The organism is Rosenbergiella collisarenosi (assembly GCF_018494085.1).
Classification (GTDB): domain Bacteria; phylum Pseudomonadota; class Gammaproteobacteria; order Enterobacterales; family Enterobacteriaceae; genus Rosenbergiella; species Rosenbergiella collisarenosi.
Map to the genome: position 1 here is coordinate 1 of NZ_JABBFP010000009.1, position 56982 is coordinate 56982.

A 56982-nucleotide genomic window follows, 5' to 3' on the forward strand; every position below is an offset into this window, starting at 1 on the left:
GTTTTACCGTGGTCGACGTGACCGATAGTACCCACGTTAACGTGTGGTTTGTTACGTTGAAATTGCTCTTTAGCCATGGCTATATTCCTTACTGTTATGCCCTCATTCTCGATGAGGGCATGGGATCAAATTTAAACCGTAGTTTTATTTGCTACGTGCTTCAATAACAGCCTGCGCGACGTTATTCGGCGCATCATCATACTTCAAGAACTCCATGGAGTAAGAAGCACGACCTTTAGTCAGAGAACGCAACTGAGTCGCATACCCAAACATTTCGGACAATGGTACTTCGGCATGAATCTCAACGCCAGTTGCGTTAGATTCTTGACCTTTCAACATACCACGACGTCTGCTCAGGTCACCGATAACATCACCAGTGTGCTCTTCAGGAGTCTCAACTTCAACTTTCATGATTGGCTCAAGCAGAACTGGGTTCGCTTGTTTAAAGCCTTGTTTGAAAGCTAATGAGGCAGCTAGTTTAAACGCTAGTTCTGATGAGTCAACATCATGGTAAGAACCGAAGTGCAGACGAACACCTAAGTCTACTACCGGGTAACCCGCTAATGGACCTGATTTCAGCTGCTCTTGAATTCCTTTATCTACCGCAGGGATGTATTCAGTTGGAATTACACCACCTTTGATGTCGTTCGTGAATTCGTAACCTTTAGGGTTAGAACCTGGCTCAAGTGGGTACATATCGATCACAACGTGACCGTACTGTCCACGACCACCAGACTGCTTAGCATGTTTACCTTCAACATCGGTAATTTTGCTACGAATTGCTTCACGATAAGCAACCTGTGGTTTACCCACGTTTGCTTCCACGTTGAACTCACGCTTCATACGGTCAACGATGATATCAAGGTGAAGTTCACCCATACCAGCGATGATTGTCTGGTTAGACTCTTCATCAGTCCATACACGGAATGATGGATCTTCTTTAGCCAGACGACCCAGAGCTAGACCCATTTTTTCTTGGTCAGCTTTGGTTTTTGGTTCAACCGCGATTGAGATTACTGGCTCTGGGAATTCCATACGCTCCAAAATGATTGGCGCGTTAGGATCACACAGGGTGTCACCAGTAATAACATCTTTCAGACCGATTGCTGCCGCGATATCACCAGCACGAACTTCGCTGATTTCTTCACGCTTGTTAGCATGCATCTGAACGATACGGCCTAAACGCTCACGTTGTGATTTTACTGAGTTCAGTACGGTATCACCGGAGTTAACAACACCAGAGTATACGCGGAAGAACGTCAAGTTACCCACGAACGGGTCGTTAGCAATTTTAAATGCTAATGCTGAGAACGGCTCGCTATCATCTGAACGACGTTCAGCTGGAGTATCTTTACCATCGTCTAACATTCCTTTAATAGCAGGAACTTCAACTGGTGATGGAAGATATTCGATAACGGCATCAAGCATCGCTTGAACACCTTTGTTCTTAAATGCAGAACCACAGGTGACCAAAATAATTTCGTTGTTCAGAACGCGTTGACGCAGAGCATTTTTGATTTCTGCTTCAGTCAGTTCTTCACCACCAAGGTATTTTTCCATCAACTCTTCTGAAGCTTCAGCTGCAGATTCGATGAGGTTTTGACGCCATTCTTCTGCTAAATCTTGTAGCTCAGCAGGAATTTCTTCGTAATCGAATGTCGTACCTTGGTCAGCATCGTTCCAGTTAATGGCTTTCATTTTTACCAGGTCAACAACGCCGGTAAAGCCTTCTTCTGCACCGATAGCAAGTTGTAGTGGAACAGGGTTTGCACCTAAACGTGCTTTAATCTGACCAACAACTTTTAGAAAGTTTGCACCCATACGGTCCATTTTGTTAACGAACGCGATACGTGGAACTTTATATTTGTTTGCCTGACGCCATACGGTTTCAGACTGAGGCTGAACACCACCTACTGCGCAGTAGACCATAACTGCACCGTCAAGAACACGCATTGAACGCTCTACTTCGATAGTAAAGTCAACGTGTCCCGGGGTATCAATGATGTTGATACGGTGTGGTTCGAACTGTTTAGCCATACCTGACCAGAATGCAGTCGTTGCAGCTGAGGTGATAGTAATACCACGCTCCTGCTCCTGTGCCATCCAGTCCATAGTCGCTGCACCATCGTGTACTTCACCGATTTTGTGACTTACACCGGTATAGAACAGGATACGCTCGGTAGTAGTAGTTTTACCGGCATCGATGTGTGCACTGATACCGATATTACGGTAACGTGAAATGGGTGTTTTACGAGCCATTTGATTCCTCTGAATTCTAGGACGTTCTATTTAAGTTAACCACAGCGGGTTAGCCGTTAGAGCGCCCGCTGGGTTAACAACTACACCGGAGGGATTACCAGCGGTAGTGAGCGAACGCCTTGTTGGCTTCTGCCATACGGTGAACGTCTTCACGTTTCTTAACTGCAGTACCTTTGTTCTCTGCAGCATCAGAAAGTTCGTTCGCCAGGCGAAGAGCCATAGATTTGTCACCGCGTTTACGAGCAGCTTCTACGATCCAACGCATTGCTAATGCATTACGACGGACCGGACGTACTTCAACTGGGACCTGATAAGTTGAACCACCAACACGGCGTGATTTAACTTCGACTGTTGGACGAACGTTGTCTAGAGCAACTTCGAACGCTTCCAGTTCAGATTTACCAGAGCGCTGAGCCAGGGTCTCAAGCGCGTTATATACGATAGATTCTGCAGTAGATTTTTTACCGTCTACCATCAGAATGTTTACAAATTTTGCCAGTAGTTCTGATCCGAACTTAGGATCCGGCAGAATTTTACGTTGACCAATTACACGACGACGTGGCATGGAATATCTCCGTTGATAATTCAGGATTGTCCAAAACTCTACGAGTTTATTTTGACATTTATGTTAAAACGTTTGGCCTTACTTAACGGAGAACCATTAAGCCTTTGGCTTCTTCACACCGTACTTAGAACGAGCCTGTTTACGGTCTTTAACGCCGGAACAGTCAAGTGCACCGCGGACGGTATGGTAACGCACACCTGGTAAGTCTTTAACACGACCACCACGGATCAGGATCACGGAGTGCTCCTGCAGGTTATGACCTTCACCACCGATGTAGGAGGTAACTTCAAAACCGTTGGTTAAACGAACACGACAAACTTTACGTAATGCTGAGTTCGGTTTTTTTGGAGTAGTAGTATATACACGAGTACATACACCACGTTTTTGCGGGCAAGCTTCCAGCGCAGGTACGTTGCTTTTTGCAACTTTACGTACGCGTGGTTTGCGAACCAGCTGGTTAACTGTTGCCATTAAATAGCTCCTGGTTTTGCTTTTGCTTCGTAAACACGTATTAAATCTACCTCATATTTCTATGAGGACGCAGAATTCTAGGGCTGAGTATAGAGGGTGTCAAGAAATAACCAACATATCGTCTTACCAAGTGATCTGTTTCGAATGCTTTACAGTCATTGCAACGAACTGCTGATAGTCGATTATCGTAAAATTATCGTCAATTAACGCGGTAATCCCTCTCGCTTCACTATCTTCTTTTAGAAGGTATAGACTTGTCTTCCTTTTCGCTAAAAATGAGGAAAATGTCAGATTTCCTGCTATCCCACCGTAGACGCCGTCCTGTAACAAGAGGACATCGTCCTTTTCGCCGATCAAGCGCTCTAAATGAGCCATGTCGAGCATCGTCGGTGGTGACATTATGAGATGAAGCATCGATTGCCCTCAAAAACTTATAATTTTATCGTAATCGCTAAGTCGCTGCTGTAGGTCATCGATCGTCAATGCAGTGAAAGGTATGCTACTTGCCACGCGTTCACTTATCCCACGAGTTACCATTGAGTATTGGCACGCATATACCTGCTCAATATCATAAAGTTCAAGTAACTTAAACGTTGCGATATAGTCGCGTGCAAAAATGGTGCTGGGTTGTTGGCCTGCCACCAAATGAAATACCCCCTCACCGATGAAAAACACGCCTATATCTTCGGTTAAAGCTGCTGTAGCGAGTAATGCATCAAGACCTTCGCGTCCAGAACTAGCGCCATGGGGAGGAGTTTTAAATACAAAAGCTATCGAATTCATTAAAATTGCACTACTCGATCACAGGTAAGTAACGATGTTGCAAGAGATCCTAGCCCAGTAAGGTTAAACTGTGGATGTAAATTATACATCTCTTGGCTATTTTGCTCCCGGTCTATAATTCCACGTCGTAAAGCAGCTGATACACATATATTGAGGGGAATATTTTCCTCCACACTTAGCCTTACCCATTCGGCAGCAAGATCATGCTCATCGCTGGCTGGAGATATAAAGGCACTGGCATTACTCACAGCTTCTTGGTGAAAGAAAATAGACTCAATGGTATGTTTAGCTTCCAATAAAGCTTTTGCGAACATCCATGCGCTGGTAGATTTTTGATTTCCGTAAACCGGTCCTGTTACAACAAGCGCATAGCGCATTATTCTTTACCCTCGGAAAATTCTTCATGTCTATATTGGCGGATATAAAGGTATACCCCATGCATCGAGACATTCAAACGATTAGCGTCTCAGTTAATGACATCTTTAATATTGAGTATGCTTTTGCGTAGTAGAAGTTGCAACTCGACGCCCTGTTGGTTCGCCAAGACGTGATAGCAAGGGACAAGTACCACTGCCAGGTGCAGTGGTACTGATAATGCGCGAAAGATTTACTGTTGGGTAGCAGTGCTGCTGTTTGCTGCAGGAGCTTGCGGTGCAGAGTCACCCTTCGCAGCAGGCTTGACATCCAGTAATTCGACGTCAAACACTAACGTCGAGTTAGGGGGAATGCCTGGAACACCATTTTGGCCATAGGCTAATGCTGGCGGGATAACTAACTGAATTTTTCCGCCCTTCTTAATATGTTTTAGACCCTCTGTCCATCCAGGAATTACGCCATCAAGGCGGAATGATAGAGGCTCATGGCGGTCATAGGAGCTGTCGAACTGGGTTCCATCTGTCAGCGTTCCTTTGTAGTTAACGACAACGGTATCGCTATCGGTAGGCGTAGCGCCACTACCCGCTTTTTCAACTTTGTAGAGTAAGCCCGACGCAGTTTTCTTCACGCCTTTCTCTTTTGCGAATTTAGCTGCAAAAGCATTACCCTTATCGGTATTTTCTTTTGCGTCTTTTTCCATCTTCGCTTGGGCAGCCGCTTTTACGTTACCTTCGAAAGCCTTAAGTGTTTGCTCAACTTCGCTATCAGAGAGTTTACTTTTTCCTGCAAACGCATCCTGCACACCGGCAATCAATTGCTTATTGTCTAGCTTAATACCGAGCTTCTCTTGTTCCTTCAGTGAATTCTCCATATAACGACCTAACGAGGCACCCAATGCGTAAGCTGATTGTTGGCTCTGATCTTTAAAGGCTGAGTTCAGGCTAACTTGCGCTGAAGATTGAGCATTCGCATCTGCAGCCATAACCAAAGGGGCGTTAAGGCCAACAGCTAACGTTGCTGCCAACAGCGAGACTTTAAACAATGATTTCATCCATATCTCCTAACCAAAGTCAGGTACTTTGGTACTTTATAAGTGTATGACTCTACACGATGACTTGTTAATGGCTGTCTGGGCCATTACGAGTTAAACGGCCCCTCTACGACAATATACAGATGATAAAGTTTCGAGGTTACCCAATGATATTGGGGTGAAGATATCTTTTTCAAGCCTCAGCAAATTATCGATTTATTTAGAGACTGGACGTTATACTGTCTGTCATTGTCATACTTACTCAGAGGGAGACTAAATTATGAAGGTCGAGGAATTGACACAACGAATCGATAACCTGGAAACAAAAGTTGCTTACCAAGAGCATACCCTTGAGGAGCTAAATCAAACCTTGATAAGTCATGAGCTTGAGATAGCGAAGATGCGTGAGCATTTACGCCTGCTAGTCAGTAAATTACAAACCGTTGCGCCATCGATGGTTGCTTCACAATCTGAAGAAACTCCCCCACCTCATTACTGATAAAAAAGGCTGCACTAGGCAGCCTTGTTTATTTTAGTGATGGCAGCCACAGCCGCCTGTACCACAACCTTCATCATCTTGTTCATGGTCATGATGATGGCCGTCAGCACCGTGCACGTGACCGTGCGCTAATTCTTCTTCTGTCGCTTCACGAATCGCCACAACTTCAACGTTAAAGCTCAAGTTTTGGCCCGCTAGCATATGGTTACCATCTACGACAACGTGCTCATCACCGACTTCAGTGATCTCTACTGGCACGGGGCCTTGATCAGTTTCTGCTAGAAAACGCATACCTGGTTGTAATTCGTCAACGCCCACAAATACATCTTTAGGAACACGTTGGACTAAATTTTCGTCATACTGACCATAGGCATCATCAGCAGATACATTGATATCGAATTTGTCACCCGCTTCACGGTTATCTAGCGCATTTTCTAGACCAGAGATTAAAGAGCCGTGACCATGTAAGTAGTCCAGCGGTGCGCTAACCGGTGCTTCATCAACCAGTACACCGTCTTCAGTACGTACTTGATAAGCAATGCTGACTACCAAGTCTTTTGCAATTTTCATGATAACTCCTAACCGTTGAGCGCCCTATTCCCGTCTCATTGGTCTATTTTTGCCTACAATAACACCAACCAGAAAGGTCCTGACTATGTCGAAAAACTTTATCAGTTCTTCCGTAAACAATTATAGTGGGAATGATTGCTCAGAAATTCAATGCTTCAACTCGAAATTAGCGAAAAAAAACTTATTCCGGCGTAAACACGCCGATAATTTGTTCATCCTTGCGTACAGCCGATTGTACTTTTTTGTCGGCTTCACGCATTTGGTCGCCACATTTCACACATTCGACAACCTCTACCCCGTCCTCTCGCCAGAGCGCTAAAGTATCTTTTGCTTGGCAATTGCGACATATCGCTCCCGCAATAAAACGTTTACGCATAATTCCACCTTATCTTGAAGAAGTTCTCTTAGTACTAATCGGCAGCGTCCCAACGCCCTAGTGTTTGTTTGTCCTGCTGCATTTCTTTGCGGAAGACGTCTTCCAATTCGCGCCGAGCCTCTTTAACCCGCGAAACATGCCCTGATTCATCACGGTGCGGCATCAAATCTTTCAGCATTTGCTCATCAAGCTGAGTAAAGTATTGCTGTGCTCGCTCAGCTTGATAAGGATGAACGCCCAAAGACACCAAGGCTTTCCCTGCTAGCTGTACCGCGCTCAAGAACGTTTCACGGGTAATTTCTGTCACACCGGCTTGTAATAATTCATGAGCTTCTACACGTCCTCTTGCTCGAGCAAGGATTTTTAATTGAGGAAAGTGTTGTTGGCAAAGCGCTATCGTAGCCATCGTATCAGAAGGATCATCGCAGGTGACGATGATAGACTGGGCGCGTTCAGCACCGGCAGCGCGTAGTAGCTCAAGGTCGTTAGAATCACCATAGTAAACATTATAGCCGTAGCTACGCGTTAGACTGACCACACTAATGTCCTTTTCTAACACGGTGACTCGCATATTGTTAGCCATCAGTAGGCGCCCCACAACCTGCCCGAAACGACCAAAGCCCACTAAGATAACTTGAGGCTCGTCATCTTCGACATAATGTTTCTCCGAATTTTCGTCGTCTTGGTTATTAAAACGACGGACTAAAATCAGATCGATGAGTTTCATCAGTAGGGGTGTCGTAATCATCGATAACGTCACGATCACGAGAAGCAATGATAATTGCTCTTGGTGGAAGAGACCCGCACTCGATGCCGCTGAGAACAGTACAAATGCAAATTCCCCGCCTTGGCTGAGGACACCTGAGAACTGTAAGCGTTCAGAGCTGCGCATCCCGTAGATACGAGCAAGTAAATACAACACTAAGGCCTTGATTGCCACCAGTGCTACCACTGCAACGAGAACCTCGACAATATGGGTGAATAACACACCAATATTAAGGGCCATACCGACAGAGATAAAAAATAACCCTAGCAGTAGAGCTTTAAAGGGATCAATGGCGACTTCGAGCTCGTGTCGATATTCACTCTCTGCTAATAGAATACCGGCTATAAATGTCCCTAATGCCATTGATAAGCCCAAGGCATCCATGAATAAGGCTGAGCCAATAACCAATAATAATGCAGAAGCCGTAAAAATCTCTTTGACCCCAGAAGCCGCAATGTACCGGAAAATAGGTCGTAATAAGAATCGCCCCCCCACTAGCATTCCTGCAAAGGCAAGCACCTTCATTCCTATCTTCATCCAGTCTGTCGGATGGCCTGAATCATTGCCCGCTAATAAAGGTACGAGCGCTAATGCCGGTATTACGGCTAAATCCTGAAAGAGTAAAACTGAAAAGCCAAGCTGCCCTGCTTCACTACGATTCATGCCTTTTTCTTGCATCAGTTGTAATGCCATGGCCGTTGAGGACATCGCAAGGCCGATGCCGCCAATTACTGCAGCTTGCCAAGAAAATTGGGTTATCCATAATAATCCTGCGAGGATCACGCTGGAAAAAATAACTTGTCCCGCACCCACACCAAAAATTGATCGTCTAAGTTGCCAAAGCTTTTTAGGGTTAAGTTCGAGTCCGATAATAAACATCAGGAATACTACCCCTAACTCGGAGAAATGGAGAATTTCCTCCACGTCGCTGATAAACCCAGCGCCCCAAGGTCCGATGGCAATACCCGCTAACAGGTAACCGAGAACGGCACCAATGCCTAAACGCGCCGCGATTGGGACTGCAACAACCGCTGCGGCTAAATAAATGACACCAGCGGTCAATAAATCAGATCCGCCCATCCATAATCTCCTGTGGTAACGGTTGAGTAAGCCAGTCTGAATAGGCCGTCGCTAAAGATTTTAATACGTCTAATGGTTGTCGCCGTGCATGATAAATCACCATCGGTGACAACCACTGCATGTGGCACGTTTGTGCCACTAGCTCGAAGGGCCTCATAATCTCTGCGAGAGGGTAACGATTTAAGCCTTGGGACTGATAAGCGCTTTCAGGCTCGCCAGTTGTCACCACACAGCGCAGCGTTTTCCCCTCTAAAGCCGACTCCCCCATACCGGAAGCGAAGCCTCTCGATAATACTCGGTCCAACCACTCTTTGAGTAACGAAGGGCAACTGTAAGTGTAGAGGGGGTATTGAAATACAATAATATCGTGCTCGCGTAGCAATTGCTGTTCACGATAGATATCGATAAAGAAATTGGGATACGTAGCATAAAGATCGTGCACAGTAACATGCTCAACTCGACGAGCAGCCTTGAGTAATTTGGTGTTAACCACCGAATCCTGTGCCTCGGGGTGAGCATAAAGCAAAAGTATTTTTGGTGAAGATGACATTGTCGTTCTCCAGGTTATCGTCTTAGACAGGGTTTTCCGTTACCATGCTGCGATACAAAGATATGTGGTTAGCAATTTAGTTATGCCACTAATTTACCATATTCCATAAATTACGGCGCTTATGATTGTCTTCTCTGCTTTACAATTACGACGCGGAACTCGCGTACTCTTGGATAATGCCACTGCCACTATTAACCCAGGCCAAAAGGTCGGATTAGTTGGGAAAAATGGCTGTGGGAAATCGACGCTATTATCGCTACTTAAGCACGAGATCAGCGCAGAGAGTGGAAGTGTTCATTTCCCTACAAATTGGTCTCTAGCATGGGTAAATCAAGAAACGCCCGCGCTCGATAGCTCAGCAATCGACTACGTCATTGATGGTGACCGAGAGTTTAGGCAACTTGAAACACAACTTGCCGCTGCGAACCACGCGAACGATGGCAATCAAATCGCGCTCCTTCATGGTAAGTTAGAGGCGATTCAAGCATGGAGTATTAATGCTAGGGCGGCAAGTCTGCTCTATGGATTGGGCTTTTCACATACTCAGCTACAGTCACCGGTTAAAGATTTTTCTGGTGGATGGAGAATGCGTCTAAATCTGGCCCAAGCGTTAATTTGTCGTTCTGACCTGTTACTGCTCGATGAACCGACGAACCACCTGGATTTAGATGCCGTGATCTGGCTAGAAAAGTGGCTGAAGAGTTATACCGGCACGTTGATCCTCATTTCCCATGATCGGGATTTCCTCGACCCAACCGTCAGTAAGATCTTGCATATTGAGCAAGAGAAACTCATGGACTATACCGGTAACTACAGCGATTTTGAGCGGCAACGTGCGACAAAGCTCGCTCAGCAGCAATCCTTATATCAGAGCCAGCAAACGAAAGTCGCCCATTTACAGCATTATATCGACCGTTTCCGGGCAAAAGCCACAAAAGCAAAACAAGCGCAAAGTCGCTTAAAAATGCTAGAACGAATGGAAATGATCGCGCCGGCACATGTCGATAATCCCTTCACCTTTCATTTTCGTGCGCCTGAATCACTCCCCTCTCCGTTGTTAACCATGGAGAAAGTGACAGCCGGCTATAACGATAGAATTATTTTAGATTCGATCAAACTTAATTTAGTGCCTGGCTCCCGTATCGGCTTATTGGGTAAAAACGGCGCAGGAAAATCAACGCTTATTAAACTACTCTCTGGCGAATTGACGCCAAAATCCGGTACTGTCACGCTGGCTAAAGGGGTGAAGCTTGGTTACTTTGCACAGCATCAACTTGAGTATCTGCGCGCTGATGAGTCTCCGTTACAGCATTTGCAACGCCAAGCACCTAAGGAGCTCGAACAACACCTGCGTGACTATCTAGGCGGTTTTGGATTTCAAGGTGACCAAGTCAAAGCCCCAACCGCTCAGTTCTCTGGGGGGGAAAAGGCGCGCCTGGTATTGGCTCTCGTGGTATGGGAACGCCCGAACTTATTACTCCTTGATGAGCCAACTAACCACCTTGATTTAGATATGCGCCAAGCGCTCACCGAGGCACTTATCGACTTCGAAGGCGCATTAGTCGTCGTGTCGCATGACCGTCATCTACTTCGTGCCACAACCGATGATCTTTACCTCGTACATGATGGCCGCGTCGAGATGTTTGCAGGGGATCTTGACGATTACCAACACTGGCTCGCAGATCAGCAGAAAGAGCTTTCAGCCCCCCACAAAGTTGATACTGCACGCGATAATAGCCAGAGTGCCCAAGCGCGCAAGGATCAGAAAAGGCGCGATGCGGAGCTACGAACGAAAACCCAGCCTCTGCGTAAGCAAATAGAAAAACTCGAAAAACAAATGAGCGACTGCCAGTACGCGCTCGCACAAGATGAGGAGAAGCTCGCGGATTCTGGGATCTATGAATTAAGCCGCAAATCTGAACTGACCGATACCTTGCAGCACAGATCGGAAGTGCAAGGGCGACTTGAAGAGGTTGAACTGGCGTGGCTCACTGCACAAGAAGAGCTTGAAACAGTACTCGCCAGTGACGTCTAGTTAAGATTGCCGCCGAGGCAAGAACATCATTATATCCAGATAAGTAACACGCTCAAGGCGGTCAACAGTCCCATGAAAAGATTGAAAATCCGCCATGCGCGTGGGCTATGTAACCAGCGCCCAATTACGGTACCAAAAGCGAGCCATACGCATCCCGCAACGAGGTTTACCAAAAACATGGCTAAACTAATGCTCACAACCGAGGTAATATAAGCCTTGCCAGTTAAGCTAAAGCTGGCGACCGCGCCGAGCGACATCAACCATGCTTTTGGATTGACGAGCTGTAACACCGCGCCTTGCCATAACGGTAATGTCTTCTCCTGTTGACCAGTGACCTCAAGAGATTCGTAAGTAGCCGTCGTAATTTTCCATGCTAACCAAAGTAAATAAGCGCTCCCTGCAATTTTTAAGCATAAGTGCAATGCAGGATAGAGGATGATGAGGTTACCCACTCCAAAAGCGATGAGTAGCAGCATAATTTGCATACCGAACATAATACCCAGCATCAATGGTATAGTCCTAATGAAACCAAAATTGGCGCCAGAGGTGGTAAGTAGCATATTATTAGGGCCCGGTGTAATCGCTGCGACCCATAAAAAGCCTAACAATGAGAGAAAAAGATTGAGTTCCATAGAATGACCATTATCCAGATTAACCTTTGAAACTATACAGTGAGTTATGGATCAGACAAGCCCTGAGAACCTGAATAATTATCACGACAACGCCTCTGGTTTTACACCCATTCGTTGTTTGAGAAATGCTCATATTCAGACTCTATTACCTAGAATCCTACGCCGTATGGTTCGGATCAAACCTGTTTGGCAACGCCTTGAGCTTCCTGACGGGGACTTTGTCGATCTTGCGTGGAGCGAAGATCCGATGCTTGCAAAGCATAAACCCCGCGCGGTCATCTTTCATGGGTTAGAAGGCAGTGTCAAAAGTCCTTATGCTCATGGCCTGTTAGCCTCTTTCCAACGTGAAGGTTGGTTAAGTGTCGTCATGCACTACCGGGGGTGCAGCGGTGAACCTAATCGCTTAACGCAAAGTTATCATTCTGCGGATATTGAAGACGCGAGTTACTTCCTTCGCTGGATGCGAGATAAACTGGGGCCAGGTTGGACCTCTGCCACAGGATTTTCTCTAGGTGGAAACATGCTTGCCTGTTTAATGGGTAGCCAAGGTGACGAATGTTTGCTCGATGCAGGGGTCATCGTTTCAGCTCCCTTAATGCTCGAACCTTGTAGCGTAAAAATCGAAGATGGCTTTTCACGTTTCTATCAGCATTACTTATTAACCCGGTTGAAAAAAAGTTTGCGCCGTAAACTCAAAGCTCATCCTCATCTTTTTTCAATCGCGCCGGGCGAACTAAAGAAAATAAAAAAACTGCGTGAGTTTGACGATAAAATCACGTCACGTATCTATCATTTTTCTGATGCGCTTGATTACTATCGCCAAGCTAGCGGTATGCCTTGGCTAGCGAGTATTACTAAGCCTCTACTCATCATCCATGCGGCAGACGATCCATTTATGACTGACGATGTGATACCTCAGCCGGAACAGTTGTCACCAACGATCGACTATCAGCTAAGCGAATATGGTGGTCACGTTGGTTTCGTTACAGGTAGCTTCTTTAAGCCAGTAATGTGGCTTGAACGCCGTATTCCGGATTGGCTTACCACACAATTGGAAGCAAAACCATGATCATACCTTGGCAAGAACTCCCGACAGAAACGCTACAGAATTTAATTGAGTCATTTGTCTTGCAGGAAGGAACCGATTATGGCGAGCAAGAGCGTACCCTCGACGAAAAAGTTGCTGATGTAACCCAGCAACTTCACCGCGGTGACGTGGTGATCGTGTGGTCTGAACTACATGAATCCGTAAGCTTACGCGTTGCTCGTGAGGTACGTTAATCGCGGATCTACTCGTCTTACGTCGACCGCCATCCGCCGAGGAGCCTTAGATGTCAGCTAAATATCCTATTATCGCCGTGACGGGTTCAAGTGGTGCGGGTACCACGACAACCAGCCTAGCATTCCGTAAGATTTTCAAGCAGCTAGGTATTCGTGCTGCTGAAATTGAGGGGGATAGTTATCATCGCTATACCCGCCCGGAAATGGATGTCGCGATCCGTAAAGCGCGAGATTTGGGTAAACACATTAGCTATTTCGGCCCGGACGCCAACGACTTTGCCCTCTTAGCTCAGACCTTCAAGCAGTACTCCGACTCCGGAACAGGCCGCTCTCGTAAATATCTCCATACTTACGACGAAGCGGTACCTTGGAAACAGGTACCCGGCACTTTCACGCCGTGGCAGCCGCTTCCGGCTAATACCGATGTCTTGTTTTATGAAGGCCTGCATGGTGCCGTTGTCACAGAAGAGAACAACGTCGCCGATCTTGTCGACTTATTGGTTGGCGTGGTACCGATCGTAAATCTTGAGTGGATACAAAAGCTCGTGCGGGATATGCAAGAACGCAGCCACTCACGCGAAGCGGTAATGGACTCGGTGATCCGCTCGATGGAGGACTATGTTAACTATATTACTCCTCAGTTCTCACGGACGCATATCAATTTCCAGCGTGTCCCGATGGTCGATACTTCTAACCCCTTTGCCGCCCATGCGATTCCCTCCATGGACGAAAGCCTTGTCGTCATTCACCTCCGAGGAGTCGAAGAGATTAACTACCCTTATCTCCTTGCGATGATTCAAGGGTCGTTCATCTCCGCCATGAACACGTTGGTGATCCCCGGTGGCAAAATGGGTCTAGCTATGGAGCTAATCTTAACCCCCGTTATCAGAAAGCTGGCTGAAAAGCGACAATCTACGCTCTCAGCCACTGACGACTAAGCCGCAAGGACCTCATGGCTGTGGGTAATTTCTACGGCGTTGCCTAGCATCAAGGCGACTGAGCAATATTTTTCTGCCGACAGAGTAACGGCGCGTTCAACCGCTTTCTCGGTTAACGCCCTACCAGTTACGATGAAATGTAGGTTGATATGAGTAAAAAGGCGTGGAGCCTCCTCTCGCCGTGTGGAGGTCAATCTCACTTCACAGCCGGTAATCTCATATCGACCTTTTTCTAATATCGATACGACGTCTATCGCACTGCAAGTACCTGCCGACATGAGCACCATCTCCATTGGACTTGGTCCAGTCTCTCCACGATTACCGTCCATCACGACTTGGTGGCCTGATGCAGATTCTGCAACAAAGCGTAACCCATTAGTCCACGTTACCTTGGCTTCCATCTACTTGACTCCCCTTTAAGAATTTATTAGCTAAGATACTCTTACGAGTATTAATTCGTAAACCACCCATTTGGATTCATACAACACGAGACAGTGACGCTAACCTGTGCTAAAAACAGTGGATGGATTATTTTTCGTTAATCCCAAGATAAAATACCTCGAAACACGCTAAGGTAAGTTTATCGCCTAATAAAAAAAGAAATGGCACTTGATGCTTTCATAGAGTCGTAACAGCGGCTCACCCTGGTTTTCTCCAGGTTCGATTACAATAGAGGATAGAAGCGAATGGTTCTCGGTAAACCACAAACAGACCCTACATTAGAATGGTTCCTCTCCCATTGCCATATTCATAAGTATCCGTCAAAAAGTACCTTAATCCATCAAGGTGAAAAAGCGGAAACGCTTTACTACATCGTCAAAGGTTCTGTCGCGGTACTGATTAAAGATGAAGAAGGCAAAGAGATGATCCTCTCTTACCTCAATCAAGGTGATTTTATTGGAGAGCTTGGCTTGTTCGAAGAAGGACAAGAGCGAAGCGCTTGGGTTAGAGCGAAATCAGCCTGTGAAGTCGCTGAGATCTCTTACAAGAAGTTCCGTCAACTGATTCAAGTTAACCCAGAAATCCTTATCCGCCTTTCTGCTCAAATGGCCCGACGCTTACAAGTTACGTCAGAAAAGGTTGGAAACCTCGCGTTTTTGGACGTGACGGGACGCATTGCACAGACTCTGCTTCACCTCGCCCATCAACCTGATGCCATGACGCATCCGGATGGGATGCAAATTAAAATCACACGCCAAGAAATTGGGCAAATCGTGGGATGTTCGCGTGAAACGGTAGGACGTATTCTTAAGATGCTAGAAGACCAAAACCTTATTTCCGCACACGGTAAAACGATTGTTGTGTATGGCACTCGCTAAGTAACGTTTAAGGCAAGGAAAACACCTTGCCTTGACCCTTATCCTAAATTTTCCTATTAAACTGCAGCGCTGATGCTACGTCGACTTATCTACCACCCTGAAGTGAATTATGCTTTTCGCCAAACCCTAGTGCTATGTTTACCCATAACACTTGGTTGGTTGCTCGGTGATCTGCACTCCGGTCTACTTTTTTCTTTGGTACCTTCTTGTTGTAACCTTGCCGGGCTGGATACGCCTCATAAACGCTTTTTTAAACGTCTCGTTGTCGGTGGCTTACTTTTTGCCTGTAGTAGTTTTTTGCTCCTCTGGTGTCTGCAAAAGCAGTACCCGCTGCCCCTTTTTCTGTTCGCTTTACCGCTTATCATTGGCGTCACTGGTGAGATTAGCCCGCTACATGGCCGCCTATTGCCCGCCTCTCTCGTTGCTGCTGTGCTCTCTATTAGCTTGGCGGGCCGAATGCCATTATGGGGGCCGCCTTTACTCTATCTAGGTGGTACCGTTTGGTACGGTGTTTTTAACTGGGCGTGGTTTAAGTTTTCGCAGGCACAACAGCTACGTGAGACGCTAAGCTTATTATTTCGAGAGCTAGGTAACTACTGTGAGCATAAATACCAACGTATTTTCAGTACAGCGGACTCTCCAGAAAGTTTACAAGACCTACTCAAACGCCAGCAAAAAGTCATCGACCTGATTACTCAGTGCTATCAGCAGTTGCATATGCTGCCCGCTGCCCGGAATCGTAATGACCGATTTTTAATCCGTTATTTCTTAATGGCCCAAGATATTCAAGAACATATTACGGTGAGTTTGAATCAACCTGATGAGATAAAAAGGCTTTGTCACGACAGCTTGGCCGAGGATATTTTAAACTGGAATGCCAATACCGTTGCGACCCAGCTCCATCGTCTTGCCGACGATATTTTATATCACCAGTTCGTGAAGCCTTTTTCCATGAGCAAACAAATAACGGCTCTTGAAAAGCTCGCTCATCAGTTTCCTCATAATCCTGTTCCACAATTTTGTTTCTATCACTTCACTCGTATTGCTCGGGTTCTACAAAACGAAAAACCGCTATATCAGCGCGATCTCATGCGTGATCGCCAGCGCCGATTACCTTTACTACCCGCCTTGAAAAGCTATTTATCATTCAAGTCTACGGCTTTACGCTCGGCGGCCCGGTTTTCCATCATGTTAATGTGTGGTGGCGTAGTGGGTATGGCTCTTAATATGCCTAAACCTTATTGGATATTAATGACCATCGTTTTTGTCAGCCAGAGTAACTACAGCGCGACGCGCGTGCGTATCCAACACCGGGCATTAGGCACCTTTGCAGGGCTGATCATTGCGGCAGTAACACTAAATCTGCATGTGCCTGAATCGTGGATACTCATTATTATGCTGCTGATTACCTTTTTCAGTAATCTCTTCAATCGGCAGTATTATGGCTGGGCAACGATTGGCTTCACGGTTACCGCGGTTTACTCATTACAACTGCTTTCGCTTAATGGCCATCAATTCCTGCTTCCTCGCCTACTCGATACGCTACTCGGCTGCTTAATTGCCTTTGGTGGTACGCTCTGGCTTTGGCCCCAATGGCAAAGTGCACTATTGCGCGATAATACCCTGGATGTGCTCAATGCTTATCAACAAGCATTAAAAGTCTTGCTCGGCTCAGAACAGAAAGATGAAGTCTTTGAAGCTGCCCGCGTAAATGCTAACCAAAAGCATAATGCGCTATTCAATGCGCTTAACCAAGCGATGCAAGAACCAGGATTTGATGATGAGTATTTAGAGGAGATGCATCTCTGGGTAAGCCATAGCCAATATATCGTGGAACATATTAACGAACTGACAGCGCTCGCGCGTGAACACACGATGCTGACGCCGACGCTGGCGGAACGTTATTTGCAGGCCTGTGAGATAGCGTTGCAGCAATGCCAACAACGGCTATTGTATGCCACGGATCAAGAGCAGTACCATTCTGCTCATGTCATGGACGAAGCCGCTAACTTTGATAAAGGCCCCAGTACCATCGTCGAGCGGCATATCGAGAGGATCCTCGTCCATCTGAAATCGATGAGAACGATCTCTGCGATTATCTGGACGCAGCGTCCCAAGCATGGGGCTTGGTTTACTCGAGCTCGCAAAAGCCCTGAGTAATGATTTACTCAGGGCGTACGCCTAGCCAATAATAGTCGTTATCGCTTGCTCTAGTTTCGCCATCCCCTGCTCGATATCTTGTTCACCGATAATCAAAGAGGGGGTGAACCGCAGGACGTCGCTCCCAGCTGACAGTAGCAATAATCCTTGCTCTGCAGCAGCCTGAATAATATCGCGGAGCCGACCTGCATACTCAGGGGTTAACTGTGCGCCAATCAATAGGCCTTTCCCCCGAATCGCGGTGAATAGATGATAACGCTGATTGATAGCCTCTAATGCCGCAACGAACCATTGATGGCGTTGTGCGACACCCTCTAATAACTGCGGATTATTGATAATATCCAGTGAGGCTTCCGCTACTGCACACGCTAAGGGATTACCCCCATAGGTCGTTCCGTGGGTGCCTGGCGTCATCACTCTCGCGATATCTTCCCGTGTGAGCATGGCGCTAATAGGAAAACCACCGCCTAGCGCTTTGGCAGAGGTGAGTATATCTGGGGTCACCGTAGAATGTTGATACGCGAACAGTTTGCCAGTACGACCCATACCCGTCTGAACTTCATCAAATATTAGCAAGGCCTGATGCTGATCACATAGCTGACGTAGGCCTGTGAGAAATTCCTCGGTTGCAGGCATGACGCCACCTTCACCTTGGATCGGTTCGACAACGATCGCACAGGTATGATCGTCCATCACCGCCTTAACGGCAGCGAGATCATTGAAGGGTACATGCACGATATCCGCCGGTTTTGGCCCGAATCCATCGGAATATTTAGGTTGCCCGCCGACCGTAACAGTAAAAAATGTTCGGCCATGAAAAGCATGATGAAAGGCAATAATTTTTGTTTTATAGGGACTTATCGTAGTGGTCGTGTAATAACGAGCAAGTTTGAAAGCCGCTTCATTTGCTTCTGCACCCGAGTTTGCAAAAAAAGCGCGATCGGCAAAGGTTGCTGCGGTCAGTTTCTTTGCGAGACGTAATGCTGGCTCATTAGTAAAAATATTACTTAAATGCCAAAGCTGCTCGCTCTGCTTTTGCAGCGTATCGACGAGAACAGGGTGGCAGTGTCCCAAGGCCATGACGGCTATTCCGCCCGCGAAATCGATATACTCTTTACCTTGCTGATCCCACACTCTGCTACCTTTGCCTTTCACAGGTACAAATTGTGCAGGGGCATAAATTGGGAGTATTACCTCGTCGAAAGCAGCACGAGTAACGGGCGTCTTTATTACCGACATGTCACGTCCTTAGCAATTGTTAGATATTAGAATAAATATACATTTATATTGCATATAAAATCAAATCATCCTCGACCTAAGACAAAATTGTTCAATAAGTTGAGTCCTTGCTCACTGAGAATACTTTCTGGATGGAACTGGACACTCTGGATTGCAAGGTGCCGATGACGAAGACCCATTATCGTGGGTAAATCATCGCCTTCATCAACCCAAGCCGTTATTTCAAGCTCACGAGGTAGTGACGCCGCTTCCACAATCAAGGAGTGGTAACGGGTGACTGTGAGAGGGCTAGGAAGGTCGGTAAAAATCCCTTTATTGTTGTGCCGAATTGCCGAGGTTTTACCGTGCATGACGTGCTGTGCGCGGATCACTTTACCACCAAATGCTTGAGCAATAGCCTGGTGCCCAAGGCAGACACCCAAAATAGGGAGTTTTCCAGCAAAATAGTCAATTGCGTTTAGAGAAATCCCCGCCTCGTTTGGCGTACAAGGGCCAGGTGAAATAACCAGATGGCTTGGATCCAAAGCCTCAATCTCAGAGAGGGTTATCGCATCATTACGAACAACCCGGACCTCTACTCCACACTGGCAAAAGTATTGATAGAGGTTCCAAGTGAACGAGTCGTAGTTATCGATGATTAAGAGCATAGGTATTTCACCAGGCAAAGAAAGGTAGAACCATGATAGAGGATGGATCCAAGCACACCACAAAGTATGCTTGGAAAATCGATTAAGGTAAGACCTTTACTGATAGAAGGGTAACTGGCTTGACCGGAACGTTTTGGTAAGGCCCACTATTCGTCGTCTCGACGTGAGAGATTTTCTCTGCTACATCAAGACCTTTAGTCACTTTACCAAACACCGCATAACCGAAATCTCTCTGGCCATGATCGAGGAAAGCATTGTCTGCAACATTGATAAAGAATTGGCTGGTGGCACTATCTTTATCCGCCGTTCTAGCCATTGAAATCGTACCGCGTGTATTACGCAGACCGTTATCGGCCTCATTTTTAATTGGCGATTGAGTGGATTTCTGCTGCATATCTGCCGTGAAACCACCGCCTTGGATCATGAAACTTGGAATTACGCGATGAAATATAGTGTTGTTGTAGAAGCCACTATTTACATAGTGTAGAAAGTTTTTCACGGTAACTGGCGCTTTCTCATCGTTCAAGGTGAGTTCGATATTCCCCTCTGATGTTGTCATTAGCACATGAGTATCCGCTATCGCGCAATGTGTGGTGGCTGCTAGAGAAAGCAATGCGCAGGCAGTAGCGAGTGTTTTTCTGAACATAAGTAAGTATCCTTTGAGGAAAGAGTGTAAATACTGACGCTGATTGTAAGGAGTATTTCATTATGACAGCTAGGGATTTACTCACTTATATCTGCCTAACCGCAGCATAAAATATTGCCAATCAGTAAATTTGACTAGCGATAGCCATTAATAAGGAAATATTTTATACATTGTGAGCATCATTATTTATAAACCGACGTGTTGGCATTACAATCGAGCGCTTCACTCTTCGGACTATTCCTTTAACGGGTATTAATGATGATGCAAATAAAACGAACCGGGCTCACCTGGATAAGCTTTCTCTCTTACGCTTTAACAGGTGCGCTGGTGATCGTAACGGGAATGGTGATGGACAATATCGCTCACTATTTCAATGTCCCAGTAACCAGTATGAGCAACACTTTTACGTTTCTGAATGCAGGGATTTTAATCGCTATTTTTCTTAACGCTTGGTTAATGGAACTTGTTCCGCTGAAAAAACAGCTTATTTTTGGCTTTATCTTGATGTTAATAGCAATAGCAGGGCTGATCCTGGGTCATTCAATTGCGATTTTCTCAGCCTGTATGTTCATACTCGGTGTTGTCAGTGGAATAACGATGTCTATCGGGACCTTCTTGATTACCCACCTCTATGAAGGTCGGCAACGCGGTGCCCGTTTACTCTTCACCGACTCTTTTTTCAGTATGGCTGGAACCCTCTTTCCAATTATTGCCGCGGCGGTACTCTCTCGTCATCTCCCATGGTATCTAGTCTACTGTGCTATCGGATTGATTTACGTCGCGATTTTTATCATTACGCTTTTCACAGAATTTCCAATACTCGCTAAAAATGCTCAGCAGCAGCATCAACCTAAAGAGAAATGGGGTCCGGGGGTCTTTTTACTCGCACTTGCCGCCCTGTGTTATATCTTAGGACAATTGGGTTTTATTGCCTGGGTACCCGACTATGCGACCAAAGTATTAGGTTTCGAGTTGGGTCGAGCCGGACAGCTGGTCGGGAATTTTTGGACCGCTTACATGGTCGGTATGTGGGTATTTAGCGTCGTACTGCGTTTTATTGATTCTCAAAAACTGTTGGTTTTACTCACAGCGTTAGCCTCATTACTGATGTTTTGGTTCAACCACGCGCAAGATCCTAATATGCTCCACCTGATTATCGCGGCATTAGGCTTCTTCTCCAGCGCGATTTACACCACGATCATCACGCTAGGTTCACAACAAACGAGAGTCGCGTCGCCTAAGCTCGTTAATTTTATTCTGACCTGTGGCACCATCGGAACCATGTTAACGTTCGTGGTCACCGCCCCGATTGTCAGCCACGATGGACCACACGCTGCCCTACTAACTTCTAACAGCCTCTATCTCACCGTATTTATCTGTTGTTTACTATTGGGATTCGTCACTAAGCATCGCGTTAATCAAGTTAAGCATTAAAAAAAAACGGTAGAGGATCTCTCTACCGTTTTCTTATCAAGCGCTGGTGTTGATCAAGGACGAGCGACAAACCCTATTGCTTCATAGACCTTATCCAGAGTTTGTTTGGCCTGCAAACTCGCCTTCTGTGCACCCTCTTTCATAATTTTATTCAGTAACGCTTCGTCATTACGGAAATGGTGATAGCGTGCCTGTAACTCCGTCAACATACCGGATACCGCTTCAGCGACTGCACCTTTGAGATGCCCATACATCTGGCCTTCAAATGAACGTTCGAGTTCAGCGATCGACTGCCCAGTTACTCCTGATAGGATATCCAACAGGTTAGAGACCCCAGGCTTATTTTTTACATCGTAGCGAACAACCGGTGGCTCATCAGAATCCGTCACCGCACGTTTTATCTTTTTAACTACCGCTTTCGGCTCTTCAAGTAATCCAATAACGTTATTACGGTTATCGTCCGACTTAGACATTTTCTTCGTAGGTTCGAGCAGCGACATTACTCGAGCGCCAGACTTAGGAATAAAAGGTTCCGGTACCTTAAAAATATCACCGTAAATAGCGTTGAATCGCTGTGCAATATCCCGACTTAACTCTAGATGCTGCTTTTGGTCTTCACCCACCGGGACTTGCTGTGTTTGGTACAGCAGGATATCCGCAGCCATCAATACTGGATAATCAAAGAGACCAGCATTAATATTTTCTGCGTAACGTGATGATTTGTCTTTGAACTGCGTCATACGACTCAGCTCGCCGAAGTAGGTGTAACAGTTTAGTACCCATGATAATTGAGCATGCTCTGGAACATGGGATTGTACAAATATTGTTGATTTCTCAGGATCGATACCACATGCAAGATAAAGCGCCAATGTATCAAGAGTCGCTTTACGCAATGCCTGTGCATCTTGACGCACAGTAATGGCGTGTTGATCGACGATACAGTAAATACAATGGAAATCATCCTGCATCTGTACCCATTGACGCAGCGCCCCCATGTAGTTACCGATTGAGAGTTCTCCGGATGGCTGCGCACCGCTAAAGACGATTGGTCTTGTCATTATTTCTTATCCTGGATATTACTTCCCAATAAGGGAGAGAAGATGATCAAATTGATGAATAACGTGGTCGGGTTGGCTATCTTCAATCGGTTCACCATAATTGTAGCCGTATGATAACCCGACCGACTTCACACCCGCTGCGTGAGCCGCTTGAATATCGTTACGCGAATCGCCGACAAACAGGAGCTCGTCACGGAGTAGGCCAAATTGCCCGAGAACCATAAAAATAGCGGCTGGATGCGGTTTTTTAACCGGAACGTCGTCACCACCAATGATTAAACCGAAGTAATGATCGATATGTAAGCTTTCTAATAGCGGACGAACGAAAGGCGTTGGTTTATTGGTGACAATCGCCAAAGGGATCCCTTCAGCATGGAGTGCTTCTAGAACGTCTGTCACATGACTGAATAGCTGACTCCCTTCCTCTGCTGTGTGGAGATAGTGGTGGTCAAAACAGCTGCGGCCTTGGGCAAGCTGCGTTTCGTCTGGAGTCTCTCCAAGCGCCCAGGTCAGTGCTCGACTAACCATAACGTCTGCTCCATTGCCAATCCAACGCACAACATTCTCAACACCGGCCGCAGGTAGTTGTAAATCTGCAAGCATGAGGTCGATTGCACTGGCTAAGCCTGGTGCGCTATCGATTAGCGTTCCATCCAAATCAAAGGCTATCCCGCGAATATTAGTGAAAGGAGCCATTGGCTTTCTCCACTTCGCAACGCATTTCTGCAATAACCGTACGATAATCGGGCTGGTTGAAAATAGCGGATCCCGCAACAAACATATCTGCGCCGGCAGCGGCTATCTCTGCAATATTATCGACTTTGACTCCACCATCGATTTCTAGCCGGACATCGTACCCACTTTGATCGATACGCTTACGGACTTCGCGCAACTTCTGTAATGTTGAGGGAATAAAGCTTTGGCCACCAAACCCTGGGTTAACAGACATTAAAAGGACGATATCAATCTTATCCAGCATATAGTCTAAGTAAGTTAAGGGAGTAGCGGGATTAAATACTAGCCCCGCTTTACAGCCATGTTCTTTAATTAATTGCACAGTGCGATCAACGTGCTCACTGGCTTCAGGGTGGAAAGTAATAAAGCTTGCTCCGGCTTTAGCAAATTCGGGGATTAACGCATCAACGGGTTTGACCATGAGGTGTACATCGATTGGCGCAGTGATCCCATAGTCTCGGAGTGCTTTTAATACCATCGGCCCCATTGTTAGATTAGGCACATAGTGATTATCCATCACATCGAAGTGGACAACATCACCCCCCGCAGCAATTGCCTTAGCCGTATCTTCACCTAATCGAGCGAAGTCGGCAGAAAGAATGGATGGCGCAATTAAGTAATTTTTCATGCAATTCTCCGAGAGTAGAGTATCCGGCTCCAGCTGTGCTGATTTACCGATTTAACATTAAGTATACAGTGCTAATAGTTCATCAATCCTAGTTCGTCCATTGGCACTACGACTAATTGAACGTCTTGTCGTGACAATGTGTAGTGTAGCCTCTTGGTACCACTTGCGTGTCGACTCTGTGTCATGATTCGAGATTAGCACAGGCACATCTTTCTTTTGTGCCAGTTTATGAGCCAACTCTGCCAAAAGCGCTTGTTCCTTGGCGGTGAAACTATTCGTATGGTAAGCGGTAAAATTAGCCGTCGAGGAGAGGGGAGCATACGGAGGATCACAGTACACTACCGAGCCTTTTCTGACCCGTGAGAGAGTTTGTACATAAGACTCGCACGCGAACGTTGCTTGTTGTGCCCGTTCAGCAAACCACTCCAACTCCGCCTGTGGGAAGTAAGGCCTCACGTATCTGCCAAAGGGAACGTTAAATTGCCCGCGCAGGTTGTACCGGCACAGGCCATTATAGCCATGGCGATTTAGGTAGAGGAAAAGTAGGGCTCGATAGTAAGGATCTGCACTCTCATTGAATAACCGACGATGCGTATAATAAACGTCGGCATCATTCATTTCCGGTGTAAAGAAGACTCGTGCATCGGAAATAAACTGGCTACTATTATGTTTGATAATAGTATAGAGGTTGATCAAATCGCTATTTATATCAGCAAGATAGTATTTCTTGTAGTCGGTGTTGAGAAACACCGAACCCGCCCCAACAAAAGGCTCAACTAGGCAGTCACCTTGCGGTAAATGGCGTTGGATATCGTCTAATAGGAGATACTTGCCCCCGGCCCACTTTAGAAAAGCGCGATGTTTCTTCATGTTGTCGTATCAAAGATTATTGTATGAGATGTTGCGGTTATCCGGACAACAGATTGGCGCTTAAATAGAGGGCTGCATAGCGCAGCCCTGTAGAGATTACTGAGCGGATTCTTTACGAACTTGGCTCATTGGCTTAACCCAAGGGCTTTTAGCTTTTACAGCTTCTGGCAGAGATGAGATAGCGCTTTTTGCTTCTGCGGGGGTTTTATAATTTCCGGTTGTTAAAACATACCAGGCTTGACCGTTACGAGAGGTTTTGTAAACCTGATAACCCGTCAGATTCTGCTGTTTCGCCCACGCATTCAGTGTATCTTCGCGGCTTGCACCACTCAATTGCAAGGTGTAGCCTTTGCCTGAGGTAGTGGCCTGTGAAGTTACAGGTGCTTGCGACTGCTTGGTCGTTGGTGACGTCACTGGAGCAGGAGCTGGCTTCGCCGGTTGTGGAGCAACCGTGGTCGTTACAGGCGTTCGCTTCTCTACGGTTTTCGCGGGTGCCTTAGGCTCTACTGTATTTCTCGTTTCAGTACGCACAGGCTGGCGATGTGCGATTCTCTCGCGATTCTCGGATACCGTATTGTGAGCTTCAGAACGGTGACTCGGTTGACGTGGTTCGTTATGTACCACTGCCGGTTTAGACCGAGGATGTTGTTCATTCTGCAGTGAACGATGAGCTGGTGGAGTTGACTCAACACTGGTAGTAGGCTGCTGAGCGACCTGGTCTGTGTTACTCAACTTAGCATTACGGTCAAGCGTTGCAGCCCCTACCGGTAAGGCAGCGACAGTATTTTGGTCAACGGGTGAAGAATTCTGTTGAGCAGCCGTGCTGTTAGTATCGGCTACCCCATCTTGGGGAGAATTATCGCTAGGCGTAGCAGAGGTATCCGTCGCGGACGGGTTATCATTAGGCTGTTGGGTAGCCGTTGAGTCCGTCGACGTACCCGGCGAATTACCCGCCAAGTCGATATTTCTTTCACTACCTTGCGTAGTCGTCTGCTCACTCGAATTTGAGGGACTGTTTAATGCCGATCCTATCCCTAGAACCAATAGTAACAATACCAAGATTCCAACAGCAATCATAAGATGCTGCTTAGAGATCGGTAGTTTAGAGGACGGTGCAGGTTTTTTTCCACGAGGAGCAGGACGATCGCTCGTGTCAGGTTTTAATTCGTCTTCCGGTTGAAAGTCATCCATTGATCCACCTCATACGTATTCGGCTAAGTACCACCCTAGTGGCCCCGCTGACATTATTAGTTATTGTCTTACCTTAGCTAACACTTAGTTATGGCAGCTAAAACAGTATCATGTCCTACTCCAGAACGCACCTCAGCCTGACCTAAATCGGTAGGTAAGACCAAGCGTAGCTCTCCTGACAACACTTTTTTATCCCGCATCATGTGCGGGATATAGTCTTCGGCCAACATCTGCTGCGGCCCGTTTACCGGTAGCCCGGCACGCAGCAATAGCGCAATGAGTCGTTCTGTTAAGGAGGCACTGAATGTCCCGAGTTGTTCCGCAGTCCGTGCAGCCATTATCATGCCTGCTGCAACCGCCTCACCGTGTAACCAATTGCCATAGCCCATATGCGCTTCAATAGCGTGCCCGAAAGTATGTCCGAGATTTAACAATGCGCGCTTGCCTTGTTCTCGTTCATCTGCTGCCACGACTTCAGCCTTAAGCTCACAACAACGCCTGATACAGTAAGCCAAGGCTTCTTTATCCAAACGTCGAAGCGCATCAATATTTTGCTCTAACCATTCAAAGAAAGCGAAATCAAGAATCACGCCATATTTGATAACTTCTGCTAGCCCAGAAGATAATTCACGAGCTGGCAGGGTTTTTAAGCAATTGAGGTCTATGACTACTGAGGTCGGCTGGTAAAACGCGCCAATCATATTTTTCCCAAGGGGATGATTAACTGCCGTTTTTCCTCCAACCGATGAATCAACTTGAGATAACAGCGTGGTAGGCATTTGTATAAAACGCACACCACGCTGGTAGCTAGCTGCAGCAAAACCCGTCATGTCGCCGATCACTCCTCCCCCTAAAGCGATAAGGGTAGTATCACGACCATGCGGTTTTTCTAATAAAGCAGTAAATACCGTATCAAGCACCGTAAGTGACTTGTATTGCTCGCCATCAGGTAACACAACATAGTCGGCCTCGATCCCTAGTGCTGTAAGCTGTGCTAGCACAGAATGCAGATAGAGAGGAGCAACTGTTTCGTTGGTCACGACCATGACTGATTGGCGGGCGGTTAATGGCCAGTAAGATGCAGATTCACTGAATAAGCCAGCATCGATCGTGATCGGATAACTGCGTTCGCCAAGTGAAACTATCATCTTTTGCATCATCTTACTGACCCTCAACTGATACAACTAAGCTATATCGATTTAGTTATTTTCCAACATATGGATGATCTGATTGGCGACGACTTTTGCACTTTGTTCATCAGTACGAATAGTCACGTCAGCAATCTCTTCATAAAGAGGATTACGTTCACCAGCAAGGTCTTCCAAAACATCACGAGGAGGAGATTCGACCTGCAACAAAGGACGACGTTTATCACGCTGGGTCCGAGCAAGCTGCTTCTCGATGGTCGTTTCCAAATAGACCACAACACCGCGTGCGGATAAACGATTACGCGTCTCACGAGATTTTACCGAACCGCCGCCAGTCGCTAAGACAATGCCTTGCTTCTCGGTCAATTCATTGATGATTTTTTCTTCACGATCCCGGAAGCCCTCTTCGCCTTCAACATCGAAGACCCAGCCTACATCAGCCCCGGTACGACGCTCAATTTCTTGGTCGGAATCGAAAAATTCCATATTAAGTTGTTGAGCTAACTGACGACCAATAGTACTTTTGCCGGCACCCATAGGCCCAACCAGAAAGATATTACGTTTCTCTGCCATTTTTATCGGTACTACTAAGAATTCGTTGATGATACCCCATAGCCTCTATAGACAACGGGACAGAAACTGAGACCTCATAAGCATGTAACAAGAGTCAGGTGAAAAATTATCTCAACACTCAAGACCATTTGGCAACCAATTAAATGATTTATCAGCAACCTTTCACCTTGTGATGGGCAAAGGCTCCTGTCAGTCACTCTCATAGTACTATATTCAGGCCGATTGGGTGACGATTAATTAAACTCAGCGCTTAAGGTTCTTAAAAAATTGATAACCTTTTATGCTAATTAGCGCTTTACGTCAACGGTGAACCTCGATCTTACTCGAATTTACGGGAGATTTCCTGTCGGTAAAAGACGCGGTGTAATGAAAATGACAAGCTCTCTTTTTTGATGCTCGCGAGTCTGTTTTTGGAATAACAAACCGATAAGAGGGATCCTTCCCAATCCCGGTATCGCCGCCATGCCTTGATGTTGGTGCTGTTGAAAGATACCGCCTAGTGCGATGGTTGTACCATTCTCTACCACAACTTCTGTCTTAATTTCTTGCTTATCGATTGAAGGGGGGCCCTTCCCTTCGCTTTGTAACACTTTACCGGGCATATCTTGGTTTAGCCTTAGCCGTAAACGAATGTGCTGTCGCCCCACTCGCTCTGGCGTTACCTCCATACCGAGTACCGCTTCTTTAAAATTAATGACTGGATTATCGTTTTTACCGCTCACCGTTTGATAAGGTATTTCAGTCCCCTGCTTAATCGACGCTGTACGCCCTTGCGACGTCACGAGATGTGGGCTGGCGATAATTTCTATCTGGTTTTCTTGTTCTAATGCAGAGAGTTCGAGGTACAACAACTGACTGTCGATTTTTGCTATCGCAGCTTTGGCGCGCAATGCTGGTGCGTTTACACCCAAGTATGTCGTAAATTGAGCTCGTACTACGCCTCCTTCGCTAGAACTTGGGGGATCATTAAACCAAGAGACTCCTAATTCTCGTAAATGATCCTGGCTGATCGAAATCATCTGGGCTACGATTTCAATTTGCGGCTGAGGTTGGTCATGCAGCAAGATCCATTGCGTGATTTTCTCTAAGGACTGTTCATCATCCCAAATAATAATTTGCTGCTGTTGATGGTCCACATATAGTTTACCTTCGCGCCCAACACCATCGCGCGGTAAAGCAGTCAATTGCTTTTCAAGTTCAGAGGCTTCGATAAATTTTAGAGGAAAGATTCTCTGAATGAGCGGAGTTTTTTTGTTCTTCGATGGCGATGCATCTAGGTCACTTTCGATATTCTGCGGGTCCTCGGCGCGAACTAACAGAACATTGGCATGTTGAACGACCTCTACCCTCGCTAAATATTTGATAATATCCAGCGCATCTTGCCACTGCACATCTTTTAGCTGTAGGGTGAGAGTCTGTTCGACTGCGGGATCGACGACGAAATTTAACCCCTTTGCTGAGGCGAGCAAGGAAAATATATGTGCGAGTGATGCGTTATCTACATTAATCGATATTTTCGAGTCAGCATCAACCTCGAAGGTTACTAAGACAGTTAGCAATAGTAAAAGGTATTTCTTTACCCTGCACATTAGGTATCTCCTTTAAAACGAATCTTCACCGATTTGGGAAGGCAAGGAGGCGCAACCCTAATCTCGACCGCAGATAATTCTATTTGTGTAACCTGCCCATTTATAGATGGCAGGTTCATACCAATAGCTATTCTTTTTATTCCTAATGAAGGATGCGAGAGTAAAGCCTCCCGGCCCAATTCGCTGATTAATACGCCTTTTACGTGCCATCTTTCAAAGTAATGAGTAAACGCAGAACATCGCGACAAATCAAATGGCTGAAAGGGGTCTCTCTCACTAGCGAGAGCTTTCGTCGCGACCATAATCACGATCAACAACCAGCAGTAAAGGTTATCTTTTTTCATAACTAATCTTAATTAAAATAAGACCATTTTGCGCTGATAGCTGAAGCTGAGCCGGCTTTATAGGGTGTTTCAACTGAACTAGGGCATCCCACAATAGGGTGAATTCTTGCCAGCTTAGCAACAACGTAACACCTTGCTGATTTTCTTCGTCTTGCCAAGCGCTAATCCCTTTCCTGTAATTGAGAATAAATTCTGAAAAGGTGGCGACCGCTTCTATCCTCGACTGACTTATTTTTTCTATTAGTAGAAAGGTGGGTCCTTCGCGGCGATATTCGTTAATATTCGTTTCAGTACTGACCGTATTTTTTTCTAATTCTTGTAACCGCTGTTGTGTTAACTGATAGACCGGAGCGACACGATAAACGGTTAGAAAAAAAACAAGCACGATAATGATAATGATAATGAGCATAATTACCCACTGAATCCAATACGGTAAATAAATCAATTTTGTCCATTGTGTATTTTCAACCACTCTATTGGTCTCCCCCTAGTGGTGAAAGCGAAAAGCTTATCCTAAATTCATAGTAATCATCGTGTTGCTTTAGATCGTTTAACCTAAACGCCTTAACCTGATTAGAGGCTAGCAATTGTTGAACGAAGCCTTCTACTTCATCCAACCCTATAGTGTGGCCAGTTAAGACCCATCGCGATTGATTGACAGTGAGGGTTGTCAGCCAAGTATGTTCCGGGATGTGGTGAGTCAGCCAATGAAAAAAAAACTGTACGATGTCAGCTCGTTATAAATATGGTCGATAGCAGATTTTTCGATAACGAGCCGTTCGAACTGTAGGATAAGAGCTCGTTGCTGTTGGAGACGCTGAGCGAGTTCAGTGGATAGCTGTTGGTATAGCTTATTAAGGATGAGTAGCTGATCGGAGTCGCGTTGATAAAGGTTACAACCAACATGCATTAAACCAATCAGTCCAATGAGTAATATTATTCCACTGATTAGAACTAGACAGGTACGTTGAGCTAATTTCCTTCTTCGCCAATTAAGTAAGTTAATTTTATTCATAGATCATCAGCCTCACGTAATGCGAGCCCTAAAGCGATGGTTAATTCGTGATGCGATGCTAACTCTGCAAAGGATTGTCCCAATAACTTCGCTGCAGAAAAACGGACGATTCCACGTTGATTCTCAGCACTATTCTTCCCCGAATAAGAATATTCCTCGCAACGTACAGCGATCGCTTTTATCGCGTCGAAAGGAGTGTGAATATTATCGTTGAGAAGCTGTCCATGATTGTACTGCGGGGGCTGATAGATAGCCCACAGCCAAGTCCCGTAGTCTTCGACGATCAGGCCATTATTGGTGGTCTGCCTAAGTAATGAATAAAGCGCTGTCGACGCAATCTCTACCACATCGAGTTGTAATCCAACTGCTTTGAATAAGGCACAATACTCGTTCAGGATTTTATTTCTTGTTACGGTTACGCTGATCTCTGTTGCCATGTCAGGCCCTAAACAATAATCCCACGTTAACTCATGAAGATGGGAAAATAGGCGCTTAACCGAAAGTTGTACAAACCGTTCGAGAGGTAACCCAGTAAGCGTTGTGCACGGTAACGATAAAGTACGTAGTAAGACACACTGCGAGGGATAGCTGATGCGAAGCGAATAACGGTAAGGTAAGTACTTACGAAAAGTTCGTAAAATGGACAGCAACTCCTCAGTATTCTCCAGTAAACCCGTTGGGGTAAATACCGGCTCATTGAGTGGGTAAACCCACCAGCGCTGAAGAGACCACCGATTTTTTCGGCCTTTTATCGCGACAATACTGACTTGAGCGGTATTTATATGTAGTCCTATTTGCCATCCTTGGCTAAGCATTTTTATAACTCCTCGAGATCGGTGAGACATTTTGACGTATCAAAGCAGCCATGATGTCTTTATACTACGAGGCAATTGTTTATAAACTACCCAATAACGTTCTAGTGAGAGAGTTTAGGTGAAGGTCTTAAAGTATTTATTCATATTATTTATTTGCTGCATTTTTTTGGGAATAGGCTCTATTTATGGCTTATACAAATACATTGAACCTCAGCTTCCCGATGTAAACACCCTTAAAGAAGTCAAAATGCAAACCCCGATGCAGGTTTACAGCGCAGACGGTGAGTTAATCGCTCAATTCGGTGAAAAGCGCCGTATTCCGCTGACCCTGCAGCAAATGCCACCCGATCTTATTCACGCTTTTATTGCGACAGAAGATAGCCGTTTCTATGAACATCACGGTGTCGACCCGATTGGTATTTTTCGGGCCGCCTCCATCGCGATCTTCTCTGGACGAGCCTCTCAAGGGGCGAGTACTATCACGCAGCAATTGGCTCGTAACTTTTTTCTTTCACCCGAAAAGACGTTATTACGAAAAATTAGAGAAGCATTCCTCGCGATTCGTATTGAACAACTTTTTACCAAAGACCAAATACTCGACCTCTACTTAAATAAAATCTACCTCGGTTCCAGAGCTTATGGCGTGGGTGCGGCAGCTCACGTCTATTTCGGTAAAGATATTAACGATCTTAGTTTAAGCCAAATGGCGATGATTGCTGGATTGCCTAAGGCGCCGTCTACCTTTAATCCGTTGTATTCACATACTCGTGCGTTAGCCAGACGCAACGTTGTACTAGGACGAATGCTCGATCAGAAATATATCAGCCAACAGCAATATGAGCAGGCTATTAATGACCCGCTTATTTCACAGTATCATGGCCCGCAAGTCGTTTTCACCGCGCCATATATCAGCGAAATGGTCAGACAAGAGATGGTCAAACGCTATGGTGAAGACGCCTATAATGATGGCTACCAAGTCACTACGACGATTACCCGGACTTTACAAGAAGGCGCTCAACAAGCAGTCGTCGATAATGTTCTTAATTATGATATTCGCCATGGCTACCGTGGGCCGACAAAAATTCTTTGGAGTGGTGGGCAGACTGCCTGGGATGAAGTAAAAATTAAGAAAACACTTACGGCCTATCCTACCTATGGGCCACTCGTGCCAGCCGTAGTACAAACGATGAACGCTGACTCAGCACAAGTCATTCTCAAGGATGGTTCTACTCAGACCCTAACCTTAGCGAGTGTACGTTGGGCTCGACCTTTTAAAAATGACAATCTACAGGGAGCAACACCGCGTTCCGTCAGTCAAGTATTGGCCTCTGGTCAGTTAATTTGGGTGAGGGCTGTCGGTGAAGGGTGGTCGCTGGCACAAGTCCCTCAGGTCAATTCAGCTCTCGTCTCACTCGATTCACACAATGGTGCTATTAAAGCGCTTGTAGGAGGATTTGACTTCTCCCAGAGCATGTTTAATCGTGCCACCCAAGCATTGCGTCAAGTTGGCTCGAACATTAAACCTTTCTTATATACTGCGGCGATGGATAAAGGCCTCACCTTAGCCACAATTCTTAATGACTTGCCGATTTCACGTTGGGATGCCGGCGCCGGTTCCGATTGGCGGCCCCACAACTCTCCAAATGTTTATGCAGGCCCAATGCGGCTAAGACAAGGCCTTGGCCTTTCTAAAAACGTTGTGATGGTACGGGCAATGCGTGCGATGGGTGTCGATTATGCGGCACAATATCTTCTTCGTTTTGGATTCCCTGAGCAAAATATCGTCCGCACTGAATCATTAGCCTTAGGCGCTGCATCCTTTACCCCGATACAAGTGGCTAGAGGGTATGCAATCCTGACGAACGGTGGCTTCCAAGTCGAACCTTGGCTAATCAGTAAAATTAGCGATCCACAGGGTAATGTATTATTCCAAGAAACACCGAAGGTCGCTTGTCCAGAATGTAACTCTCCCACCTTATTCGCCACTGCGCAGAATACTGTGCAATTAGACGACGATAAGACGGAAAATGTGGCACATGCGGAGCAGCCTACACCTGATGGTACACCGCTCACAGATCTGAATACGGTGAATAAAGACTCGAATAACGATCCTTATGCCCCCCACGTTATTAGTACACCACTCTCTTTCTTAATTAAGAGTGCAATGAACTCTAACATCTTCGGTGAACCTGGCTGGCAAGGAACAGGCTGGCGTGCGGGGCGAGATTTACAGCGTAACGATATAGGCGGTAAAACGGGCACAACTAATAGTTCAAGAGATGCGTGGTTCTCTGGTTATGGTCCGGGTATCGCTACCTCGGTATGGATTGGCTTCGATAATCCGAGTCATGCCTTGGGACGTACCACAGCCTCCGGCGCGATTAGCGATCAAACATCAGGCTACGAAGGCGGAGCAAAGAGTGCACAGCCTGCGTGGGATGATTTCATGAAAATCGCGTTGCAGGGCGTACCGCTGCAACCGCTAACCCCACCAGAGGGTATTACAACAGTTACTATTGATAGGACGACAGGTAAGCTGTCTCATGGCGGCGGAAATAGTCGTGCTGAGTATTTCATTACCGGTACCGAACCAAAAGAATACCCGCTACAGGAGACCAGCACCACGATAGGTTCCGGTGCGCAAAGTCAGGATTTATTTTAAACGCAACAAGCGGGTTAATCTATTAACCCGCTTAACCAAAAATATGAGCAAAATGAGGTTGTTTGGTTATCCATTCACGTAGCAGGAACATGGCACTAACATTTCTCGCTTCTTGAAATTGTGGATGGTCAAGTAGATCAATAAGAGTTCTTAGCGGCCAGCGATGTACGAGTAGTGGCTCTGGCTCGTCTCCCTCCAACCATTCCGGATAAAGCTGTTCAGCGACCAAAATATGCATACGGCTCGAAAAATAGGAAGGGGCCATCGTGACATGCCCTAGAAGGGTCAACTGTTTTGCTCCCATCCCGACTTCTTCCTTAAGCTCCCTAACCGCGGCTTGCTGTGGGGTTTCACCCGCGTCGATTAACCCCTTGGGGAAGCCCAATTCGTAACTTTCGATCCCTACAGCATATTCTTCGATCATCAACACCTCTTCGCCTTCCAGCGCGAGGATCATCACAGCTTCACGCCCTGCCGGTTTCATCCGTTCATAAATGCGTTCAACGCCATTACTAAAACGTAATTGGACGGATTGGATAGTAAACAGACGTGAGCTCGCTACTTCGGATATACGCAATATTTGCGGTTTTTTCAGCGAAGACATGGTTCACCTCATAATGACCAATAATAGGGCACTATTGAAACATAGCCGGAGTTAAGCAACCAACCAATTTTGCGGCCGTTTAATCGAAAAATCTATTTTAGGTAGGTGATAATAAGATTATCCTGATTTATTATTCTTGTGCACCACACTAAATTGACGCAGGATAACGCCGACTATTTTACTCATTGTTCTTCCGAACTAGTCACATTGAACTCGATACTTCACTGGCCATAAGGCTGACCACTTATTTGCTCTGGGTAACGCATGAGTGTTTTTATTTTTCTATTGCTGGTTCTACTGTTCTGCATACTTTTTGTCTGGACAAAGATACTGCTACCCCAAAAACATCTACGTGCCCAACATCAAGAACTGAATACCATCGCTCAACGTCAGCTTACTGAAGACGAGGGTAGGCTCTGCCGTCACTATCTACAACAACGCTCTCCTTCACCGACGAGTTTTGTTCATCGCTTATTATATAAAACTAATCGGTCACGTAATGTGTGTACTTTACGCGATAAATCCGTCTATATAATCAATCACTCCATCACGCATTATAGCTTGTCGGCGAGTGTTCCAGAGCGTAATCGTTACTATCTTGATGCCCTTGAGGTTCAGCTTCCTCCAAACGGGCAACCCTTCATTGCCGCAGACAATACTATTGAATTAGTCTATACCAACCAATTACCATTAATTATCGGCTTAAACGGTCACCGATTACTCGATGATATTGAGAATACTGCTCCGCCAGCGACATTTTCTACGGCAACAGATACCTCGATTCGTAAAGAAACCAGCGAGCGCGTGACTATCGTAGACGTTCGCCGACAAAGTTTTGAAGAATATACGTTGAGCCACGAGAAGAATATTAGTGAGGCATTGATTCTTTGTTGTGCATTACTGCTGATCTTTTGTAGTCTCCTTACGCCATTAAAATTAATGCCGTGGATTCTACTGATTAGCGTACTCATTATTTTACCCTGCCTCTGGTTTATGTATCGCCGCCCTCCACGAAGTCATTTACAAGAAATTAGAACGATGCGGGGATTATTAAAACCTTGGGGCCTGTTCGGCGAAGCTAATCCCAAACAACAAAGCCTCTCTCTAGGTATTATCGACTTATATTATCCTGAACATTGGTATCCCTATATCCAACAGGACATTGGCAAAGAAACAATTATCGAGGTGGACGGGCAAAACCGCGTTGTAAAGCACGGTGCGTTGCTTTCGCTCACTAATGAAGTTAAACGCTTTCCCCTGCAGAATTGGCGTCATAATTTGACCTTGTCTGCTGGATCATTAGTTATTCTGATTATGACGACGAGTTGGCTGCCTACTGGTATCTCCTTTAATATTGCCTTGGCTCGCTTACAAGGAGAACAGCACGTAACAGTTAGCAATGTGGAGCAATTGACACAACATACGCTACATGTCGGTGATGTGATTAATATTAAAGGTACGGGAAGATGTATAGTCCCGCATACCTATCAAAGTAATCGAACCTACGATTTTCTACCTTTTGACTGTTCCACTATCTATTGGAATAAAAATCACGCCAGCACCTTACCTCCTTCACTTATTATTGCGCAAACGCAGGCTTTACTGGCAACAACATCACAACAGCTCGCGCCAGAGAATAACGATCTTAAAGGGATAAATCCGCAGCTCGCCTCTGCCATCCAGAAATCAGGGATGATCTTACTCAATAATTTCGCCGATATTGTGCTGAAAACCGCTCAGCTTTGCTCTGCTAATGAAGATTGCCTCCGCTTAAAAAGCGCCTTAGTTAATTTGGAGAATGCCAAAGACTGGCCGCACTTAGTTGACCAGGCAAAGTCTGGAAAGCTAGATGGGTTAAACGTTTTATTACGACCTAATAGCGCACAAAATCTTACTAGCCTCGTCGATGCGGCGACGCTGACTTTCATGAGTAACGAAACGCGTAAAACGATTGAATCGCTCAGTCATTTACCAAAGGCGGGTTATCTATTTATCAATGGACAGGGAAAACTCCTCGTCGACCAAGAGCAGCCCGAAACGTCGCTTTTTGATTTAGCGCCAGCAACGCAGTGGAAAGAATTGCAACGCATCTCTACACAGTTACTGAATACCCCTTTCACCTTGTCAGGAATTATTACATCGTTACAAAACGACAGTCAGGGCACGCTTCATGTCGTTGTGCATCAGGAACCTAATTCTAATGCCCTGTGGCGATATATCATCACTACGTTATTTCTAGCATGTCTAGTGGTTCTCATTGTAGTCAATACGCTACTAGGTATTCATCGCTTACGTCGAGACTTTATCCGTTATGCTCGTATTCAAGATGACTACAACACCGCTATCGCGAATGCCTCTCCTCTTCTGCTTTCCCATCTAAAGAATGATGGTTAAGGTTAAGTCTTACTGCTAAGCTTGTGCTAGTTTGTCTCTAGGAGGCACACATGCAAACGATCCAGACGCACTCATCACTCGATAAAGTTAGACTCGACAAATGGCTCTGGGCGGCACGCTTTTATAAGACGCGCGCCCTAGCCAGAGAGATGATCGAGGGAGGAAAGGTTCATTACAATGGCCAACGAAGTAAGCCCAGTAAATGGGTAGAGGTCGGTGCCTCACTGCAAGTTAGGCAGGGTAACGACCTACGCACTGTCGTCGTCGTCGCGCTAAGTGAACATCGGCGTAGCGCTAACGAGGCGCAGCTCCTCTACCAGGAGACTGAAGAGAGCGTTACCAAACGTGAAGCTATCGCGCTGGCTCGTAAGATGAATGCTCTCACTATGCCTCATCCTGACCGTCGCCCTGATAAAAAAGAGCGCCGTGATTTGATTAAATTTAAGATAACGGGCGATTAACCACGCCCTAAAGAGAAAATAATGTCCGTTCAAGATCAACTTCATCGTTATTTATTTGCTGATGCCGCCGTACGTGGTGAACTGGTGAATGTCAGCCATACCCTGCAAGCTATCGTTGAAGGCCATGACTACCCCATTGCTGTTAGAAACCTCATGGCAGAGATGTTGGTCACGACAAGTTTGATGACTGCTACGCTAAAATTTGAAGGGGATATTACTGTACAACTACAGGGTGATGGTCCTTTAGCGATGGCGGTTATCAATGGTAATGATAAGCAAGAATTACGTGGTGTTGCACGCGTACGCGCTGATATTGCAGAAGAAGCAACGCTAGCTGAAATGCTTGGCGAAGGCTACTTGGTTATTACTATTACGCCAGCCAAAGGCGAACGTTATCAGGGTATCGTTGCGTTAGAAAAACCAACGTTCGCGGAATGTATTGAAGAATACTTTTTACGTTCAGAACAACTTCCGACTCGATTAATTATCCGTAATAATCTGCAAGGTGCTGCAGGGATCTTGCTCCAAGTGTTACCGAGTGAGGATAAAGATAACGAGGCCCTCACCCACCTCTCCACGCTTGCCACGACCGTCACGGAAGAAGAGCTAATTACCCTACCAGCGACAGACGTTTTATGGCGTCTCTTCCATCAAGAAGAAGTCACCGTTTACGACCCGCAGCCCGTCCAGTTCAAGTGCAGTTGTTCTCGACAACGTTGTGGTGAAGTACTTAAAACCGTCTCTGTCGAAGAAATTGATACCATTTTGGCCGAAGATGGAAAAATCGATATGCATTGCGACTATTGCGGTAGTCATTATCTCTACGATGCGGTCGACGTTGCCAATATTCGCAACGATGTACCGCTAAGCAATTCCTCGATCCATTAGTATCCCAAGCGGGGAGCAACCCCCGCTTATCCCGTTCTATACCGTAGAGATGATGCTCTTTTTTTAGGGAGTAATATAACTCGGGTCACACTTTGCTGCCTCTCTGCTTTTCCCCCCGACGAATCAAGGTACACTTTTCTGACATTGACGTATTTTGTTAAGCCACTTTTCTATCGAAGGAGTTGCGACTCATGTCAGCCACACCCCAGCGTCCTGATCTTAGCGCTATCGGAATCACTCGCTCTACAGAAATTATCCATAACCCTACCTATGAACAGCTTTTTGCAGAAGAGACCTCACCGAATCTTGTGGGATTTGAACGAGGCGTTGTTACGCAATCGGGTGCTGTAGCCGTCGATACTGGAATTTTCACGGGGCGTTCGCCAAAAGATAAATATATCGTTCGCGATGCCACGACTGAGCATACAGTATGGTGGAACGATACAAGTGCCGCAAAAAATGCCAATCAGCCACTCTCCCCAGAACTCTGGGGACACCTAAAGGGGCTGCTCTGCGAACAGCTTTCGGGAAAGCGTTTATTTGTCATTGATGCTTTTTGTGGCGCTAATCCGGAGACCCGGCTCAGCGTACGGTTCGTCACTGAAGTTGCGTGGCAAGCCCACTTTGTCACAAATATGTTTATTGCCCCAACTCCCGAGGAGCTCGCGAGCTTTGAACCCAATTTCGTAGTATTGAACGGTTCAAAATGCCATAACCCGAACTGGCGTGAGCAGGGTCTGAACTCTGAAAATTTTGTGGCATTCAACCTTACCGAACGTATGCAACTCATCGGCGGTACTTGGTATGGCGGGGAGATGAAGAAGGGGATGTTTTCGGTAATGAACTATCTATTACCCCTGCAAAATATCGCATCTATGCACTGTTCGGCAAATGTGGGCAAAGAAGGAGATGTCGCCGTGTTCTTTGGGTTATCAGGGACAGGGAAGACAACCCTATCTACCGATCCCCTACGCCAGCTCATTGGTGATGACGAACATGGATGGGATAATGATGGCGTATTCAACTTTGAGGGAGGGTGCTACGCCAAAACAATTAACCTCTCAGCTACCGCCGAACCAGAGATTTACAGCGCGATTCGTCGCAACGCCTTACTGGAAAATGTTGTCGTCAATAGCGATGGCAGTGTTGATTTCAACGATGACAGTAAAACTGAAAACACTCGTGTTTCTTATCCTATTAATCATATCGAGAATATCGTCCGCCCTATATCGAAAGCCGGACATGCCAAAAAGGTGATATTCCTGACGGCCGATGCTTTTGGTATCTTTCCGCCCGTTTCGAGGCTAACGCCCGAACAAACTCAATATCATTTCCTCTCCGGCTTTACGGCGAAACTCGCCGGGACTGAGCGTGGTGTTAAGCAACCAACGCCGACCTTTTCGGCATGCTTCGGTGCAGTTTTCCTGACGTTACACCCGACATGTTATGCGGAGGTGCTGGTAAAGCGCATGCAAGAAAGTGGAGCTAAAGCGTATTTAGTCAATACAGGCTGGAATGGTCAAGGTAAGCGTTTATCATTAAAAGATACTCGGCAGCTGATTAACGCGATTTTACATGACGAGCTTGATCATGCTGAATGCCGCACCCTACCAATCTTTAACTTAGAATTTCCTAAGCACATCCAAGGTATTAACCCAGAGATCCTTGATCCACGATCGAGTTGGAATAGTCCTGTTGAGTGGGAGTCTAAAGCAAAGGTATTGGCACAGCAATTTATCGACCATTTTGCGCCTTATACCGATACTGACGCCGGTAAAGCATTGGTCAGTGCTGGGCCACAGCTTAATTCATAAATATGTCCCCCACCCCGTCAGAGGGTGGGGATCACTAGGTGCCTTCGTTTACAACCGGCTGTTTACCAGAAGGTAAAGGAAGCCATGCGCGAATTTTGAGTCCACCCTTGTCACTGACATCAAAGCTAAGCTCTCCCTGATGAGCGTCAATAATACGCTGTACTATTGCCAGCCCCAGCCCCGTGCCGCTAGTCGTCCTGGCACTGTCCCCTCTAACAAAGGGTTGTAAAAGGTGTGCGATCTGGTCTTTATCAATACCCGAACCGTCGTCTTCAACTTGAAACCATGCTCGATCCAATTCTCGACCACTGCTGACTCGAATCCAACCATTACCGTAACGCGCAGCGTTCACTACCATATTGGCCACCGCACGTTTGATACCTAACGGGTTGATATCCAGTAGTAGCTCGTCGCTCATTACGTCATTTTCTATTTCACGTTCATAGCCACTCTCTGCAGCAACCACCTCACCTAAGACGCTATTAAGATCAACTCGCTCTTTCTGAATTTCTTGTCCGGTACGCAGGTAATCGATAAATTGCTCAATGATTGCGTTACACTCTTCAATATCTTTATTAATCGAGTCGGCTAGATATTGTTCATCGGCACCAATCATTTCAGTTGCTAATCGAATACGGGTTAAAGGTGTACGTAAATCATGGCTAACACCCGCCATTAAAAGCGTCCGATCGTCGGCTAATTGCTTAACTCCAGCAGCCATTTGGTTAAAAGCTCGCGTAACGGAGCGAACTTCTGACGCACCATATTCCCTAAGCGGTGGCGGGATCTGCCCTTTGCCGACCTGTAGCGCGGCATGTTCAAGAGCGACCAATGGACGGTTTTGCATTCGAATAAATAACCAGGCACCAACGATAGCCAAGAGCATAATCATCAGGGTGTAACGAAAAAGAGGCGAGAAATCCCCTTGATGAATTTCGGTGAGCGGCACTCTGACCCAGATATTCGGCGATAACCACGTTTTTAACCAAACTACTGGCGTCTTTTTGTTGACCTCTACACGTACGTCAGTAGGACCACCAAGTTGGTGAGCCATCTGCTCGCTAAGAAATTTATAGTGTTGTGCCCAACGTAATCCGCTCTCTTCCGCTGCGGAATTGGTATAGAGAGAAATCCCTAATTCACGGTAAATCTCTCGCCTAAAGGCAGGGGGAACGTCTAACTGCGTACCGTCTTCAAGCTGAAGCTTATCCGTCATCAACATTCTGACCTCATAAGCCAGAACTTTATTGAACTGTTGTAAACTCGGTAAGATTGCGAAGTTAAGGACGACTAGATAAGTGGTCACCAAACTCACAAAGAGTAATGAAACAATCAGTAGCAACATCCGCGCAAACGAGCTGCGCGGAGAGAAGCGAAGTTTTCTCATGCTTTGCTGCCATCGGGGACAAAAACATAGCCAAGGCCCCAAACAGTTTGGATATAGCGAGGATGAGCCGGATCTTCTTCCACCATTCTTCTTAGTCGAGAGATCTGTACGTCGATAGAACGTTCCATTGCGCTGTATTCCCGACCACGTGCTAGATTCATCAGCTTATCACGCGAAAGTGGCTCGCGGGGATGACTCACTAACGCCTTGAGCACCGCAAACTCACCACTCGTCAAAGGCATCGGCTCGTCTTCACGGAACATTTCACGAGTCCCTAAATTAAGCTTAAACTTGCCGAAGGTAATAACCGCTTCCTCTTGGGAAGGTGCACCGGGAAGTTCGTTCGCCTGACGACGGAGTACTGCACGGATACGTGCCAATAGCTCGCGTGGATTAAAAGGTTTGGGGATATAGTCGTCGGCGCCGATTTCTAACCCAACAATCCTATCTACTTCTTCACCTTTTGCCGTGACCATAATAATAGGCATGGGGTTACTTTGACTGCGTAGGCGACGACAGATAGAGAGCCCGTCCTCACCCGGCAGCATCAAATCGAGCACCATCAGGTGAAAAGATTCACGGGTTAACAAACGGTCCATTTGCTCAGCGTTTGCGACGCTACGCACTTGGAAACCTTGCTCAGTGAGATATCTTTCAAGCAATGCCCGTAAACGCATATCGTCATCGACGACTAAAACTTTGTAATTTTCCTGCATTCTAATAACTCCAAAGGCATTATCGCCAGCTATGCTATTTTTAAAAATAATGCTTACCGTGACAAATTTTATTGGTTTATATTCTTACTGAAATTGTTACAAAGCATATTTAACAGTATGTTAAGTAAAGATCTAACTATAGGTGATAGAGGAAAATAGTGTGAAAACCCAACTTATCACTCGTGCAGGCTACAACAAACTGAAACAAGAGCTCGACCAGCTGTGGCGAGAAGAGCGGCCAGAAGTGACAAAGAAAGTCACTTGGGCAGCCAGTTTGGGCGATCGTAGTGAAAATGCTGACTACCAATATAATAAAAAGCGTTTAAGAGAGATCGATCGCCGAGTTCGCTATCTACGTAAAAGCCTCGAATCGCTACGTATTGTCGACTACTCCCCTCAACAAGAGGGTAAAGTTTTCTTTGGTGCACAAGTGGCCATTGAGAATGATGACGGGGATACCCTCACCTTTCGCATCGTCGGCTACGACGAAATATTTGGTCGTAATGACTATATCTCGATCGACTCGCCAATGGCGAGAGCCCTGCTTAAAAAAGAGGTTGGCGATAGCGCGACCGTACAAACACCTGCAGGTCCAGCGGTATGGTACGTCAATCATATCAGTTATCCCGATACACCTCAGGAAAATCCTTAATCTGTACAGCCAGACTGGAAATTCATAGAGCATCGCCGTATAACTGTCAGAAAATTTACTTCCTTGAAAGCTACGAGCCACAATGAAAAAGCCGTTAAGTCAGATCATTGCTAACGAATTACAGGTCCGCGTTGAACAAGTCGATGCCACGATAAAACTTTACGACGAAGGGAATACCGTCCCTTTTATTGCGCGTTATCGTAAAGAAGTGACGGGGGGGCTTGATGATACCCAACTGCGTCAATTAGAAGCTCGCCTTACCTACTTACGAGAACTGGAGGATCGTCGACAAACTATCCTCAACTCTATTTCGGAACAAGGAAAACTCACTGAAGAGTTATCTCATTCTTTACATTCTGTATTAAGCAAAACGGAACTGGAAGATCTTTATCTCCCTTATAAACCCAAGCGCCGTACGCGAGGACAAATAGCGATTGAAGCCGGTCTAGAGCCGTTGGCCGAAAAGTTATGGGTATCCCCGCAGCTTGACCCTGAAACTACTGCTGCAGAGTTTATTGATAGCGAAAAAGGTATAAGCGATACGCGAAGTGCGTTAGATGGCGCTCGCTATATCTTAATGGAGAAATTCGCTGAAGATGCTTCTCTATTAGCTAAAGTTCGGCAGTATCTCTGGAAAAATGCTCATCTGGTATCGAAAGTCGCTCCAGGTAAGGAAGAAGAGGGGGCAAAGTTTCGGGACTATTTCGATCATCACGAACTTCTTGCGACCACCCCTTCCCACCGAGTACTTGCCATGCTTCGTGGGCGAAATGAGGGAGTCTTACAACTTTCACTGAACCCAGATCCTCACAGTGAAGAAACGCCAAAAGAGAGCTTCGGTGAGACGTTAATCAGCGAACACTTACAAGTCCGCATCGGTAATGCAGCAAGTGACACCTGGCGCAAGTCAGTCATTAGCTGGACGTGGAAGATAAAAGTGTTACTACACTTAGAAACCGAGTTGATGGGCACATTACGTGAGCAGGCCGAACTTGAAGCGATCGATGTTTTTGCACGTAACCTCAATGCACTACTGATGGCAGCACCGGCAGGAATGCGTGCCACGATGGGACTCGATCCAGGGCTACGTACTGGGGTCAAAGTAGCGGTTGTTGATGCAACAGGTAAACTGGTGGCGACCGATACCGTTTATCCACACACGGGCCAAGCCGCCAAAGCTGCCACGGCAGTAGCCACGCTCTGTCAGCGGCATAATGTCGAGTTGGTTGCGATTGGTAATGGCACCGCCTCCCGGGAAACCGAGCGCTTTTTCATTGAACTTAAAAAACAGTTTCCCGGTGTAAAAGCTGAAAAAGTGATTGTCAGTGAAGCGGGTGCATCGGTTTACTCTGCATCTGAACTGGCCGCATTAGAATTTCCAAACCTCGATGTTTCGCTGCGCGGTGCTGTTTCAATCGCCCGCCGACTGCAAGATCCTTTAGCAGAGCTAGTAAAAATAGATCCTAAATCTATCGGTGTCGGCCAGTATCAACACGATGTGAGTCAGACTCAACTCGCAAAAAAACTGGATACGGTCGTCGAAGACTGTGTTAATGCCGTAGGCGTAGATCTCAATACTGCGTCGGTTCCTCTCCTAACTCGTGTCGCCGGTTTAACCCGCATGATTGCGCAAAATATTGTGCAGTGGCGCGATGAACACGGCCGCTTTATGAACCGCCAGCAACTCCTTAAAGTAACCCGGCTTGGGCCAAAAGCTTTTGAGCAGTGTGCGGGCTTCTTACGGATCAACCAAGGTGATAATCCACTCGATGCTTCTACGGTTCACCCTGAAGCCTATCCTGTGGTTGAGCGAATTATTGCGCAGACTGATGAGCAACTCGCTTCGCTAATGGGTAATAGCACTGCCATTCGCGCTTTATCCGCCTCTCAGTTTACTGATGAACGTTTTGGTCTGCCTACCGTTAACGATATTCTCAAAGAACTTGAGAAGCCAGGTCGCGATCCTCGTCCAGAATTCAAGACGGCCACCTTTGCCGAAGGTATCGAAACGATGGATGATCTTACCCCAGGGTTAATTTTAGAGGGTACAGTGACAAATGTGACCAATTTCGGGGCATTCGTCGATATCGGTGTTCACCAAGACGGCTTAGTCCATATTTCTTCGCTCGCTAACCGCTTTGTTAGCGATCCACATGAAGTCATTAAGACCGGGGAAATTGTTAAGGTGAAGGTACTTGATGTCGATCTTGGTCGAAAACGTATCGCGCTAACCATGAAACTTGACGAGCAACCTGGTGAAGCCTCAACACGTCGTAGCCCTGCCCCTGAAAAAACGCCCCCTAAGCAAGCCCGTCAGGCATCGCGCCAGTCCGCGACGCAGGGTAATAGCGCGATGGGCGATGCACTCGCCGCCGCACTGAAGAAAAAGTAAAGCTGTAGCAATCCTACCCGAGGGTAGGATTGCTCTTTCTATAACTCACCCAATGTTTTGGTTACAACGACTTCTAGTTCAGCCAAGCCATCGATGTCTTTAATGAGTTGTTTGAAGGCAGGCTGCTGCATATGGGTGTCCAGAGCCTCTTGACTACTCCAGCATTCCAGCATCACGTAGCGATTATCCTGCTGAGTATCTTGTGTAAGTACATAAGACTGGCATCCAGCTTCCGCTTGCGCCTCGCGCTCTGCAGTTTTAAGTGCACGCAGAACGACACTCTCGCTCCCCGGATTGGCCGTAATATAAGCAATAACGTTGATTAAGGGCTGCATGATTAGTTCCTCGCTTCATTCATGTTTCTATTAGTGTAGAACGCTACCCGTATAACTTCCTACTCATCAATAAATTTCAAAATTTCCGCGCAGAACCGATCAGGATGTGAAATAAATGGGGCATGGGCCGCCTGTTCTATGACAACCGATTGGCTATTTGGCCACAAAATATCGGTCTGAGGCATACTCCTACGAGGGACTAAGCTGTCTAATGCTCCATAAATCCGTAATGTTGGAACGTCAACATTTGCAACGTTTTCACGTAGATCGCTCTGTTGTAAAATTTTCAGGCCCTGCTCAAGTACGGCTAACGAGGCTTGCGGTTGATCGATAATTGCCTGTTTTAATGTTTTGGTGTTGAGTGAGGCATTAGCCGTTCCCAAGCTTTGTAGGGTAATAAAGCGTTCAATCGTTCGCCGAAAATTGGTCGCTAATTGCAGTTGGAAGTCATCTAATACTTGAGGTTTTATCCCTGGCCATGCCTCTTTTTCAATGAAACAGGGTGATGACGCAACGAGGATCAGCTGTTTGACTTTATCCTTACATTCGAGGGCTATTTGCGTGGCAACTAAGCCGCCCAGTGACCACCCTACTACCACGCTCTGAGAGGGGACGATTTGTGCGACCTCTTTCGCCATGTCCTTGAGACTCAACACAGGGAAAGGCTGGCTTCGCCCGTAACCGGGTAGATCGACTAACGTAATAGTAAAGTGCGCGCTAAGTGGCGCTAAAATGAAATCCCAGACTTGCGAGTTCAATCCCCACCCGTGCAGCAGCACAAGTGAGCGATCTCCTGTTCCATAACGTTGGGTAAATAGGCTCATATTCTCTTTTCTCCTGGAGGTATAGCGCTATGTTAACAATCAAAAGTAGGTGTTGGATATGTATGCTACCGGTTTGGCATTCCGCAGTAGGGATTTGTTACCGATGCGAGAAAAAATTAACCCTCGATCAGCCTCGATGTTTACGATGTGCATTACCGAGCGAGTCAGTCGTTGGAGACTGTCCCGTTTGTCACCCTCGATCTATATCTTGGCAAGGCACTGTCGCTGCGGGTAATTATTCCCCACCTCTCAGCAAACTTCTTCACCAGTTTAAGTTTTCATCGCATACCGCACTTGCCGCCACGCTTTCGAGATTGATGTTGCTAAACTATTTGCGTTACCGACGCCACTATCTATGGCGCAAGCCGGATACTATTGTCGCCGTTCCTTTACATCCCAAGCGCTATCGCCAGCGAGGTTTCAATCAAAGCGACCTTCTCGCCCGACCTCTTGCCCGTTGGCTCGCGTGTACATATTGGCCTGATGCCTTGCGGTGTAACCAAATCAGAGTGGCCCAGCATACCCTAGGGCGTGCACAACGACAGAGTAACCAAAAACATGTCTACGACATCTGCGCCGATCTCCGTGATCGTCATGTCGCGCTCGTCGATGATGTCGTGACAACCGGAGCAACGGCGAGAGAAATTGTCGAACTTCTCCAGCTACAGCGGGTTGCGAGCGTGCAAGTATGGTGCCTGTGCCGTACCTTGTAGAGTCGCAGTGATGCGCGTAAGATAACTTTAAACATAGATTACATTGAGCGATGTCATATGATTCATATAACCGATACAGCCCAACAACATTTTGCAAAATTGCTCACTAAACAAGAGCCTGGCACCCAAATACGTGTCTTCGTCATCAACCCTGGAACTCCCACTGCCGAATGCGGCGTATCTTACTGCCCGCCTGATGCAGTAGAAAGTACGGATACCGAATTAAAATACGAATTTCTTACCGCTTATGTCGATGAACTCAGCGCCCCTTATTTGGATGAGGCGGAAATCGATTTCGTCACCGATAACCTCGGCTCTCAGCTCACATTGAAAGCTCCAAACGCAAAAATGCGTAAGGTTTCTGACGATGCGCCGTTGATCGAACGTGTTGAGTACCAGTTACAGGCACAGATCAATCCGCAACTTGCAAGTCACGGCGGAAAGGTTTCGCTAATGGAGATCACGCCCGAGGGCTACGCTATTCTACAATTTGGCGGCGGATGTAACGGCTGTTCAATGGTCGATGTGACACTCAAGGAAGGTATTGAAAAAGAGTTACTGGCGACCTTCCCTGAACTTAAGGGTGTCCGCGATCTGACTGAACACGAGCGTGGTGAGCATTCTTATTACTAGACTAGCATGTCTGCCCGAGCGCTCGGGCAGACGCTTTAACAAATCTCGAGTTTAACCGCATGCTGAGAAAGTAAATTCAGTATAGGCTCAGGTGGCAGTTTATCTGTGAAGAGAGTATCAAGCGTCTCCATCCCCCCCAAACTCACCATCGCCTTTCGCCCAAATTTAGAGCCATCGGTCACCAACATGACACAGCGTGAGTTCTCAATGATAGCCCGCTTAGTGCGAACCTCGTGATAATCGAACTCAAGCATCGTCCCCGCCTCATCAATACCGCTGATCCCAATGACGCCGAAGTCGAGCCGAAACTGCGAGATAAAATCCATTGTCGCTTCACCAATAATCCCTCCATCCCTAGCACGTAGGGTTCCCCCAGCAATAATGACGCGAAAATCGGTCTTGGCCATCATCAACTGTGCGACATTGAGATTATTTGTCACGATTTGCAGATTACGATGGTTCATTAAAGCGTGAGCAACCGCTTCGGGCGTGGTACCGATATCGATAAAGAGCGTCGAGCCGTCCGGTATCTGCTGAGCGACTTTCATCGCAATACGGGTTTTGGCACTTGAGTGCATCATCTTTCTATCATGCCAATCCGTATTTTCCGCACTCGAAGGGAGGGCTGCTCCCCCATGATGACGTTGGATCAAGTTTTGTTCCGCGAGATCATTAAGGTCGCGGCGGATAGTTTGTGGGGTAACAGAAAAGAACTCGACGAGTTCTTCAGTGCTCACATACCCCTGGCGTTTCACCAACTCAACGATAGCATCGTGTCTCTGCGTCTGTTTCATCGAAAATCCTTGCTAACGCTTTTTAAGAGCGGTTTGGCTATCAACAAACGCCATAGCTAACCCAATGACTAATCCAACAATATAGGCCATATTACTCATCGGATTACCGAAGACACCGTAATATCCAGCCGCAAGCCAGAGTAGCGCAAAAACGATTAAGCCCCGTTCCAAATAAATACCACTTTCCGGGTCCCGTTCGCCGCGTAACCAGCTATATCCCATCAGCGCATAGACGACTCCCGAAAGCCCTCCAAACCAGATGCCGCTAAATTTAGCTTGCATCCACCCGGATAATAAAGCAGCGATAACGGTAATTACGAATAATTTACCACTGCCTAGGCGCTTCTCAATCACACCGCCTAAATACCACCACCACATGATATTAAACACGACCTGCATTAGACTGAAGTGAATAAAAATATGACTGACCCAGCGCCAAACCTGTAGACCTTGTGTGTTATCCGCCGGCCAACTGAGCCAATAAAAAAACGGCTGCTCACCCACGAACATTAAGAGGAGATAGACCACAATCACTAATGCCATTACCGTCAGCGTCAGAGGCCCGGCCCGATCTTTAATATTGCGCCATAAATCAGCCTTCGGATAACCGAGGCGAGTGCCAGCTCGCCCGCTTTGCCAACTTGCCGCAAGGTACCGAGGATTTGAAGGGTCACGAATGAACTGCTGTAGTGCAGTGTTTACCGCCTCTACTTTCTGCTCGTCATCTAGAAATAAAACGTAATTCTCTTGCTGCTCAATGTGTAGCTTGATGCCCTGCGTCGCCATATAATCAACAAAAGCATAGGCCATACGCGGATTTGTAAATTCTGTCACTCGCACCATAACGTCTTCACTACCTTGTTTAATCGGAATTAAGCTTCATTAACTATTTGGCTGGGGAAACGTGCGTACCACGCATCAAAGCCCCCATCGACACTATACACTTGGTCAAATCCTTGGTTAAGGAGGTATTGAGCCGCGCCTTTACTGCTGTTCCCGTGATAGCACAAGACCAGCACTCGTTGATCGAAGTCACTCTCTTCTACAAACTGATTCAATGAACCATTTGTTAAATGAAACGCGCCGCGAATGTGCGCGCGTTCAAAACTCTGCGGATCGCGAATATCGACTAAACGCGCTCCTTCTTGTAAGTACTTCTCTGCAGTGAGTACATCAATGCATTCGTAGGTGTCCATAATTCTTCTCAACGTTATTCTAGGTTTCATATAGTGTACCCGTAATTTCGCCTCGATTAACCTTTTCCCCCTCACGATTCAAAATCCACCTCACCTAAATGTTAGTTGTATCACGCTAATATGTTTTTTAATGGTTAAATATTGGCAAATATGTTTGCTTTCGATTATTATATTTTCGAAAACGAACATTATCGAAGGCCAATGAGCGAGGAGTGCACGTGGAAACCAAAGACTTGATTGTGATTGGTGGCGGTATTAATGGGGCTGGCATCGCGGTCGATGCGGCAGGGCGCGGCTTATCCGTATTACTGCTCGAAGCAAAAGACTTTGCCTGTGCAACCTCTTCGGCAAGTTCGAAACTCATTCATGGCGGCTTACGCTATCTCGAACATTACGAATTTCGCTTAGTGAGCGAAGCCCTTGCGGAACGCGAAGTTTTATTAAAAATGGCGCCGCAGCTGGCCTTCCCTATGCGCTTTCGTTTACCGCACCAACCCCATCTGCGTCCAGCATGGATGATCCGTGTCGGGCTATTTATGTATGATCACCTCGGTAAGCGTACCAGCCTCCCCGCTAGCCAAAGTCTTAAATTTGGGTCGGATTCGGCACTCAAACCGGAGACAACAAAAGGGTTTGAATATTCAGACTGCTGGGTAGACGATGCACGAATGGTGGTCGTTAATGCTCAAGAAGTGGTTGAGAAAGGTGGTGAAGTCCGTACTCGTACGCGAGTCACTCGCGCTTGGCGAGAAAATGGCCTATGGCAGGTTGAGGCCGAAAATATTGATACGGGTGAAGTGTTACGCTGGCAGGCCAAAGGATTGGTTAATGCGGCAGGCCCTTGGGTTAAAGATATTTTCGATAATCAGTTAACGATTAAATCACCTTACGGCATACGACTGATCAAAGGTAGCCATATAGTGGTGCCTAAAGTCCATGATGAAAAGCAAGCCTACATTCTGCAAAACGAAGATAACCGGATCGTCTTCGTTATCCCGTGGATGGATGAGTTCTCGATTATCGGTACCACAGATGTCGAGTACAAAGGGGATCCTCTCGCGGTGAAGATCGACGAGAAAGAAACTGCATATCTGCTCAAGGTTTATAACCAATACTTTAAGCGCCAACTAAGTACCGAGGATATTGTGTGGAGTTACTCCGGTGTGCGCCCGCTGTGTGATGATGAATCGGACTCACCACAAGCCATCACTCGTGATTATACTCTTGACGTCCATGACGAGCAGGGTAAGGCACCGCTTCTCTCCGTTTTCGGCGGAAAACTGACGACTTATCGTAAACTTGCGGAACACGCTCTCGAGAAGTTAACTAAGTACTATCCGAATATCGGGCCGGCTTGGACTAAAGAGTGTGTCTTACCGGGAGGTCACTTTACCGGGACCCGTGAGGAATTTACCCAACACTTACGTAAACGCTATCCGTTTATTAGCGCAGAGATGGCTCGCCATTACGCCAGAACCTATGGAAGTGATACTGACAAATTACTCAAGGGCATCACTAGTCTAGAACAGTTAGGGCAAGATTTCGGCCACGGCTTTTATGAAACAGAACTCCGTTACTTGGTCGATCACGAGTGGGTACGTACTGCTGAAGATGCACTATGGCGTAGGACGAAGCAAGGGATGTGGCTGGCGCCAGATCAACAGTCTGATGTCGCAAGCTGGTTAGCCCGGTATCTATCATCCTCAGCGACCGCTGTGACCTTGTAAGATAATAACCACTATAAAAAAACCGGGCTCTGCCCGGTTTTTGCGTCTTAGCCGACGAGCTGACGAACCATTCGTCTTAATGGCTCTGCCGCCCCCCAAAGTAACTGGTCTCCCACTGTAAATGCTGAGAGGTACTCTGGTCCCATATTGAGTTTACGCAGGCGCCCTACTGGTGTTGAGAGCGTACCTGTGACTGCGGCTGGAGTCAGTTCACGCATCGTTAGCTCACGATCATTAGGAATAACTTTGACCCAAGGATTATGAGCCCCAAGCATCTGCTCAATCTCTGCTAGAGGGATATCTTGCTTAAGCTTGAGGGTAAAAGCCTGACTATGGCAACGCAGCGCTCCGACTCGCACACAGAGTCCATCAACAGGAATAATCTGCTGTGTCGCTAAAATCTTATTTGTTTCTGCTTGGCCTTTCCATTCTTCTTTGCTTTGGCCATTCGGAAGTTGCTTATCAATCCAAGGAATGAGGCTACCGGCTAGAGGGACGCCAAAATTATCGGTCGGTAAAGTACCCGAACGAGTAAAGTCAGTGACGCTACGTTCGATATTAAGTATCGCGGAAGCCGGGTTCTGTAACGTGGTGGCAACATGGTTGTGGAGCATACCCATCTGCGTTAAAAGCTCACGCATATGACGAGCCCCGCCCCCTGATGCCGCCTGATAAGTCGCTACCGACGCCCACTCTACTAAGTTTTGGGTAAAGAGGCCGCCCAGCGACATCAACATTAAACTGACGGTACAGTTGCCGCCGACAAATGTCTTCACACCCCGGTCAATCCCTTCTGCAATGACTTTCTGGTTCACTGGATCGAGGATAATGATTGCATCATCTGCCATACGCAGCGTTGACGCGGCATCGATCCAGTATCCTTGCCAGCCCGCTTGACGTAACCGTGGATATACATCGCCCGTATAGTCACCACCTTGGCAGGTAACGATGATATCAAGGCTCTTTAACGCATCGATATCATAAGCATCTTGTAAAGTCCCTTGGCGATGTCCTGCAAAGACAGGCGCTGGCTGACCATGCTGTGAAGTCGAAAAAAAGACTGGATTAATGACAGAGAAGTCATTTTCTTCATTCATGCGCGACATAAGCACGGAACCCACCATGCCACGCCATCCAATAAACCCTACATTTTTCATGATGTGCCTGCTGTAATTATAAATATGCTGCATATCGCTAGATGGATATGTCTGCACTCCCACCGATGGGAATGATACTATCAAACTCTACAAAAACTGGACGTACTAGCAAGTGAAAAAAATCGATAATCAGTGCTTAATTTATCATCTGCCTAATACTGACGACGCGTAAGGATAGCTATTCCCCATGACTGAACTTTTTTCTGCGGCCGTTTTACTCATCTTAATTATGGATCCGCTGGGAAATCTTCCCATTTTTATGTCGGTATTGAAGCATATTGATCCGAAGCGCCGGCGCGTCATTATTATTCGAGAACTGCTGATTGCTTTATTCATTATGCTACTGTTTTTGTTCACTGGCGAAAGAATGCTGTCCTTCTTGAACCTAAGAGCTGAAACGGTTTCTATTTCTGGGGGCATCATTCTATTCTTGATTGCCATTAAGATGATATTTCCGTCACCTGAGTCAAACACATCGGGCTTACCCGCTGGAGAAGAACCTTTCTTAGTCCCTCTCGCCATCCCTTTATTGGCAGGACCTTCATTACTTGCAACATTGATGCTGATGTCACATCAATATCCTGGCGATATGGGAATGTTGGTGATCGCGTTATTTGTCGCTTGGGGAATTACCGCGGCCATTCTAATGATGTCAGGTCTGTTCTTACGTCTATTGGGCTCGAAAGGGGTTAATGCGCTAGAGCGGCTAATGGGGCTGATTCTAATTATGATTGCGACACAGATGTTCTTAGATGGGATACGGGCATATATGAAGCTATGAAAAAGGGCCGCTTAGCGGCCCTTTTTTTGGATTAGGAGAGCAATTCAAAGGCAATCATGCCAATGATACCCCCCGTTATACCGAGGATCGTTTCCATCATCGTCCATGTTTTTAAGGTTTCAACCTCTGTCGCTCCAGTAAAGCGTCCAAATAACCAGAAACCGGCATCGTTTACATGGCTAACGATAATCGACCCCCCGCCAATACAGATTGAGAGTGCAGCTAGCTGGGCACCGCTATAGTGAAGAGGCTCAATCACTGGCATGATCAGTCCAACGGCGGTCAAGCACGCGACGGTAGCAGAGCCTTGAATAATCCGTACGACACCCGCCAGAATGAAACAAGAGAGCGCGACCGGTAGCCCTAACCCCGTTAGTGAATGGCCAAGCGCAGGCCCGACACCCGAGTCGACCAGTACCTGCTTGAAGACCCCTCCGGCACCAATCACTAGAAGAATGATCCCGGCAGGTTGTAGGGCTTCACCGCAGATTGCCATGACGCGTGACTTATCCATACCCTGGCGGTAGGCCAGGCCGTAGATAGTGATCAGAACCGCGATAAGGATAGCGATAAACGGGTGTCCGATAAACTCGAAGCATTCGTAGAGGCGACTTCCCTTATCAATAAAATTGGCAGCAATAGTTTTCAAGCCCACCAAAATCAGTGGAAACAGGATCAACGAGAGACTAAATCCGAAAGACGGCAGTTTGTCCTTAGCCACCTCGGGGAAACTATCTGCCGCAGGGGAGGCAAATTGTACACGCTTAGCAATAAAATTACCGAAAAGCGGCCCGGCGATAAGCATTCCCGGAATCGCGGCACAGAGACCGAGTAGGATCATCCAACCAAAATCTGCATGCATCTGAGAGGCGAGTAGCATAGGTGCAGGGCCAGGGAGCACAAACGCCGCGGCGGCGGCAACCCCAGCAAAAAGGGGAATAACAAGTTTAACCATATTGTCATTAGTACGGCGAGCCACGGCAAATGCAATACTAATAAGTAATACAATAGCAACTTCGAAAAACAGCGGTAATGCGCAGATAAAACCAGCCGCCCCCATTGCATAATGCGAGCGTTTTTCGCCAAAGGTCTTCAACATACGAATCGCAATTTGGTCAACAGCACCCGTTTCATGCAGTATTTTGCCAAACATCGCGCCTAGGGCGACAACGACCGCGAGGAAACCCAGCGTACCGCCCATCCCTTTTTGCATAGTTTCGGTAATTTTATCGAGGGGCATCCCTGAAAAAATACCGGCGCCAACCGAAACGAGCATTAAGGCGACGAACGCGTGCATTCGTGCCTTCATGACTAAAAATAGGAGCAGTATGACAGAGCCTGCTGCCGTTAATACAAGTGTTGCCGTGCTCATGAATCGACCTTATTGGATATTAGTTTTTATCGTTGCAACAGTTTCAGCAATGACATCATCTAGTGAATGGCTAATATCAACGACTAATACATCAGCTTCTGAACCATTCGGTTCTTCCAATGTATCGAATTGAGTCACTAACATATTTGTTTTGAAAAAGTGGCCTTTACGCGCCTTTAAACGCTGTTCGATAGTCTCGAAGTCGCCTTTCAAATAGATAAACTTAAGATTTTTATTACCATTACGCAGAATATCGCGATAGCTTTTTTTCAACGAGGAGCAAACGATGATCGAAACTTTTTGCGTACGCTGCATGGCAAAGGCCGCATCGTTGATAGCTTGCAACCAAGGCGCCCTGTCTTGATCATTCAAGGGTTCGCCTTCTGCCATTTTCAAAATATTGGCACGCGGATGTAAAAAATCACCGTCTAGGAAAGCAGTCTGTAGCTGTTGTGAGACTTGGCTTGCAACTACCGATTTTCCACTGCCTGAGACACCCATCAGGACAAATACATAATGCTGAGAAGAGGCTTCTGTCATAACTGCTCCAACCTTAGTCATTCACGATGTTACCGATAACAATTTAATAACTATTGTTATAGCTTGTCGGTTGAAGCGCAATCTATTCGTTAACAAAAGGCCTAAACTGTGAAGTGAATCATAAAAATGATTAAATACTGCCCCCAGTTCTGAGGGAAAATCCTAAATCGACACAGGGGGAGTCACAGTCTTTGCCTGAAAGACGGTTCAATAACATCTCCGCTGCAATTTTCCCCATCTTTTTCCTAGGCGTAACAACGGTTGCTAAGGTTGGCGAGACATTTTCGGTAATATCATGACCGTGGAATCCGGCTATCGCTATCTGCTGAGGAACGGGAATATCTTGGCGTTGGCACTCAAACATAGCCCCGATCGCTAGGTCGTCATTCGTACAGAATATCCCATCGAGATCGGGATAACGCTGTTGTGCAAGTCTCAGTAATTCCCCACCCGTACTAAATGAGGAGGGTTGCTCACTCATTACAGTACAAGGTATAAGCCCTGCGGCTTCCATAGCCTGACTATAGCCCGTCTTTTTTTGTAAGGTACGCTCGTCAAGACGCGCACCCAAATAGACAACATGTTGATGCCCCTGCGCTATCATGCTTTCAGTCATTTGCCGAGCAGCCTCGATATTATTAAAACCCACTGCCATATCTAAATAAGGTGAGGAAGAGTCCATAATTTCTACAACAGGGATCCCGGCCACCTCTAACATACGCAAAGTTCCAGGGGTATGTTGACGCTCGGTTAAGATGACCCCATCCACGTTCCAACCAAGAAGAGAACGAAGTTGGCGCTCCTCTTTCTCTACCTGATAGCCAAAGTGAGCCACTAGCGTTTGATAACCGGCTTTGTCTGTGACCGACTCGATACCTTGTAATACATCAGCGAAGACGTGGTTAGTCAGTGAAGGGAGTAATATCCCTATCGCCCTGCTCGTGGCATTCGACAGCATATCCGGTACACGATTTGGAATGTAGCCAAGCTCATCAAGCGCAAAAGCTATTTTTTCGCCGAGTAAAGTAGAAACTTGCTGAGGATTACGCAGGTAGCGGCTGACCGTCATTTTCGTCACGCCAACACGGTCGGCAACGTCTTGCAAGATGGGCCTTTTTTTCTTCATTACGCTCAATATTTGGTCAGTATAGTTAGATTAATAGTAACACTATTTTACACTAGCCAAAAAAAAGAGACGGCTATCTGGAAGCCGTCTCACATTACTACCTTATATTTTTAAACGGGTGGTAGGTCAAAAATAAGAATTTCTGTCTGCTGCTCAGCCGTGATGATAATGTCTTGCTCATCCCAGATAGCCG

61 protein-coding genes and 1 pseudogene (1 of these 62 only partly in view) are annotated in these 56982 nt (G+C 46.5%); 19 read left to right on the plus strand and 43 right to left on the minus strand.

Annotated features, from left to right (window positions below; genetic code table 11):
* From HGT70_RS12800 to fkpA, 8 genes and pseudogenes are all read right to left on the minus strand, one after another.
* Window positions 1–77 (minus strand): annotated as a pseudogene (locus tag HGT70_RS12800) (GTP-binding protein); the annotation flags it as partial.
* Between the two features lie 67 nt (window positions 78–144).
* The gene (gene fusA / locus HGT70_RS12805) at window positions 145–2259 is read right to left on the minus strand and encodes an elongation factor G (protein WP_071433322.1); all 2115 of its coding nucleotides are present in this window, start codon (window positions 2257–2259) and stop codon (window positions 145–147) included.
* A 94-nt stretch (window positions 2260–2353) separates the two neighbouring features.
* The gene (gene rpsG, locus HGT70_RS12810; RefSeq protein ID WP_048912872.1) at window positions 2354–2824 is read right to left on the minus strand and encodes a 30S ribosomal protein S7; all 471 of its coding nucleotides are present in this window, start codon (window positions 2822–2824) and stop codon (window positions 2354–2356) included.
* Window positions 2825–2920: 96 nt separating this feature from the next.
* Window positions 2921–3295, minus strand: a complete 375-nt coding sequence (gene rpsL / locus HGT70_RS12815; protein WP_003852912.1) for a 30S ribosomal protein S12 — start codon at window positions 3293–3295, stop codon at window positions 2921–2923.
* A 123-nt stretch (window positions 3296–3418) separates the two neighbouring features.
* Window positions 3419–3709, minus strand: coding sequence for a sulfurtransferase complex subunit TusB (tusB, locus tag HGT70_RS12820; protein WP_214196139.1), 291 nt, complete (start codon window positions 3707–3709; stop codon window positions 3419–3421).
* 9 nt (window positions 3710–3718) lie between these two features.
* Window positions 3719–4078, minus strand: coding sequence for a sulfurtransferase complex subunit TusC (gene tusC, locus HGT70_RS12825; protein WP_071433318.1), 360 nt, complete (start codon window positions 4076–4078; stop codon window positions 3719–3721).
* Window positions 4078–4455, minus strand: a complete 378-nt coding sequence (gene tusD / locus HGT70_RS12830) for a sulfurtransferase complex subunit TusD (protein WP_071433316.1) — start codon at window positions 4453–4455, stop codon at window positions 4078–4080. The genes tusC and tusD overlap by 1 nt, the downstream gene beginning before the upstream one ends.
* 230 nt (window positions 4456–4685) lie before the next feature.
* Window positions 4686–5504: an FKBP-type peptidyl-prolyl cis-trans isomerase gene (gene fkpA / locus HGT70_RS12835; protein ID WP_071433314.1), complete on the minus strand. Its 819-nt coding sequence runs from the start codon at window positions 5502–5504 to the stop codon at window positions 4686–4688.
* A gap of 259 nt (window positions 5505–5763) precedes the next feature.
* On the opposite strand from fkpA, the gene HGT70_RS12840 reads away from it, so the two are divergent.
* Window positions 5764–5982 (plus strand): SlyX family protein, encoded by a 219-nt coding sequence (locus HGT70_RS12840; RefSeq protein WP_071433312.1) that lies wholly within the window; start codon window positions 5764–5766, stop codon window positions 5980–5982.
* Between the two features lie 33 nt (window positions 5983–6015).
* Here HGT70_RS12840 and slyD read toward each other — a convergent pair whose 3' ends face one another.
* The 4 genes from slyD to kefG all read right to left on the minus strand — a co-directional run bounded on the left by slyD (window position 6016) and on the right by kefG (window position 9324).
* Entirely contained in the window at window positions 6016–6552 is a 537-nt protein-coding gene (gene slyD / locus HGT70_RS12845) for a peptidylprolyl isomerase (protein ID WP_071433310.1), read from the minus strand.
* Window positions 6553–6733: 181 nt separating this feature from the next.
* The gene (locus HGT70_RS12850; protein ID WP_071433308.1) at window positions 6734–6928 is read right to left on the minus strand and encodes a YheV family putative zinc ribbon protein; all 195 of its coding nucleotides are present in this window, start codon (window positions 6926–6928) and stop codon (window positions 6734–6736) included.
* A 34-nt stretch (window positions 6929–6962) separates the two neighbouring features.
* Window positions 6963–8774 carry a glutathione-regulated potassium-efflux system protein KefB gene (gene kefB, locus HGT70_RS12855; protein WP_214196141.1) on the minus strand — a complete coding sequence of 604 codons (1812 nt, stop codon included), beginning with the start codon at window positions 8772–8774 and terminating at the stop codon, window positions 6963–6965.
* Window positions 8761–9324 carry a glutathione-regulated potassium-efflux system ancillary protein KefG gene (gene kefG, locus HGT70_RS12860; protein WP_071433304.1) on the minus strand — a complete coding sequence of 188 codons (564 nt, stop codon included), beginning with the start codon at window positions 9322–9324 and terminating at the stop codon, window positions 8761–8763. Before kefG ends, kefB begins: the two co-directional genes overlap by 14 nt.
* A gap of 121 nt (window positions 9325–9445) precedes the next feature.
* Between kefG and HGT70_RS12865 the strand changes: the two genes are divergently transcribed.
* Window positions 9446–11359, plus strand: coding sequence for an ABC transporter ATP-binding protein (locus HGT70_RS12865; RefSeq protein ID WP_071433303.1), 1914 nt, complete (start codon window positions 9446–9448; stop codon window positions 11357–11359).
* Window positions 11360–11388: 29 nt separating this feature from the next.
* On the opposite strand, the gene HGT70_RS12870 is transcribed toward HGT70_RS12865, so the two are convergent.
* On the minus strand, window positions 11389–11991 hold the full coding sequence (locus tag HGT70_RS12870) for a LysE family translocator (RefSeq protein ID WP_214196143.1): 603 nt from the start codon (window positions 11989–11991) through the stop codon (window positions 11389–11391).
* Window positions 11992–12037: 46 nt separating this feature from the next.
* On the opposite strand from HGT70_RS12870, the gene HGT70_RS12875 reads away from it, so the two are divergent.
* Genes HGT70_RS12875 through HGT70_RS12885 form a run of 3 tightly spaced genes read left to right on the plus strand, consistent with a single transcriptional unit; the run spans window position 12038 to window position 14210 of the window.
* Window positions 12038–13060 (plus strand): hydrolase, encoded by a 1023-nt coding sequence (locus HGT70_RS12875; RefSeq protein WP_071433299.1) that lies wholly within the window; start codon window positions 12038–12040, stop codon window positions 13058–13060.
* Entirely contained in the window at window positions 13057–13272 is a 216-nt protein-coding gene (locus tag HGT70_RS12880; RefSeq protein ID WP_071433296.1) for a YheU family protein, read from the plus strand. The genes HGT70_RS12875 and HGT70_RS12880 overlap by 4 nt, the downstream gene beginning before the upstream one ends.
* A 50-nt stretch (window positions 13273–13322) precedes the next feature.
* Complete coding sequence (locus HGT70_RS12885; RefSeq protein ID WP_214196145.1) at window positions 13323–14210, plus strand: phosphoribulokinase; 888 nt, start codon at window positions 13323–13325, stop codon at window positions 14208–14210.
* On the opposite strand, the gene HGT70_RS12890 is transcribed toward HGT70_RS12885, so the two are convergent.
* Window positions 14207–14611, minus strand: a complete 405-nt coding sequence (locus HGT70_RS12890) for an OsmC family protein (protein ID WP_071433293.1) — start codon at window positions 14609–14611, stop codon at window positions 14207–14209. The genes HGT70_RS12885 and HGT70_RS12890 overlap by 4 nt on opposite strands.
* Before the next feature lie 285 nt (window positions 14612–14896).
* Between HGT70_RS12890 and crp the strand changes: the two genes are divergently transcribed.
* Together crp and HGT70_RS12900 are read left to right on the plus strand one after the other, a co-directional pair.
* Window positions 14897–15529, plus strand: a complete 633-nt coding sequence (gene crp, locus HGT70_RS12895; RefSeq protein WP_048912889.1) for a cAMP-activated global transcriptional regulator CRP — start codon at window positions 14897–14899, stop codon at window positions 15527–15529.
* Between the two features lie 72 nt (window positions 15530–15601).
* On the plus strand, window positions 15602–17689 hold the full coding sequence (locus HGT70_RS12900) for a YccS/YhfK family putative transporter (RefSeq protein WP_214196147.1): 2088 nt from the start codon (window positions 15602–15604) through the stop codon (window positions 17687–17689).
* A 21-nt stretch (window positions 17690–17710) separates the two neighbouring features.
* Here the strand turns inward: HGT70_RS12900 and HGT70_RS12905 are convergent, their stop codons facing one another.
* The 3 genes from HGT70_RS12905 to ppiA all read right to left on the minus strand — a co-directional run bounded on the left by HGT70_RS12905 (window position 17711) and on the right by ppiA (window position 20221).
* Window positions 17711–18928, minus strand: coding sequence for an aspartate aminotransferase family protein (locus HGT70_RS12905; RefSeq protein ID WP_214196148.1), 1218 nt, complete (start codon window positions 18926–18928; stop codon window positions 17711–17713).
* 65 nt (window positions 18929–18993) lie between these two features.
* Window positions 18994–19575, minus strand: coding sequence for an anthranilate synthase component II (locus HGT70_RS12910; RefSeq protein ID WP_214196149.1), 582 nt, complete (start codon window positions 19573–19575; stop codon window positions 18994–18996).
* A gap of 82 nt (window positions 19576–19657) precedes the next feature.
* Window positions 19658–20221 carry a peptidylprolyl isomerase A gene (ppiA, locus tag HGT70_RS12915; RefSeq protein ID WP_071433284.1) on the minus strand — a complete coding sequence of 188 codons (564 nt, stop codon included), beginning with the start codon at window positions 20219–20221 and terminating at the stop codon, window positions 19658–19660.
* Between the two features lie 258 nt (window positions 20222–20479).
* Between ppiA and tsgA the strand changes: the two genes are divergently transcribed.
* Window positions 20480–21655, plus strand: coding sequence for an MFS transporter TsgA (tsgA, locus tag HGT70_RS12920; protein ID WP_071433282.1), 1176 nt, complete (start codon window positions 20480–20482; stop codon window positions 21653–21655).
* 53 nt (window positions 21656–21708) lie between these two features.
* On the opposite strand, the gene trpS is transcribed toward tsgA, so the two are convergent.
* The 13 genes from trpS to HGT70_RS12985 form a co-directional block, all read right to left on the minus strand.
* On the minus strand, window positions 21709–22713 hold the full coding sequence (gene trpS / locus HGT70_RS12925) for a tryptophan--tRNA ligase (protein WP_214196150.1): 1005 nt from the start codon (window positions 22711–22713) through the stop codon (window positions 21709–21711).
* Between the two features lie 18 nt (window positions 22714–22731).
* Window positions 22732–23409 (minus strand): phosphoglycolate phosphatase, encoded by a 678-nt coding sequence (locus HGT70_RS12930; RefSeq protein WP_071433278.1) that lies wholly within the window; start codon window positions 23407–23409, stop codon window positions 22732–22734.
* On the minus strand, window positions 23393–24076 hold the full coding sequence (gene rpe, locus HGT70_RS12935) for a ribulose-phosphate 3-epimerase (RefSeq protein WP_071433276.1): 684 nt from the start codon (window positions 24074–24076) through the stop codon (window positions 23393–23395). Before rpe ends, HGT70_RS12930 begins: the two co-directional genes overlap by 17 nt.
* A gap of 57 nt (window positions 24077–24133) precedes the next feature.
* A complete protein-coding gene (gene dam, locus HGT70_RS12940) occupies window positions 24134–24946 on the minus strand; it encodes an adenine-specific DNA-methyltransferase (RefSeq protein WP_071433274.1) in 813 nt (270 codons plus the stop codon).
* A gap of 96 nt (window positions 24947–25042) precedes the next feature.
* Window positions 25043–26137, minus strand: a complete 1095-nt coding sequence (locus tag HGT70_RS12945) for an SPOR domain-containing protein (RefSeq protein ID WP_214196151.1) — start codon at window positions 26135–26137, stop codon at window positions 25043–25045.
* A gap of 77 nt (window positions 26138–26214) precedes the next feature.
* Window positions 26215–27294, minus strand: a complete 1080-nt coding sequence (gene aroB, locus HGT70_RS12950; RefSeq protein WP_071435195.1) for a 3-dehydroquinate synthase — start codon at window positions 27292–27294, stop codon at window positions 26215–26217.
* A gap of 42 nt (window positions 27295–27336) precedes the next feature.
* Entirely contained in the window at window positions 27337–27858 is a 522-nt protein-coding gene (aroK, locus tag HGT70_RS12955) for a shikimate kinase AroK (protein ID WP_071433270.1), read from the minus strand.
* 329 nt (window positions 27859–28187) lie between these two features.
* On the minus strand, window positions 28188–29417 hold the full coding sequence (pilQ, locus tag HGT70_RS12960; RefSeq protein WP_214196152.1) for a type IV pilus secretin PilQ: 1230 nt from the start codon (window positions 29415–29417) through the stop codon (window positions 28188–28190).
* A 29-nt stretch (window positions 29418–29446) separates the two neighbouring features.
* Complete coding sequence (locus HGT70_RS12965; RefSeq protein ID WP_214196153.1) at window positions 29447–29791, minus strand: hypothetical protein; 345 nt, start codon at window positions 29789–29791, stop codon at window positions 29447–29449.
* A complete protein-coding gene (locus HGT70_RS12970; RefSeq protein ID WP_214196154.1) occupies window positions 29778–30263 on the minus strand; it encodes a hypothetical protein in 486 nt (161 codons plus the stop codon). Before HGT70_RS12970 ends, HGT70_RS12965 begins: the two co-directional genes overlap by 14 nt.
* Before the next feature lies 1 nt (window position 30264).
* The gene (locus HGT70_RS16880) at window positions 30265–30519 is read right to left on the minus strand and encodes a PilN domain-containing protein (RefSeq protein WP_157725416.1); all 255 of its coding nucleotides are present in this window, start codon (window positions 30517–30519) and stop codon (window positions 30265–30267) included.
* Window positions 30492–30806, minus strand: a complete 315-nt coding sequence (locus tag HGT70_RS12980; protein ID WP_214196155.1) for a hypothetical protein — start codon at window positions 30804–30806, stop codon at window positions 30492–30494. Before HGT70_RS12980 ends, HGT70_RS16880 begins: the two co-directional genes overlap by 28 nt.
* A complete protein-coding gene (locus HGT70_RS12985; RefSeq protein WP_214196156.1) occupies window positions 30803–31621 on the minus strand; it encodes a type IV pilus biogenesis protein PilM in 819 nt (272 codons plus the stop codon). Before HGT70_RS12985 ends, HGT70_RS12980 begins: the two co-directional genes overlap by 4 nt.
* Before the next feature lie 118 nt (window positions 31622–31739).
* Between HGT70_RS12985 and mrcA the strand changes: the two genes are divergently transcribed.
* Window positions 31740–34283, plus strand: coding sequence for a peptidoglycan glycosyltransferase/peptidoglycan DD-transpeptidase MrcA (mrcA, locus tag HGT70_RS12990; protein ID WP_214196157.1), 2544 nt, complete (start codon window positions 31740–31742; stop codon window positions 34281–34283).
* 31 nt (window positions 34284–34314) lie between these two features.
* Here mrcA and nudE read toward each other — a convergent pair whose 3' ends face one another.
* On the minus strand, window positions 34315–34887 hold the full coding sequence (gene nudE, locus HGT70_RS12995; protein WP_071433258.1) for an ADP compounds hydrolase NudE: 573 nt from the start codon (window positions 34885–34887) through the stop codon (window positions 34315–34317).
* A gap of 264 nt (window positions 34888–35151) precedes the next feature.
* Between nudE and HGT70_RS13000 the strand changes: the two genes are divergently transcribed.
* The 4 genes from HGT70_RS13000 to pckA all read left to right on the plus strand — a co-directional run bounded on the left by HGT70_RS13000 (window position 35152) and on the right by pckA (window position 40444).
* On the plus strand, window positions 35152–37281 hold the full coding sequence (locus HGT70_RS13000) for an IgaA/UmoB family intracellular growth attenuator (protein WP_214196158.1): 2130 nt from the start codon (window positions 35152–35154) through the stop codon (window positions 37279–37281).
* A gap of 50 nt (window positions 37282–37331) precedes the next feature.
* Window positions 37332–37742 carry a ribosome-associated heat shock protein Hsp15 gene (hslR, locus tag HGT70_RS13005; RefSeq protein ID WP_071433253.1) on the plus strand — a complete coding sequence of 137 codons (411 nt, stop codon included), beginning with the start codon at window positions 37332–37334 and terminating at the stop codon, window positions 37740–37742.
* 21 nt (window positions 37743–37763) lie between these two features.
* Window positions 37764–38630 (plus strand): Hsp33 family molecular chaperone HslO, encoded by an 867-nt coding sequence (gene hslO / locus HGT70_RS13010; protein ID WP_071433251.1) that lies wholly within the window; start codon window positions 37764–37766, stop codon window positions 38628–38630.
* Window positions 38631–38821: 191 nt separating this feature from the next.
* Window positions 38822–40444: a phosphoenolpyruvate carboxykinase (ATP) gene (gene pckA / locus HGT70_RS13015; RefSeq protein ID WP_214196159.1), complete on the plus strand. Its 1623-nt coding sequence runs from the start codon at window positions 38822–38824 to the stop codon at window positions 40442–40444.
* A gap of 34 nt (window positions 40445–40478) precedes the next feature.
* On the opposite strand, the gene envZ is transcribed toward pckA, so the two are convergent.
* Window positions 40479–41831: a two-component system sensor histidine kinase EnvZ gene (envZ, locus tag HGT70_RS13020; RefSeq protein WP_214196160.1), complete on the minus strand. Its 1353-nt coding sequence runs from the start codon at window positions 41829–41831 to the stop codon at window positions 40479–40481.
* Window positions 41828–42547, minus strand: a complete 720-nt coding sequence (gene ompR, locus HGT70_RS13025; protein ID WP_048912907.1) for an osmolarity response regulator transcription factor OmpR — start codon at window positions 42545–42547, stop codon at window positions 41828–41830. Before ompR ends, envZ begins: the two co-directional genes overlap by 4 nt.
* 160 nt (window positions 42548–42707) lie before the next feature.
* Here ompR and greB point away from each other — a divergent pair, with 160 nt between their 5' ends.
* On the plus strand, window positions 42708–43199 hold the full coding sequence (greB, locus tag HGT70_RS13030) for a transcription elongation factor GreB (protein ID WP_214196161.1): 492 nt from the start codon (window positions 42708–42710) through the stop codon (window positions 43197–43199).
* Between the two features lie 82 nt (window positions 43200–43281).
* Complete coding sequence (locus tag HGT70_RS13035) at window positions 43282–45591, plus strand: Tex family protein (RefSeq protein WP_214196162.1); 2310 nt, start codon at window positions 43282–43284, stop codon at window positions 45589–45591.
* Window positions 45592–45629: 38 nt separating this feature from the next.
* On the opposite strand, the gene HGT70_RS13040 is transcribed toward HGT70_RS13035, so the two are convergent.
* Together HGT70_RS13040 and bioH are read right to left on the minus strand one after the other, a co-directional pair.
* Window positions 45630–45926: a putative quinol monooxygenase gene (locus tag HGT70_RS13040; RefSeq protein ID WP_071433243.1), complete on the minus strand. Its 297-nt coding sequence runs from the start codon at window positions 45924–45926 to the stop codon at window positions 45630–45632.
* 59 nt (window positions 45927–45985) lie between these two features.
* A complete protein-coding gene (bioH, locus tag HGT70_RS13045; RefSeq protein ID WP_214196163.1) occupies window positions 45986–46750 on the minus strand; it encodes a pimeloyl-ACP methyl ester esterase BioH in 765 nt (254 codons plus the stop codon).
* Between the two features lie 317 nt (window positions 46751–47067).
* On the opposite strand from bioH, the gene HGT70_RS13050 reads away from it, so the two are divergent.
* Together HGT70_RS13050 and nfuA are read left to right on the plus strand one after the other, a co-directional pair.
* A complete protein-coding gene (locus tag HGT70_RS13050) occupies window positions 47068–47463 on the plus strand; it encodes a phosphoribosyltransferase family protein (protein ID WP_157725200.1) in 396 nt (131 codons plus the stop codon).
* 57 nt (window positions 47464–47520) lie between these two features.
* The gene (gene nfuA, locus HGT70_RS13055; RefSeq protein WP_071433237.1) at window positions 47521–48096 is read left to right on the plus strand and encodes a Fe-S biogenesis protein NfuA; all 576 of its coding nucleotides are present in this window, start codon (window positions 47521–47523) and stop codon (window positions 48094–48096) included.
* A gap of 35 nt (window positions 48097–48131) precedes the next feature.
* On the opposite strand, the gene HGT70_RS13060 is transcribed toward nfuA, so the two are convergent.
* From HGT70_RS13060 to glpE, 3 genes are read right to left on the minus strand one after another with little or no spacing between them, the layout of a single operon-like run.
* Window positions 48132–48890, minus strand: coding sequence for a DeoR/GlpR family transcriptional regulator (locus HGT70_RS13060; RefSeq protein WP_071433235.1), 759 nt, complete (start codon window positions 48888–48890; stop codon window positions 48132–48134).
* A gap of 12 nt (window positions 48891–48902) precedes the next feature.
* Window positions 48903–49730 carry a rhomboid family intramembrane serine protease GlpG gene (glpG, locus tag HGT70_RS13065; RefSeq protein WP_071435191.1) on the minus strand — a complete coding sequence of 276 codons (828 nt, stop codon included), beginning with the start codon at window positions 49728–49730 and terminating at the stop codon, window positions 48903–48905.
* A 32-nt stretch (window positions 49731–49762) separates the two neighbouring features.
* A complete protein-coding gene (glpE, locus tag HGT70_RS13070) occupies window positions 49763–50086 on the minus strand; it encodes a thiosulfate sulfurtransferase GlpE (RefSeq protein ID WP_071433233.1) in 324 nt (107 codons plus the stop codon).
* Between the two features lie 218 nt (window positions 50087–50304).
* On the opposite strand from glpE, the gene glpD reads away from it, so the two are divergent.
* Complete coding sequence (glpD, locus tag HGT70_RS13075) at window positions 50305–51813, plus strand: glycerol-3-phosphate dehydrogenase (protein ID WP_214196164.1); 1509 nt, start codon at window positions 50305–50307, stop codon at window positions 51811–51813.
* A gap of 47 nt (window positions 51814–51860) precedes the next feature.
* Here glpD and asd read toward each other — a convergent pair whose 3' ends face one another.
* A complete protein-coding gene (gene asd / locus HGT70_RS13080) occupies window positions 51861–52970 on the minus strand; it encodes an aspartate-semialdehyde dehydrogenase (RefSeq protein ID WP_214196165.1) in 1110 nt (369 codons plus the stop codon).
* 187 nt (window positions 52971–53157) lie between these two features.
* Between asd and HGT70_RS13085 the strand changes: the two genes are divergently transcribed.
* Entirely contained in the window at window positions 53158–53751 is a 594-nt protein-coding gene (locus HGT70_RS13085; RefSeq protein WP_071433228.1) for a YhgN family NAAT transporter, read from the plus strand.
* A 31-nt stretch (window positions 53752–53782) separates the two neighbouring features.
* Here the strand turns inward: HGT70_RS13085 and gntU are convergent, their stop codons facing one another.
* The 4 genes from gntU to HGT70_RS13105 all read right to left on the minus strand — a co-directional run.
* A complete protein-coding gene (gene gntU / locus HGT70_RS13090; protein ID WP_071433226.1) occupies window positions 53783–55123 on the minus strand; it encodes a gluconate transporter in 1341 nt (446 codons plus the stop codon).
* A gap of 9 nt (window positions 55124–55132) precedes the next feature.
* Entirely contained in the window at window positions 55133–55663 is a 531-nt protein-coding gene (gene gntK, locus HGT70_RS13095; protein WP_071433223.1) for a gluconokinase, read from the minus strand.
* Window positions 55664–55793: 130 nt separating this feature from the next.
* Entirely contained in the window at window positions 55794–56789 is a 996-nt protein-coding gene (gntR, locus tag HGT70_RS13100; RefSeq protein ID WP_071433221.1) for a gluconate operon transcriptional repressor GntR, read from the minus strand.
* A 110-nt stretch (window positions 56790–56899) separates the two neighbouring features.
* On the minus strand, window positions 56900–56982 hold the 3' portion of the coding sequence (locus HGT70_RS13105) for a pirin family protein (RefSeq protein ID WP_071433219.1). Its footprint extends 613 nt past the window's final position; the window shows 83 of its 696 coding nt (coding positions 614–696); its start codon lies beyond the right edge, outside the window; the stop codon is at window positions 56900–56902.

Excerpts from the sequence above, each read along its gene's own strand:
- fusA (WP_071433322.1), bottom strand. The coding sequence starts at position 2,259 with ATGGCTCGTAAAACACCCATTTCACGTTACCGTAATATCGGTATCAGT.
- rpsG (WP_048912872.1), bottom strand. The coding sequence starts at position 2,824 with ATGCCACGTCGTCGTGTAATTGGTCAACGTAAAATTCTGCCGGATCCT.
- rpsL (WP_003852912.1), bottom strand. The coding sequence starts at position 3,295 with ATGGCAACAGTTAACCAGCTGGTTCGCAAACCACGCGTACGTAAAGTT.
- tusB (WP_214196139.1), bottom strand. The coding sequence starts at position 3,709 with ATGCTTCATCTCATAATGTCACCACCGACGATGCTCGACATGGCTCAT.
- tusC (WP_071433318.1), bottom strand. The coding sequence starts at position 4,078 with ATGAATTCGATAGCTTTTGTATTTAAAACTCCTCCCCATGGCGCTAGT.
- tusD (WP_071433316.1), bottom strand. The coding sequence starts at position 4,455 with ATGCGCTATGCGCTTGTTGTAACAGGACCGGTTTACGGAAATCAAAAA.
- fkpA (WP_071433314.1), bottom strand. The coding sequence starts at position 5,504 with ATGAAATCATTGTTTAAAGTCTCGCTGTTGGCAGCAACGTTAGCTGTT.
- HGT70_RS12840 (WP_071433312.1), top strand. The coding sequence starts at position 5,764 with ATGAAGGTCGAGGAATTGACACAACGAATCGATAACCTGGAAACAAAA.
- slyD (WP_071433310.1), bottom strand. The coding sequence starts at position 6,552 with ATGAAAATTGCAAAAGACTTGGTAGTCAGCATTGCTTATCAAGTACGT.
- HGT70_RS12850 (WP_071433308.1), bottom strand. The coding sequence starts at position 6,928 with ATGCGTAAACGTTTTATTGCGGGAGCGATATGTCGCAATTGCCAAGCA.
- kefB (WP_214196141.1), bottom strand. The coding sequence starts at position 8,774 with ATGGGCGGATCTGATTTATTGACCGCTGGTGTCATTTATTTAGCCGCA.
- kefG (WP_071433304.1), bottom strand. The coding sequence starts at position 9,324 with ATGTCATCTTCACCAAAAATACTTTTGCTTTATGCTCACCCCGAGGCA.
- HGT70_RS12865 (WP_071433303.1), top strand. The coding sequence starts at position 9,446 with ATGATTGTCTTCTCTGCTTTACAATTACGACGCGGAACTCGCGTACTC.
- HGT70_RS12870 (WP_214196143.1), bottom strand. The coding sequence starts at position 11,991 with ATGGAACTCAATCTTTTTCTCTCATTGTTAGGCTTTTTATGGGTCGCA.
- HGT70_RS12875 (WP_071433299.1), top strand. The coding sequence starts at position 12,038 with ATGGATCAGACAAGCCCTGAGAACCTGAATAATTATCACGACAACGCC.
- HGT70_RS12880 (WP_071433296.1), top strand. The coding sequence starts at position 13,057 with ATGATCATACCTTGGCAAGAACTCCCGACAGAAACGCTACAGAATTTA.
- HGT70_RS12885 (WP_214196145.1), top strand. The coding sequence starts at position 13,323 with ATGTCAGCTAAATATCCTATTATCGCCGTGACGGGTTCAAGTGGTGCG.
- HGT70_RS12890 (WP_071433293.1), bottom strand. The coding sequence starts at position 14,611 with ATGGAAGCCAAGGTAACGTGGACTAATGGGTTACGCTTTGTTGCAGAA.
- crp (WP_048912889.1), top strand. The coding sequence starts at position 14,897 with ATGGTTCTCGGTAAACCACAAACAGACCCTACATTAGAATGGTTCCTC.
- HGT70_RS12900 (WP_214196147.1), top strand. The coding sequence starts at position 15,602 with ATGCTACGTCGACTTATCTACCACCCTGAAGTGAATTATGCTTTTCGC.
- HGT70_RS12905 (WP_214196148.1), bottom strand. The coding sequence starts at position 18,928 with ATGTCGGTAATAAAGACGCCCGTTACTCGTGCTGCTTTCGACGAGGTA.
- HGT70_RS12910 (WP_214196149.1), bottom strand. The coding sequence starts at position 19,575 with ATGCTCTTAATCATCGATAACTACGACTCGTTCACTTGGAACCTCTAT.
- ppiA (WP_071433284.1), bottom strand. The coding sequence starts at position 20,221 with ATGTTCAGAAAAACACTCGCTACTGCCTGCGCATTGCTTTCTCTAGCA.
- tsgA (WP_071433282.1), top strand. The coding sequence starts at position 20,480 with ATGATGCAAATAAAACGAACCGGGCTCACCTGGATAAGCTTTCTCTCT.
- trpS (WP_214196150.1), bottom strand. The coding sequence starts at position 22,713 with ATGACAAGACCAATCGTCTTTAGCGGTGCGCAGCCATCCGGAGAACTC.
- HGT70_RS12930 (WP_071433278.1), bottom strand. The coding sequence starts at position 23,409 with ATGGCTCCTTTCACTAATATTCGCGGGATAGCCTTTGATTTGGATGGA.
- rpe (WP_071433276.1), bottom strand. The coding sequence starts at position 24,076 with ATGAAAAATTACTTAATTGCGCCATCCATTCTTTCTGCCGACTTCGCT.
- dam (WP_071433274.1), bottom strand. The coding sequence starts at position 24,946 with ATGAAGAAACATCGCGCTTTTCTAAAGTGGGCCGGGGGCAAGTATCTC.
- HGT70_RS12945 (WP_214196151.1), bottom strand. The coding sequence starts at position 26,137 with ATGGATGACTTTCAACCGGAAGACGAATTAAAACCTGACACGAGCGAT.
- aroB (WP_071435195.1), bottom strand. The coding sequence starts at position 27,294 with ATGCAAAAGATGATAGTTTCACTTGGCGAACGCAGTTATCCGATCACG.
- aroK (WP_071433270.1), bottom strand. The coding sequence starts at position 27,858 with ATGGCAGAGAAACGTAATATCTTTCTGGTTGGGCCTATGGGTGCCGGC.
- HGT70_RS12965 (WP_214196153.1), bottom strand. The coding sequence starts at position 29,791 with ATGAAAAAAGATAACCTTTACTGCTGGTTGTTGATCGTGATTATGGTC.
- HGT70_RS12980 (WP_214196155.1), bottom strand. The coding sequence starts at position 30,806 with ATGAATAAAATTAACTTACTTAATTGGCGAAGAAGGAAATTAGCTCAA.
- HGT70_RS12985 (WP_214196156.1), bottom strand. The coding sequence starts at position 31,621 with ATGCTTAGCCAAGGATGGCAAATAGGACTACATATAAATACCGCTCAA.
- nudE (WP_071433258.1), bottom strand. The coding sequence starts at position 34,887 with ATGTCTTCGCTGAAAAAACCGCAAATATTGCGTATATCCGAAGTAGCG.
- HGT70_RS13000 (WP_214196158.1), top strand. The coding sequence starts at position 35,152 with ATGAGTGTTTTTATTTTTCTATTGCTGGTTCTACTGTTCTGCATACTT.
- hslR (WP_071433253.1), top strand. The coding sequence starts at position 37,332 with ATGCAAACGATCCAGACGCACTCATCACTCGATAAAGTTAGACTCGAC.
- hslO (WP_071433251.1), top strand. The coding sequence starts at position 37,764 with ATGTCCGTTCAAGATCAACTTCATCGTTATTTATTTGCTGATGCCGCC.
- pckA (WP_214196159.1), top strand. The coding sequence starts at position 38,822 with ATGTCAGCCACACCCCAGCGTCCTGATCTTAGCGCTATCGGAATCACT.
- envZ (WP_214196160.1), bottom strand. The coding sequence starts at position 41,831 with ATGAGAAAACTTCGCTTCTCTCCGCGCAGCTCGTTTGCGCGGATGTTG.
- ompR (WP_048912907.1), bottom strand. The coding sequence starts at position 42,547 with ATGCAGGAAAATTACAAAGTTTTAGTCGTCGATGACGATATGCGTTTA.
- HGT70_RS13035 (WP_214196162.1), top strand. The coding sequence starts at position 43,282 with ATGAAAAAGCCGTTAAGTCAGATCATTGCTAACGAATTACAGGTCCGC.
- HGT70_RS13040 (WP_071433243.1), bottom strand. The coding sequence starts at position 45,926 with ATGCAGCCCTTAATCAACGTTATTGCTTATATTACGGCCAATCCGGGG.
- bioH (WP_214196163.1), bottom strand. The coding sequence starts at position 46,750 with ATGAGCCTATTTACCCAACGTTATGGAACAGGAGATCGCTCACTTGTG.
- HGT70_RS13050 (WP_157725200.1), top strand. The coding sequence starts at position 47,068 with ATGTTGCTAAACTATTTGCGTTACCGACGCCACTATCTATGGCGCAAG.
- nfuA (WP_071433237.1), top strand. The coding sequence starts at position 47,521 with ATGATTCATATAACCGATACAGCCCAACAACATTTTGCAAAATTGCTC.
- HGT70_RS13060 (WP_071433235.1), bottom strand. The coding sequence starts at position 48,890 with ATGAAACAGACGCAGAGACACGATGCTATCGTTGAGTTGGTGAAACGC.
- glpE (WP_071433233.1), bottom strand. The coding sequence starts at position 50,086 with ATGGACACCTACGAATGCATTGATGTACTCACTGCAGAGAAGTACTTA.
- asd (WP_214196165.1), bottom strand. The coding sequence starts at position 52,970 with ATGAAAAATGTAGGGTTTATTGGATGGCGTGGCATGGTGGGTTCCGTG.
- HGT70_RS13085 (WP_071433228.1), top strand. The coding sequence starts at position 53,158 with ATGACTGAACTTTTTTCTGCGGCCGTTTTACTCATCTTAATTATGGAT.
- gntU (WP_071433226.1), bottom strand. The coding sequence starts at position 55,123 with ATGAGCACGGCAACACTTGTATTAACGGCAGCAGGCTCTGTCATACTG.
- gntK (WP_071433223.1), bottom strand. The coding sequence starts at position 55,663 with ATGACAGAAGCCTCTTCTCAGCATTATGTATTTGTCCTGATGGGTGTC.
- gntR (WP_071433221.1), bottom strand. The coding sequence starts at position 56,789 with ATGAAGAAAAAAAGGCCCATCTTGCAAGACGTTGCCGACCGTGTTGGC.